We start from the raw sequence: 57,671 nt of genomic DNA, 5'->3' as shown, positions 1-57,671 counted from the left end.
GCATCAGTACATCGACCATTGCAGCAAACCCCTCGTCCCAATTGGCCTGATCCGTTCGCGCAAGCCCGCCCACTTCGACACTGCAACGGGGGTCCACGTCGCCCGAGGACTGGATCGGGATAATTCGTGCCCACACCCGGCGACGTCTGACGACCAGAGACAACACCAATCCCCCCAGCATAACGATGGCGGAGCCCAGGACCCAGTTCTGAGCGGGGTCATGCGACACCTGCAACGACACCCACCTCTCATACCCGTCGAAACGGACCGACGTACCGTCGGTCAGTCGTTTCTGCTGTCCTGAAACGAGGTTGACACGGTACACCTTTCGAAGCCGACCCTGGTTGATCATGTCGACACTAAGGCTGAACACATTCTGCGGTCGGCCGGTGTCGAGTCCGGTGTCGCCCTGATATACATCCACCGCGACCGCCGGATTGTTGGGCGCTGGCCACGTCGATGTCATCAGCCGTGCGTTGAATGCAGCAGTAGGTGCGAACAGACCCTCCAGCGCAATTTGCTTCGTTCGGCGCACCTTCTCATCGGGGTACAGCCCGGCCGGAGTGTCAAAGCGAACCGCACCGCTGGACATCATCGTCTGGAGCTCATCGGGCTGGAACGGAACTGTCTGCGTCCGAGATCGGCCGTCAGGAAAGATCACTGTGAACGTGGGCGCAAACCCGTGCCCGAGAAGATAGACACGATCGCCGGCCACCCGAAGCGGGTCGTTGACCCGCAGATCGCGTTGCTTCCATCTCCTGTCGCCGATCGCGCTGCCGCTTTGATACCGCACGTTGGCGGTGTACATGTCTGGTTGACCGGTGTCGAGGTAGGTGGCTCGGAAGTCGTCGACCTTGATGCAGAACTGGTTGAGGTTGGTGCCGTCGACCACACTTCCGGCTCGGAACGAGTCGTAGACAGCCGTTGAGTTGTTACACAACCCTTCCTGGCCGTCGGCGACCAGGATTCGCGTTCCTTCGTAGCCGAACATCTTTCCGACAGCGATGGCGACCAGAAGGGCCAGTAGCGCGAAATGAAAGACCAGGTTTCCGACTTCGTGCAAATAGCCCTTCTCAGCAGAGATTTCGACCACCGTGGCCGAGTCAGGCCCTTCCGATCCGGGTCGATTCACCGTCCGTAACGTGGTGCGCCACCCGCGCAGTCCGCGGCGGAGCGTCTCGCCCACGTCGTCCGCCGAACCCACCACAGTGCGGGCCTCGTAGCGGGGTAGTCGCGCCAGGTTCCGCGGGGCAGGCACCGGGGCAGCGCGCAGCGTTCTGATGTGCTCGACCATTCGGGGTGTCAGACACCCGGTCAGCGAGATGAACAGCAGTGCGTAGATCGCCGTGAACCAGACGCTGGAAAACACTTCGAACAGCTGAAGCGCATCGAGGACATCGCCGACTGTCCCGTTGGCGGCGATGTACTGGGCCGTTTTCTGGGAGTTGAGGTCACGCTGTGGAAAGAGGGCTCCTGGAACCGCCGCCACCGCGAGCAGGAACAGCAACGCGAGCGCCGTCCGCATTGATGTCAGCGACCGCCATGCGTTGCGCAGTGGCCACAGGATCCGTCGACGGACCAGATCGGAGGCGACCGAGAGCGACAAAGCACGAGACGACGTTGAACGAGTGGCTCTCACACCTCGACCTCGAGGTGCCGGTGTGCCTCACGCACAACATCGTCGACATAAACGAAGACCAGCGGCGCGACGGCGGCGACCGCTTCGTCGGCGCGCTGGAGCATCATGATCGGATACACCCGTGGGATGTTCAACGTGGCCGCCAGAGTTCCTGGCGTGTCGAGCAGAATCGGCACGGACACGCCGTCCCCGATCGGTGGTGCGAGCGCCTGAATCGGGTACACCCCTTCCCGTGTACCGCCTGAGCCTGAACCTGTTCGCCAACGTACGGTCGGCAAGCTGATCGTGGTTTGTTGAGAAGCGAGGTGGCCGCCGATAGTCCAGAGGATTGCTTCGACGTCGCCACATGGGCGACCGAGCGAATCCAGTTCACGTCAACTACTATATCGGATAGTAGTTTGAAGATCATGTTTCTGCTGCGATCCGCTCGACGATCGCCCGCAGCTCGGCCGCGGTGACGACCCGCAGGAAGACAGCTGCCGCCCGGTGGCGTCGATCGAGCACTACCGTCGTCGGTACGACCGACGTCGGAGTTCCGAGGGTGGCGAGGGTTCGCCCGTCGTAGTCGTAGATGGACGGGTACGACACCTTGCGATCAGAGACAAAGTCGCGTGCCGAGTCCTTACGGTCACGAAAGTTCAGGCCCAGGAACATAACTCCAGACCCCTTGGTCGCGGCATACGTCTCTTCCAGAGCCGTCGCTTCACTTCGACATGGTCCACACCACGATCCCCACACATTGACCACCACCACCTTCCCCGCGAAGTCAGAAAGCGCGATCGTAGAATCATCGTTCGTCAAGTCCGGTCCCGAGAGCTCGCCGACCTTCCCCCGCGTCGGCGGGGGGTCGTAGAAGATGGCGGTTTTACCGTCGGGTGAGACGAACTCGAAAGAGTCGCCCTGGCGCACGGCGTCGTCACTGGACTTGCACGCAACGACGCTCAATCCCACAAGCAGGGCGATGAGGACCGTGCGCCCCACCCGCCGCGCCGCCCCCTGGGCCAATAACGGTGCTTTGATGATTGCCCCTCCGCGAGTTCGATTCCGGTCCTGTAGCGATGCGGCCACCAGCGTTCCGTTCCCGTAAACTACTATTCAACGTAGTTGTCTTGGCGAGGAGGCCCCGATGCGAGTTGCGACCCTAGAGGAACCTACTGTTGGCGGCCGGCGGTGAGTCGCAGCGTCAAGGTCTCACTAGCGATGGTGTTCGTGTTCTGTCTCGCTCTGACCGCAACGTTCGTCATCGCACGCGCCGGCAAGGATGACGTCGAGCAGGCAAGTTCAGCCCCCGTACAGCCTGACTCCCCTCGGCTGTCGTCTCCCAAGGATCAACAGGCCACCTTCGTCGAGTTCCTCGACTTCGAATGCGAGGCATGCGGTGCTATGTACCCGATTGTCGAACAACTTCGTCAGACCTACGGTGATCGTGTCTCGTTTGTCGTGAGGTACTTCCCGTTGCCCGGTCACTTCAACGCCGATCGCGCCGCGCGAGCGGTTGCCTCGGCCGCACGGCAGAACCAATTCGAGCCCATGTACAAGCGGATGTACGAAACCCAGAAGCAGTGGGGTGAGCAACAGGTACCCCTCGACGACCTGTTCACCTCGTACGCCCGCGAACTCGGGTTGAACATGACGCAGTTTGCAAGCGACTACACATCTGAGGCCGTTCGTGCGCAGATTGACAGAGATATCGCCGACGGACGACGTCTGGGCGTCAGCGGCACCCCGACGTTCTATCTGAACACAACCCAAGTCCCACCAGCGGGCTTCGCGGAGTTGAGTGCGACATTCGACCGCGTGTTGGGGCAATGATCTGTGGGCCCGGTCGCCCCTGTACCGGAGTGCACGGCGCGGTGGACTAGATCGGCAAGGTCGTGTTGGTGACGAACATATCGCGCACCCAGATCACGAAGTAGTCCCAGACCCCACTGAGCAACGCAACACCGACGGCGATCATCATTACTCCACCGGCGATCTGGATACGGCGCGAATTTCGGCGCATTACCCCAACAGCACCCACGGCCCAGGATGAGCCAAACGCCAACGCGACGAACGGCAGTCCTAGACCCACGCAATACGCGACGATCAACGCCACACCGCGAGCTGCCGTCACGTCCGCCGTACCGCTCGCCGTGGCGATGATCGATGCCAGTGTCGGCCCCAGACACGGGGTCCATCCCAGCGCGAATACAGCGCCAAGTAGCGGCGCTCCCAAAATGTTCGACACACGACGCGGGTGAAAACGAAGGTCTCGCTGCAGCATCGGGAGCGACCCGATGAAGATCAACCCCATCATGATGGTGACCACACCGCCGATGCGCTGCAATAATTCTCGATTGAGAAGAAGTGTCGACGTCACCTGAAACACCGTTGCAGTCGCCAGGACAAACACGAGAGTAAATCCCGTGACAAACAACATCGCAGCGCCCGCGACTCGCATTCGTGCCGAAGGTCGCTCTCCGACCGTGACTTCCGACCCCGTCAACCCAGCGAGATAGGACACGTACCCCGGCACGAGCGGAATCACACACGGGGATGCGAAAGACACAAGGCCCGCCGCGAGGCAGGCAGCGAGGGCAACGACCAACGGGCCACCCGACACCATCGACGAGAACTGGTCGCCCACTGACGCAGCGGATTCCGTATTCATCATGCCTCTCGGAGCCCGTCATCGCAGTTCGTTGCGGAACAACACCATCATTGCGGCGACCGCCAAATCAAACTATCACTCATAGTAGTTGGTACGAGCTGCAGTCCCGGGCATTCCGCGGCGTGGGCCAGCCGATTCCGCCGGCGGCGTCCCGTCGACTCCACGGCCGAGCTACCGCGGACAGTGCCGGATGCCACCTCTCAACTACTATCAATAGTAGTTTTTCGGGGAGAACGACGCCCCGGCGACCGACGAGGAGGCTGCAGTGCCGAACCCGCTTCGTCGCGCGCCCGCGCATCAGCCGGCCGAGTCGCTGCCAACCGCTTCTCGCAGGTCTGATCTGGACGGACTGCGAGGCGTCTCAATCCTGCTCGTTGCGTGTTTTCACATCTGGATGGGGCGGGTATCGGGCGGGGTTGATGTCTTCCTCACTCTGTCGGGGTACTTCTTCGTCGGGTCGGTCTATCGGCAGGTGCTTGATAACCAGGCGCCGACGGTGCGTTTGCGTGACGCGGTCAATCCCCTGCCGCGGCTGCAGCGTCTGGCCCGTCGTCTCGCTCCGTCGTTGGTGGTTGTGCTCCTGGCGGTGGTGATTGGCGCGGTTGTCCTGCTACCCCAGACGCGCTGGCGCTCGATCGGCAGTGAGGTGATCGCGAGCGCGCTCTACTACCAGAACTGGTATCTGGCCTTCAATTCGCAGGACTACACCGCGGCGAGCTCGGCGAATAGCCCCCTGCAGCACGTATGGTCGATGGCGGTACAGGGCCAGTTCTACGTACTGACCCTGGTCGCAGCGTTGCTCATCGGCGTGTTGGTCAAACTTTCTTTGCCCCGCGCAGCGTCGGACCGGTTGCGCGCATTGCGATTACGCATAGTCGCAGGCGCCGTGATCGCCGGCGTCGCACTGATCTCTCTTTACTGGGCGGCGATGCGGACGTCTGTCGATCAACCGTTCAACTACTACGACACGGTCGCGCGAGTATGGGAACCGTTGGCCGGTGGCCTGCTCGCTCTGTTCACACCGACCATCGCCAGCAGACGGCTTCGGAACGTACTCGGGGTGGCGGCACTGGCACTTATCGTGAGCAGCGGATGGTGGATTGTCGGGCTTGACGCCTACCCCGGACCGTGGGCACTGGTACCGGTGGGCGCAACTCTGACATTGATCTGCTGCGGTCACCGCGCGGCGCCCGCACCGGCTTCACGTTCTACACAGCCGGCGGTCTCAGTCCTGCTGGCAAGCCAGTTACCGGTCGAATTGGGCAAACTGGCGTACACGCTTTACCTGTGGCATTGGCCGGTGCTGATCTTCTACCTCGCATACAGACAGCAAGCCCGCGTTGGATTGGTTGGCGGCCTGATTGTTCTCTCCGTCTCTCTTGCACTGGCCTGGCTGACGTACCGCTACATCGAGATTCCGCTGCGACACAAAACAACACGTGATGCTGCGTCCGTTGACCGATTACAGGACACGGCGCCGAAGGACCGTATTCGCCACGGTTGTGAACTGCCCGCACCGACAACCACCCGGATACCCCCACCGACCAAGACCCGTCAACGTCTGGCCTACACCCGGGGCATGACCGCTGTGCTGGTTGTCGGCGTTGTACTCAGTGGCACAGCCATCACTGTGTGGGATCGACACGTCGCCGGACTCACCGTGGACACCTCGTCCCTCGACCCAGAGTCATATCCCGGCGCCCGTGCCCTTCTCGACGGCGCCCCGGTGCCGCCGCTGGACCCACAGCCTTCGCCTCTCGAGGTTGTCAAAGACTTCCCCGTGACTTCCACGCAGGGTTACATCAGTGGATTCGACGACCCCTCAGTGCGCGTTGGGATATACGGAGATCGCAGCGCGACTCGGACCATCGCCCTCGCCGGCGGTTCGCATGCCGAGTTCTGGATCACGGCACTCGACGCTCTCGGCAAGCAAAACCGGTTTCGCGTAACCACCTATCTGAAGATGGGGTGTCCCCTATCGACGGAATCTCGGCCCACGCGCGACGACGGCGCACCGTATCCCCAGTGCTTCGAATGGGTGAAGGCGGCTATGAAACAGATAGTCGCCGATCGTCCCGACGCGGTGTTCACCACCACCACGCGACCACGCACGAACGCCCCCGGCGACTGGGTACCGCCGACATACTTACCCATCTTCGCCCGGCTCGCCGCCGCGGGAATCCCCGTCCTAGGCATGCGCGACACGGTGTGGCCCCGCAATGGCCGCGGCGCGATAGATACCCCCGCGTGCCTTGCCGCCGGTCGCGCCGCCGCTGAGCAGTGCGGGACAGCACGCGATCTCGCACTCCAACCGGTTAACCCGACATTGTCGATCCTGGGAGCGAACACGAATGTGTTGCCCCTAGACCTCAGCGACGGCCTATGCACCCGCAAACGTTGTCCCGCCGTCGTCGGCAACATAATCGTGTACAAGGACTGGCACCACCTCAGCGCCACCTTCGTCCGCAGTCTCATCCCACGACTGTGGCAGCAGATGTCTCGAGCGATGCCTGCACTGCGTCAGTAGCCACCGCAGTACCGACGACCCGGCGTGGCGTCTTGTGCACGTCATTCTCAGATTCACCGGATAGTCCACCGGCCACCATCACTTCGCGATTCCCCCGACACGTCATCAGACCTGACAAATGGCTGCATGAAAAGCCCAATGCGACACGTCTGACTGGTGTCCGTGCGGTTGGGTCCCGTCCGGCGACTGAGATGCCTCGCCGCGCGGGCAGCGACTTGTCCGCGACCTCGAGCAACCAAACCTGCACAAGATGCGACCGGCCGGTCAGAGAGCGGTGCCCACCCCGGTGCTGCTGACGTCGATGACCCGTGCGGTGGTGATGTCGAAGAACAGTCCGGCCACGCGGAGCCTGCCGTCGGCGATGGCCCGTCCGACCAGGGGATGGCGCTGCAGGGTCTGTACCTGGATCGCCACGTTGACGATCGCGAGCTGGTCGGCCTCGCAGAAGCCGGCCTCGGCGGCGCTGCGGCCGGCCGGATGTCCGCTCCGGAACGCCGCGAGTGACGGGGCGGCGTTGCTCAGCCAGTTGCTCAGGGCGCTGTCGTCGTCGCTGCCTGCGAGTAGTCCCTTCATCGCGCCGCAGGAGGAGTGCCCGCACACAACAATCGAACTCACGCCGAGGTTGTTGATCGCGAACTCCAGGGCCGCCTCGACCGAGGTGTCCTGGTGGGTCTCGGTGGGCACCAGATTGCCGATGTTGCGGATGGTGAACAGATCGCCGGGGCCGCTGGCGGTGATCACGTTGGGCACCACCCGTGAATCGGCACACGTCAGGAACAACGAGTCCGGATCCTGGCTGTCGGACAGGTCGGTCATGTGCTCGAGCAGAGCGTCGGCGTTGGATCGGTGGTACTCCTGCACGCCGCTCTTGATCGAACGGAGGATCGGCGAGGCGTCGGGATCGGTGTCCGTGCCGGGCCGGTGCTGCCATGTCTTCCAGGGGGCGAGGCCGAGAGCCTTGGTCGTCACCGGGTGGCGCTTCGGGGGTGCCGTGGGGGCGTCGGCCAGGCGGGCCTGACCGATCTCCTCGACCACGACGGTTCCGCCGTTGGCCTCGTGGGCCCACTTCCAGTCCTCCAGCATCTCCGAGGCGGCGTTGTCGAGGAAGTCGGTGTCGAGGTCGATGGTGACGCGCGACTGCGCCGGGACCTTGCCGAGCGCCTTGGACAGTCGTGGCAGGGCCAGGAAGCTCAACGAACCGTGGATCGTGATCTGCCACTGCTTGGACGCTTCGGTGCCGATCGGCTCGGAGGTGATCTGTGCCCGGACAACGCGCCAGACGACGATCAGAACGGCGATCGCCAGCCCGATGCCGACACCCTCGAGCAGGTTGAGGAACACCACGGCGAGCACGGTGATCACGTAGACCCAGAGGTCGCCGGTCTTGAGCGCGAGCTTCATGTGCGCGGTCTTGACCAGCTGGATGCCGATGACCACGAGCAGGCCGGCCAGCGCGGCCATCGGGATCTGCTCGACGAGCGCGGTGAGCAACACCGAGAAGATGAGGATCCAGACACCGTGCAGGATCGCCGACGCACGGGTGCGTGCGCCGGACGCGACGTTGGTGGAACTGCGCACGATGACGCCGGTGACGGGCAGTCCGCCCGCCATGCCGGAGAGCATGTTCGCGCTGCCCTGTCCGAGCATCTCGCGGTTGAAGTCGCTGCGCGGACCGGTGTGCATCTTGTCCACGGCGACCGCGGACAGCAGAGATTCGACGCTCGCGATCAGCGCGATGGTGAGGATTCCCAGCATCACGCCACCCCAGTTGCCACTGGGCAGTTCGGGGAGCGCGAGGGCGTCGAAGAAGTTGCCGTCGATCGAGATCTTGTCGACGTCGAGACCGGCGAGCAGTGCGAGCAGGGTGGCCCCGACGATCGCGACGAGCGGACCGGGCACCTTGCGGACCTTCGCAGGCAGCATCGGCCACGTGAGCATCACGACGACGACGAGCCCACCGACCAGGACATCGGCCCAGCGCATGTCCAGGATCGAGCCCGGCAGCGCGGTGAGGTTCTCGATCGCCGAACTCTGCGACTGTCCGCCGAGCAGGACGTGCACCTGCTGGAGCGCGATGGTGATACCGATTCCGGCGAGCATTGCGTGGACGACCACGGGAGCGATTCCCAATGCGGCCTGTGCGATCCGGCTCAGGCCGAACACGATCTGCAGAGCGCCGGCGCCGACGGTGATCAGGCAGGTCACCTTCCAGCCGAAGTTGGCGATGAGTTCGGCGACCACCACCGTCAGGCCCGCGGCTGGACCGCTGACCTGCAGCGGCGAGCCACCCAGCGACCCCGCGACGATGCCGCCGATCACCGCGGCGATCAATCCGGCCATCACCGGGGCGCCGGACGCGATGGCGATACCCAGCGACAGCGGCAATGCGACGAGGAAGACCACGAGGGAGGCGGGGACGTCGTAGCGGACGACGTCTCGGGCATTGAACGATGTCAGTGCAGCTGGCATGTGCATGCGGGCCAACCTAGCCAGCGAACATTAGCTAAACCTTAGAAGACACACGGCGACAACCGTTTTCAGATCCCGCGTGCAGGGCTCGGTAATGCCACACTGCCACTTCCGCCCTTCCGCAACAACCACAATTCGGTTGTGCACCGGTACAGGCGCAGGTCGCAGCCAATGGTCAACCCAGCGCCGTTACGTGTCGCGCAGTTCAGTAGCAGACACCGCATTGACCTCCGCCGGTCCAAATCCATCGCACTCGTGCGGCGGGCGTTGCGCACCTAGCGATATTTCGATCACACCTTGCTTCGGATTCGCCTACGTGGCAGTGCGCCTCAACTACTCGCTGCGTGCTGGTGACATTGCCCCACCAGTCGCCGTTGCTGCCAGCGAGGCCGCAGTAACGCCAACCAGCCACGCAGTGAGCGGCAACCTCGCGGCATGGCCGACAAGATCCTCACCGGAGCTGCATACGTGCCCGGAGAACAGTGACGATGAGACCGCCATCGTCACAGCGAATCCCGCAATCGCCACGTACAGCACGATTGCCCCTGTGAACCACCGTGGAAACTGCAGAGGCCTTCTTTGACTACGCATCTCGGTCAGGAATCGGGCTCTGTCGAGGATTCGTGTGAGCCGACTGTCAACGGGTCGCGACGAGCCTCCTCGGCCTTCTTGCTACCGAACCCGACATGCGCTTCGGCGTGCATGCGCTCGACCATGTGCGGGTAGTGCAGCTCGAACGCCGGACGCTCCGAACGGATCCGGGGCAGCTCGGTGAAATTGTGGCGCGGCGGTGGGCAACTGGTGGCCCACTCGAGCGAGTTGCCGAAGCCCCACGGGTCGTCCACGGTCACGACCTCGCCGTAACGGTAGCTGCGGAAGACGTTCCACAGGAACGGCAGTGTCGACACGCCCAGTACAAATGCACCCACAGTCGAAATTATGTTCAACGTGGTGAACCCGTCCGACGGCAGGTAGTCGGCGTAGCGGCGTGGCATGCCGGCGTTGCCCAACCAGTGCTGCACGAGGAAGGTCATGTGGAATCCGATGAACGTGAGCCAGAAGTGGATCTTGCCTAACTTCTCGTTCAGCATCCTCCCGGTCATCTTCGGGAACCAGAAGTAGATGCCCGCGTAGGTGGCGAACACGATGGTGCCGAACAGGACGTAGTGGAAATGCGCCACAACGAAGTAGCTGTCCGACAACTGAAAGTCCAGGGGCGGGCTGGCGAGCAGCACGCCGGTCAGACCACCGAAGATGAATGTGACCATGAAGCCCAGCGAGAACAGCATGGGCGTCTCGAAAGTCAAGTGCCCCTTCCACAAGGTGCCTATCCAATTGAAGAACTTCACTCCGGTGGGCACAGCGATGAGGAATGTCATGAAGGAGAAGAAGGGCAACAGCACGGCTCCGGTGGCGTACATGTGATGCGCCCAGACAGCGACCGACAACGCAGCGATCGCCAAGGTGGCGTAGATGAGTCCCGAGTATCCAAAAATCGGTTTGCGCGAGAACACCGGAAAAATCTCCGAGACGATGCCGAAGAACGGCAACGCGATGATGTAGACCTCAGGATGTCCGAAGAACCAGAACATGTGCTGCCAGAGGATGACCCCACCGTTGGCGGGATCGAATAAGTGCGCACCAAACTGGCGGTCGACCTCGGCCCCGAGAAGCGCGGCGGTCAGCAGCGGGAACGCGAGCAGGATCAGCACGCTGGTCACAAGGATGTTCCAGGTGAAGATCGGCATGCGGAACATCGTCATGCCGGGCGCGCGGAGGCAGACCACGGTGGTGACCATGTTGACCGCGCCGAGAATCGTGCCCAGGCCTGAGACCACCAGACCCATGAACCACATGTCGGCACCGGCACCCGGCGAGTGGATCGCGTCACTGAGCGGCGTGTACGCGGTCCACCCGAAGTCAGCAGCACCACCGGGGGTAACGAAGCCGGCCACTGCAATTGTCGAGCCGAACAGAAAGAGCCAGAAGCTAAACGCGTTCAGCCGCGGGAAGGCGACATCGGGCGCACCGATCTGCAGCGGCAGCACGACGTTGGCGAAGCCGATGACGATCGGGGTTGCGTACATCAGCAGCATGACCGTGCCGTGCATCGTGAACAGCTGGTTGTACTGCTCGTTTGACAGGAACTGCATGCCGGGCGTAGCGAGTTCGCCACGCATCAGCAACGCCATCAGACCGCCGATGAGGAAGAAGCCGAAGCACGCCACCAAGTACATGATGCCGAGGACCTTGTGATCGGTGGTGGTGAACATCTTATAGATGAACGAGCCCTTGAGGCCGGTACGTGCCGGGAAGGGACGCTGTGGCACTACTGTCTCGATCGACTGCTCAAACGTGCTCATGCGCAACCCTTCATCACGGCAACCCGACTCAACTACTATCGCACATAGTTGTTTGGCCGCGGTAGCTACCAGGTAGGTTGAGCACATCCGGAGGGATTGACTCGCTCTATCTGCAGTGTCGCGTGTTCAAGGTGGTAGGTCTGCGCCAGGAATTGTTGTGCCGCGCCCAGAACCTGTTCGCCGTCCACGGTCGATTCGACGACGAGGTGCGCCGAGGCGACCTCCATCCCCGACGTCAGCGTCCAGACGTGCAGGTCGTGGACCTCGGTGACGCCATCGAGCTTGGCCAGTTCGGCTTGCACTGTCGCGACGTCGACACCGTTCGGTGCGTGCTGAAGCAGGATCCGTACTGCTTGTCGGCCCAGCGCGAAGGCGCGGGGTAGCACAAACAAGCCGATTCCCACTCCGATCAGCGGGTCGGCGTAGCGCCAGCCAAATATTGCCGTGATCAGTCCGCTGATCAGCACTCCCACTGACCCGATCATGTCGGCCATGACCTCGAGATAGGCGCCACGGACGTTGAGGCTCTCCTTGGCACCCGATCTCAGGAGGAGGAACGCAGCGATGTTGAGTGCGAGGCCGATGAGGGCGACGCCGATGACCGGGATCCCGGGGACCTCAGGAGGATCGGATAGGCGCTGCGCTGCCTCGTAGAGGATCCAGGCGGCGACTGCAAAGAGTAGGAACGAGTTGAACAGCGCGGCAAAGACTTCCGCCCGGTACAGTCCGAATGTTTGGCCCGGACGAGCCGAGCGTCGCTGCGTGAGAATGACCGCCAACAGCGACATGAAGACACCAAGGACATCGGTGAAAACGTGGGCGGAATCGGACAGCAACGCTAGCGACGAAGTTGCGAAACCGACCACGACCTGGATGACGAAGGTCAGTAGCCCAAGTCCCAGCGCCATCCAGAGCCTGCGCTTATGTCGACCAGACGCGCTTGCCGACTCGCCTGGTTTGACGCCGTGATCGTGATTGTGTCCTGCACCCATATCCAGAGTCTCCTTATCCAGGGCAACATATGCAGATCGACGCATATGTTCTGCTGTCGCTACAGTAGCGGACATCGAGCTCAGAAACTATCCGATTTAGTAGTAAGGTCTGATTTCGAACAGATTGCCATCCAGACGGGGAACAAGTGCGTGGCGCAACATCGGATGTACGACTCGACTGGCGTCGCCGCGCCGGCGCGCCACCGCCGCGAGGTCGTTGGTCGATCTCGGCACTCCCTGGGACCAGACCCCTTCCCGATTCCTCGTTCCCGGCGGGAGTCGCTACCACAGCGCGACGAACGTACGCGGTCGATCGCGGCGGCGCCCCGGGTCGACCCTGCCTCGTTTTGTGACACGGTCGACCTCACCGACGCTCTATCTCCACTACGCCAGATGTATTGCGCACCATGGGAACGGACCTGGTGTCGGGTACCCCCAGAGGTGCCGGAGATTGACCTCGCACCCATCTCCGCCCAACCGATCAGACACCCTCGGACATCTATAGGCGTCACGTCGACTCTGGTCTCTGCAGCAATCGGCGCCGTCGTCACCGCGGTGTTGATGACGGGGACCGGCGGTGAAACCGACGTGGTCGACCCGACATCAGATTCGGTGGCCATCGCGAAACCCACACCCACATCACTTGCTCCAGGGAGCACATTCCGTGCGCCGCCGCGCCCACCGCCTCGTTCCACCGCTGAAACGCCAGTGCGCAGCCAACCGCCTGCGCCTCCTGACCATCCCCTCTCGGCAGCGCCCGTCGCCGGCGCTTTGACCTCGGGGTACGGCGCTCGATGGGAGAGTGTTCACTACGGCCTCGATATCGCCAATGACATCGGGACTCCCATAGTTTCGGTGACCGACGGCGTCGTGCTCGAATCCGGACCAGCCAGCGGATTCGGCCTCTGGGTTCGGATTCGTCAAGACGACGGGACAGTGGGCGTCTACGGGCACATCAACGAAAGTCTGGTGTCCGCCGGCGAGCGAGTGCTCGCGGGCCAGACCATCGCCACCGTTGGCAATCGGGGAAACTCAACCGGACCGCACCTGCACTACGAGGTGTGGCAATCTGAATCCACAAAGCTCGACCCCATGGCCTGGCTCAGAGCGCGCGGCGTGGCACTCCAGTGAATTCAACAGCCGAGATACACGCAGAGAGGTAAACCAGCGATGAAGCGTTTGGGATCGCTCGAATCCGACGTGATGAACGTCCTGTGGGATGCGGAAAGTCCCATGTCCGTACACGACATCCTCGACGCACTGCCCTCTCGCGAGTTCGCCTACACCACCATCCTCACAGTAGTGACCAACCTCTTCAACAAGGATTTCGTCACCCGGACAAAGGTCAGCCGTTCATACCGATACCTGCCCGCCGAGACCCGAGAGGAGGCGACCTCGCAGACCCTGAGGGAGATACTGAACACCAGTAGCAATTCGGCCGGCGTCCTCATGCACTTCGCGCAGACCGTCACCCCAGAGGAACTAGACGTGCTGCGCGACCATCTGCCTCACCGCAATCGCAGACGTCGATGACTCTCGCGCTGACGTTCGTCGTCGCAGCGATCGTGGTCGGGTTCGTTGCACCGGTTGTCCTGACCCGGATGGAGAGTGCCTCGCCTCGGGTTCAACTCCTCAGCTGGTTTGCCAGCCTTTCGACGTTCGGATACGTCGTCGTATCTGCTGTGGCGATCGCCGCATGGCCTGACCACGCTCCTGCCGAGCGGGTCACCGAGCTATGGACCCGTTGTTTGAGCTCAGCCGCGCACGCGTTGCAGCCATGGCTCGACGAACTCATCATCGCCACGGCGCTTGCACTCGGTGCCGCAGCCGCCGCCCGAACTATGCTCTGCGCGCGCCGACAGTTTCAATCGCGTTCAACGGTTCTCGACTATCACCGCGACGTGGTTGCCGTGGTCGCTCGAACAGAACAGGGGTCCCATCGGATCATGTGGCTGGACCATCCCGTTCCCATGGCCTATAGCGTCGCGGGCAGACCCGGTTTCGTGGTCGCTACGGAGGGACTCTCCGCGTGCCTCACAGCGCAGGAACGTGAGGCCGTACTCGCACATGAACGGGCACACCTCGACCACCGCCACCACCGGATCCAAACGATCTGTGGTGTGCTGTCTGTGGCACTGCCGTTTATTCCGCTTCTACGCATCGCCCCTAACGCCGTCGCAGCGCTCCTGGAGTACGAGGCAGACCGCTCGGCAGCCGAGGCGACGAGCGCCCAGTCCGTGCGGTCCGCGTTGATTCGCGTGTCCGCAGGCGCCTTCGGTGCGGACACGACGGCAAACCTCAACACGGAGCTTCGACTTCGCCATCTTTCAGCACCGTCTAAGGGCCGAGCGACAACCGTCGGCTACATCGCCTCGCTGGTTCTACCGGTCGTGGTGACGCTCGCGACGGGCATCGTGACGGTGACCGTGGCTTCGCTTCTGCTCCACACAGCATCGTTTTGATCGACACCTACCTTTGAGCGCGATTCACCCAGGTTGCGTGTAATACTATGATTCATAGTATTTGAACCCGTCCTGAGGACAGACAACGTGGGCAATTTCGTGAGCCGGTCGGCTGCGGCCGTTGTTCTGGCCATTCCGTATCAGCAATCCTGATGGTGACGGCGGCTCGGATGACGACGTCGATGGACCTTCCGTCCGATCCGCCGTCACTACGGACGCTCCTGAGCGTCGATCTCGGCGATCCGTTCCCGGTGATCGCGCTCGGAGCCCTCGTCGTCGCAGTGTGGTACCTCGCTTCCGTGGCACGGACTCGTTCAGAAGGACGTACGTGGCCGTGGTATCGGACCGCGAGCTTCCTGACGGGATGCGCCATCACGGCGGTGGTCACAGGGCTGCAAATCGACAGCTACGGCTATGCACTGTTCAGCGTCTTCGTGTTCCAACACCTGACCTTGTCGATGGCAGTTCCGCCGCTACTCGTACTGGGTTCCCCGGGCCGCCTCCTTCTGCGCGCAACACCCCATCATGGGTTCGGCAGGTACGTCCTGCGCGCCGCCCTGATCGCCTTACGCAGCCCAGTCGGGGCGGCCCTGGTTCATCCCGTAGTGACAGTTCCCCTGTTCTTGTTCAGCTACTACGGGCTGTACCTCACGCCACTGTTCGACTTCTTCGCTGTCTCGCGCCCTGGTCACGTCGGGATGGAACTGTTCTTCCTGGGCAGCGGGATCCTCTTCATACTCCCGATCCTGGCCACCGGACCTGTGCCGGGCACGCACACGAACATGGGCAGGTTCTTCGAGTTGTTCGTCGAGATGCCGCTGCACGTGTTCTTCGGGCTCTTCCTCATGATGGCCTCGACTCCCCTCCTCACGACGTTCAGCAGCCCGCCCAGTTCGTGGAACGTCAATGTGATGGACGACCAACAACTCGCCGGCGGGTTGGCCTGGTCCTACGGCGAACCGGTGGCCGTATTTGTGATCATCGTGTTCGCGATCCGATGGCGACGCGACGAGGCGATCAGCAACGGCGTCGTCGATAAGCGGGTCGACCGTGTCGGCGACATCGACCTGGAGGCGTACAACGCCTACTTACGTGAGCTGTCACAAGGTTCCGACCGCCACCGGTGAACCCGCTACTCCGCTGCCCGACCGCCTTCTGCCAGCGCACTCCCCGCCAGCCAGTTCTCCCAGGGAACGCTCCAGTCTCCATTCTGGCTCTGCTGCAACGGTTCTCCGCCCGTATTCTTCACTTCCACGATGTCGCCGGTGATCGAGAATTCGAAGAACCACCGTGCGTTCTCCGGGTTCAAGTTGAGACAGCCGTGTGACACGTTGGTGTTGCCCTGGGATGGAATACTCTGCTCATACTGGTGTAGGTAGATCCCGTCCGTGCTGATGCGCGTTGCGTAGTAGATCGTCTCTCGATACCCGAGCCGCGAATTAATGGGCAAACCGTAGGTCGATGAATCCATGATCACGGGATTTGACTTGTCGAGCACCGTATACACACCCCGCTGCGTCCAGAAGCTGAGCGTTTGACCGTTGACGACCTCGGTACCCCCCATGCCCATCGAGGTCGGCATCATCCTCACGAGCTTGCCGTTCTCGAAGACCGACACCTGCTTGTTGTTATCATCGGCAATCGAAATGTGTTCCGCACCAATGACAAACGACAGCGACGTGTCTTCCTGCCCGTAGAGTCCGTCACCGAGATCGACCCCGTATACGTCCGCCTTGATCGAGACTTTCGTACCAGGCTTGTAGTACTTCTCGGGACGGTAGTGCACACGCTGGTCGTCGATCCAACTCCACGCTCCCGGCGTAGCCGGTTCGGTGGTCACCGACAGACATCGTTGCGCTGCAGCGCGATCGGTGATGGGCTCGTCAAACCGCACCACGGCCACCAGTCCCACCCCGTAGGTTGCGCCGTCGTTGAGGGCGCCGCCGCCGGTTGTGTTGAAGTAGGGCTTCGTCAAATTGCTCGGGCGCAGAGTGTTCAGCGTGCTGACGCTGGTCTCACTCTGACCAGTCGCGTCAACGCGGCTGGTAACCGAGATCGTGTAGGCGCGGTCGTAGCCCAACGGCGAAGACGGCTTCCAAGAGAGACGATCTGGCGTCATGATTCCGTCGATGACGCGTCCGTCGTTGGTCATCACCACATTGATGAGGGTTGCATTTCGGGTGGTGACAGACACCTGGCCGAGCGGGTCCACGTCGCGAGACCCGGGTGCCGGGACGAACTCGACGGTTCCACCCGGACGCTTCGGACCTTTAGACTCGGTGGAACGCTGGTCTGAGGTCGTTGCCGGATCGCTCGAGGTACAGGCAGCGAGCACACCAACGGCCGCCGTCCCGGTCCCCAAGAGCAAGGTGCGCCGACTCACCTGTCGTCTGGACGGGCTCTCGCCTACCACTCCACCAACTCCTCAACGATAGAAACTATGTTTCTTAGTAGTGTACGGAAGGGAACCGGGCCCTCGTTTCAGCGCGATGCGCAACATCCGAGCATCGACTGATCGGAGCCAAGGAACGCCTCCAGGCTTCTGGCTTTCGTTACCTTGACACCTCGACGCACCCCTGCGTTCAGGAGAACCAATGACCGCGCCCGCCTGGAACGTCATGATGAGCGATGCCCGTCGCGGACATCGCTCGCCCGGATCGCCAACAAGTGGACCGCGATGAACGTGATCGCACTCGGTGACCGTCGGCTGCGGTTCGGTGAGCTGCAGACCGAGGTTGACGGCATCAGCGGCAAGGTTTTCGTCTACCCCCTGCGGACGTGGGCCGAGGCGCACCTCGACGAGGTCCACCAGGCGCGTGAGTCATACGACGATAGGAAGCTGTCGGGTTCCTGAGACAGACCCGGAACCGTCGGGCCCGTCCGTCCGACTACTGGTAGTGAACGCGGTGACTCGGGCGCTGCGATGGGATCGGACGTATGACGACAGGAGCACCGCATAATGTTCGCCGGCAAGGGCAAACCGAAGGTGATCAATCCGCGCGACGCAGAGCGTCGACGCAGCATCATCATCAGAGTCGCGGCCACCGCCGTCGTCGTGGTCATTGCGGCCGCGATCGGTATCGGACTGATCGTGTCGAAGGACGACTCGGCGTCATCCGGTGGCACCGCAGCGCCGGCGGTCGCCACCGACACCGGCGCCTTCCGGGTCAACCAACCCGCTGCGCCGAAGGCCACACTGACGTTGTTCGAGGACTTCCAGTGCCCCGCGTGCAAGGCCTTCGAGTCGCAGTTCGGGGATACGTTGAAGCAGATTCGCGCCAATCCCGATGTGGCCGTGGAGTACAAGCCGATCGCGATTCTCGATCAGCAGTCGTCCACGCAGTACTCCACCCGTTCCGCGAATGCGTCGGCGTGCGTCGCCGAATCCACCGCGACGAACGGCGATTTCACGAAGTGGCTCGCGTTCCACGACGCGCTCTACGGTCGGCAGCCCGCCGAGGGCGGCGCCGGTCTCACCGACGCGACCCTCACCGATCTGGCGACCACGGCCGGCGCGCCGTCCTCGGTCGGCTCGTGCATCGAAGACGGCCAGTACACTGGATGGGTCGGAGCGGAGACGAGCGAGAAGTCCAAAGACAACCTGCAGGGGACACCCCAGGTGGAGATCGACGGCAAAGTGGTGCAGGTGTCCACCCCGGCCGCGTTGATCGCTGAGGTCAACGCCGCAGTGGCGCAGTGACAGTCACGGCATCGAGCTCGACACAGATGATGGACGACGCGGGGCCACCAGCGGCGATCCCGGGCCGGGTCACCTCCGGGTTCATCTTCGTCGCGGGCATCGTAGGTCTGCTCGCCGCAGCGACTCTGACCATCGACAGATTCAAGATCCTCATCGACCCCGGTTACCGACCGAGCTGCAGCATCAACCCGGTGTTGTCGTGCGGCTCGGTGATGGTCACCGAACAAGCAGAGTTCTTCGGGTTCCCCAACCCGATCATCGGCATCGCGGCCTTCTCGGTTGTGGTGGTGACCGGGGTGCTCGCAATCGCGAGAGTTCTTCTGCCAAGCTGGTATTGGGCGGGACTGACGGTCGGCCTCAGCGCCGGTATGGCATTTGTGTTCTACCTGATCACCCAGAGCATATACAGCATCAATTCACTCTGCCCCTACTGCATGGTGGTCTGGACCATCACGCCGATTCTGTGGGTACTCACGGCGCAGACCACGGCGAACCGCATGAATGCCCCCGCGCTCCAGAAGGTGGCGGGTTGGCTGTGGCCTGCGCTGGTCGGGTACTACATCGTCGTGATCGTCGTGATCGCAGAGCACTTCTGGTATTACTGGTCGACTCTGTTGTGACCGCGTGGCGTCGGCCGTTCTACGGTCACGCTGCATCCCTGACAGGCGCCGTACTGACCACGTTGATCGTGCCGCTCTGTACCAGCCTGCCACTGTGTAGCGACAAAACAAGCAGTTGGCGGGCCAGGTGTCGATCAGCCGGTGCGGTCCTGATCGGCACGGTAGGCCTGCATCAGGTCGTCACGGGCTCTGGCGACGCGTGAACGGATGGTTCCGACCGGGCATTTGCAGACCTCCGCGGCGTCGGCGTACGACAGACCCAGGAATTGTGTGAGCAGGAACGCCTCGCGCCGTGACTCCTCGAGGTCGTTGATGAGCATGTCCCATTCGACGCGGTCCTCGTATCGCTCGCCGACCGGGATCTCGGTGACGCTGTCGGCGGCGGATCGGAACGCCGACGGCGGCCGTGCGCGTTCGTGCCGGATCTGGTCGACAACGACCCGTCGGGCGATCGACAGGAGCCACGTGCGTGCGGTCGACCTCCCGGAGAAGCGTGGCAACGCGCCGATGGCCCGGATGAACGTCTCCTGGGTGAGGTCGTCGGCGCGACCGGCGTCACTGAGGTAGCTCACGAACCGCCACACGTCTTTCTGGGTAGCCTTGACGAAGGATTCCAGAGCCTGACGGTCACCACGCGCAGCCGCGAAAGCGAGGCCCGCGATGCGGTCATCGTCGGAATCGTCGGCCCTCACGTCGCCAACCGTATAGGGCCGACGACGGGAACTCGAAGTCGCCGCGAGACGACTACTCGTGTGAACCGGCCGGCAACCGCGACGGCGCACAGATCGACATCTCAGCCAGGAAAGCGCAGATCATGACCACCGCACCAGACATCGACGTGAGCCCCACCCACACTCGCCGCCTCGAACTCGAGGTCGCGGGGATGACGTGCGGTGCCTGCGCGACGCGCGTGCAACGCAAGCTGGGAAAGGTCGACGGGGTGCGGGCGTCGGTCAACTACGCCACCCGTATCGCCACCGTCGACGCCGACGAGTCGGTCAGCGTCGACGAACTGTGCGCGGTCGTCGACCGCGCCGGATATGCCGCCGCCCCGCGGGCCGAGACGGTCACCTCCGACTCCGATCCGGATCGCGATCACGCCCGGTCGATCTTCCGTCGGCTCGTCGTCGCCGTGGTGTTGTTCGTGCCCCTGGCCGACCTGTCGATCATGTTCTCGGTGGTCCCCGACACCCGCATCACCGGCTGGCAGTGGATTCTCCTGGCCCTGGCCCTGCCGATCCTGACCTGGTCCGCCTGGCCCTTCTACCGCGTCGCCGCACGCAACCTGCGCCACGGCACGTCGAGCATGGAGACACTCATCTCACTCGGCATCCTCGCCGCGGCCGGGTGGTCGCTGTACACGATGTTCGACAGCGACGGCGACGACGCGTCACGAGGCGTGTGGCAGTCGATCGTCCACAGCGACTCGATCTATCTCGAGGTCGCCGCCGGGGTGACAGTCTTCGTCCTCGCCGGCCGCTATTTCGAGGCACGGGCGAAATCCAACGCCGGCGGTGCTCTACGGGCACTCGCCGCGTTGAGCGCCAAAGACGTGTCGATCCTGCTCGCCGACGGGAGCGAGATGCGCATCCCGGTGGGCGAGCTCAACGAGCAGCAGAAGTTCGTCGTCCGCCCGGGCGAGACCATCGCCACCGATGGTCTGGTGGTCTCGGGAACTGCCGGTGTCGACATGAGCGCGATGACCGGAGAATCACGGCCCGTCGACGTGGAATCCGGATCGATCGTCGTCGGCGGAACGGTGGCGCTCAACGGACGTCTCGTCGTCGAGGCCGCGGCCGTCGGCCCGGACACCAAGTTCGCCGCGATGATCCGCCTCGTCGAGGAAGCTCAGAGCGGTAAGGCCACCGCGCAGCGGCTCGCCGACCGTTTGTCCGCGGTGTTCGTGCCGTGCGTCGTCGTTCTCGCGGCCCTGACCCTGGCCGGGTGGGTGCTCTCCGGGGCAGGTCTGGAGTCCGGGATCTCCGCCGCGCTCGCGGTGTTGATCATCGCGTGCCCGTGCGCGCTGGGGCTGGCGACACCGACAGCTCTGATGGTCGCGTCCGGGCGCGGCGCACAGTTGGGCATCTTCCTCAAGGGCCATCAGGCGTTGGACGCCTCGCGCCTGGTCGACACCGTGGTGTTCGACAAGACCGGGACCGTCACCAACGGTGAACTGTCGGTGGTCGAGGTGACCCTGCTCGACGGGTGGGAGCGTGATGAGGTCATGCAGGCCGTCGCCGCCGTCGAGCGGGCCTCCGAACACGCTGTCGGACAGGCCATCGCCGGTTCGGTGTCCACCGACACCGAGTCGGACGAAACCGTGGAGGACTTCGCGGCGGAGACCGGTAGTGGGGTGCGCGGCACCGTCGAGTCTCGGTCGGTCGCCGTCGGAGCACCACGCTGGATCTCGGCCGGACACCCCGTGCATGCCGACCTCGCGCGGGCGAGGCGGCGCGGCGAGGAAGCCGGACACACCGTCGTCTACGTGCGGATCGGTTCCGACGTCTGCGCGGCGATCAGTGTCGCCGACACGGTGAAAGACGATGCCGCAGAGGCCATCGCTGAACTACACCGCCGGGGTATGCGCACCTTGCTCGTCACCGGCGACAACACCTCGGCCGCCGCGGCTGTCGCCGAGCGGGTCGGGATCACCGAGGTGGTGGCCGAGGTCCTGCCCGAGGGCAAGGTCGATCTCATCGAGGAACTGCGCGCCCAGGGAGCGACCGTCGCGATGGTGGGTGACGGGATCAACGACGGACCCGCATTGGCCACCGCCGATCTGGGGCTGGCGATCGGCCGCGGCACCGACGTCGCGATCGGCGCCGCCGACATCATCCTGGTGCGGCACGCGTTGATGACGGTGCCCGAGGCCCTGGGACTCGCGCGCGCCACCCGACGGACCATCCGCACCAACATGGCGTGGGCGTTCGGCTACAACATCGCCGCGATCCCGATCGCCGCGGCCGGACTACTCAACCCGCTCATCGCCGGTGCGGCCATGGCGTTCTCGTCGTTCTTCGTGGTGTCCAACAGCCTTCGCATCCGGCAGTTCGCGAAGCGCCCGGACACCCGCCGCCGAGACCTCTATGCAGACAACAGCATCGACGAATCAGTCGATGATCCCGCCGACGAGATGTCGTCAGCGTCGCGTGCGTGACAACTCGTCCAGCATCGCGTTGTAGGACGCCAGCTCGTCGTCGGGATAGGCGTCGGCCTGACGGTCGGCTCGAGCGCCGGCCCGACGATCCGAGGCCGCCCACTGACTCACCAGTGCGATGACGACGATGACGACCGGCACTTCACTTGCGCCCCAGGCGATCGCACCGCCGATGAACTGGTCGTGCTGCAGGTCGGTCATCCACGGGAGCTTGAGGAAGCCGTAGAAGTCGTAGCCGATCACCGAATTCATGGTCATCGTGGCGATGCCGAAGAACGCGTGGAAGGGCATCACCGCGAACAACAGACCGAGTCGTGCCAGAAACGGCAGTCGGCGCGGACCGGGGTCGATGCCGATGATGGCCCAGTAGAAGAGGTACCCGGTGACCAGGAAGTGGATGCTCATCAACTCATGGCCCCAGTGATAGCGCGCAAGGGTCCCGAAAAGCGGCGTGAAGTAGACGATGTAGAGCGAGGCGACGAAGACGATCAGCGCGGTGACGGGATGGCTGAAGAATGCCGTCACCCGCGAGTGGACCATCCACACGATCCACTCCCGCGGACCCGGCAGGGCACCGCGCTTCGCTGCGGGCAGAGCACGTAACACGAGCGTCACCGGCGCACCGAGGACAAGCAGCACCGGGATGAACATGTTGAGCACCATGTGCTCGATCATGTGGATGCTGAACAGGGCCATGCCGTAGGTACGCAGCCCCGAGCTGGTGACCACCAGCAGCGACAGGCAGCCGAGCATCCACGAGATGGTCCGCCACTTCGACCAGACTATGTTGCGACTCCGGAGGTTTCGCACACCGAGCGCGTAGACCGCGGCGGCGACCACCGCGCCGAGTCCGATGACCAGGTCCAGTCGCCACATGGTCGCGATCGTCTGTAGCGTCGGCGGATCCGGGAGGTCGTATCCGAGGAAGACATCGAGCGCGGTGAAGTCGTGGACGAGCAGACCGGGTGCGGTTCGGGTCTCCATGCCGGCGCACATGGCCAGGAACACCATCATGGCGACGGCAATCGTCGTTGTTGCGGAGACAAATCCCGACCGTGTCAGCGTCCCGGCGCGTGACGCGCGCAACGCCCGGACGCCGACGACCATCGCGATGCCCGCCGCTACTACGGCCACGATCGCGAAGCGACCGAACGCGCTGGTGACAAGGAACCACACAGGAACACCGATCGCGGTCTGTACCACCAGGTAGGCGACCGTCGCCCCGAGCAGCGCCACCGTGGGATAGAGGATGCGGCCGCCGGTCTGCTGCATGTCGGCATCAGGGGTGTCACCGACGACGGTGATCGCGGCCGCGATGGCCAGGCCGGTCACCAACCCGGCTGCCCCGAACACAACGATCGCGGTTCCGGTCGTGTAGTCGTGGTCGGGTCCCTGCCCTGCGCTGCCCGCGACACCGAGTGCGATCACACCGAGTAGCCCGGGAACGAGCAGCAGCACGTGGACGGTCCAGCGCAACGACCACCGGGCGACAGCTGCGATCACCACGGCGCATAAGGCGCTGACGATCCACGCCTTGGCCTGCTCGGTCGCATCGACGAGACTCGGCAGGGCTGCGCCGCCGAAGACCCGGGACACGGCGATACCGGAGCGGTTTGCAGCGGTCAGCACGACCATGACGATCGACAGAGTCAGCCACGCGATGGAGACCCGTTCCACCATGCGGTGGGCGCGGTACACCTCGAAACCGATGGCCCCGCCACGGTCGGGGCGTGCGGCAATCGCGACGAAGGCGAGTCCGCCGACACACACGGCGGCGGCGAGCAGGCCCAGGAAGAACAGAACCGGCGTCACCGTGGCGGTGAAGCGACCGGGGAATTGGTCACCCGTCTCGGTGAACGGGGTGCGCCCGCTGACCAGCGTGTATACCACCATCGCGACTGCGAGGACCGTCGCCGCGAAGCCGAGAACGGGTGTCGGCATCCGTCGCACCGACAGTCTGGCGGTCACCGGAACTGCTGAGGACATCGACACGCCACTCTCTCGGGAATCAGGGCAACCCCGAGACTACGACGTGGCGTCGTAGACGACAATCCCGTGAGATCCACACCCATGATCCACCGCAGGATCTCAGGCGGCGGGGTCGTCGACGGCCCGCATCCGACCATGACCATCAGCGGTGTGGTCACCGTCGGACTCCAGCGACGACCCACCGGCGGGCGGTTGCGTCGACCGGGCGCCGATCCGGTGTGCGGCCGCAGCGCACACGAAGGCGGCGACAACCGGAAGGTGCGAGACCCCGCGGCTCATCGTGACGTCCGACGCGACCGCGTCGTGGACGACGTAGGCGAACAGGACGACGGCGAACACACCGAGCACCACCGCCAGGCCCGCGATCAGCCCGCGCCACCGTGCGGCAGCGACCAGACACACCCCGAGGGCCAGTGACCACGCCGTGGATTCGTTCATCAGGTGATCGCCCGACATCGTCGACATCGGACCCGAATGCGTCATCCCGAAATGCAGTCCGGCCATCTGTGCGACACCCACACCGACCATCACCAGTCCGATCACGACGAGCGCCGCGTAGATACCGGTGAACCTGATCCATCGCACCGCCCGCACCGCTGCGCTGGTGGGAGTGGAATCGACCCGGGCCAGGATCTGCGGGGTCTGATCGACATCGGGTGACGTGGCGGTGGGTAGGTGATGGACCTGCTGGTCGACGAAGCGAACCCAGGCCTGGCAGTCGCGACACCCGGCGACGTGCTCGTCCACGCGGGCTGCGGGCACCGACTCGCGCTCACCGTCGACACGCGCCGACAGCGCCTCGCGCGCCACCTCACACTCCACGGCCCCATCATCGCGCACTTGATTGTTGTGATCCAGCGCGCACATCCCGCGGGAACCGGATGCACCACCGGGCCGACTACTCCTGCGATCACCTCCAGCACCGATGAAGCGAGACGCGCAGTGAGCCAGACCGTCGATCCCCTACCGCTCGGGGACCCCGACCCCTCGACCCCGACGACACAGCCGACGGGCGGGCCCACCGCAGCGACGCCGACCACGTGGGGGCGGTTGCGGCCACTGGTGATGCGTCTGCATTTCTACGGCGGCATGCTCGCCGGGCCGTTCCTGCTCATCGCCGCGATCACCGGACTTCTCTACACCTTCACACCACAGCTCGATCCGATCGTCTTCCGAGACGAGCTGAAGGTCGATCAGGTCGGCGACGCCCCGTTGCCGATGAGCGAACAGATCGCGCGCGCGATGGCCGCGCACCCCGAGGGTGAGGTCACCAGCATCCGGCCTCCGTCGGCGCCGGACGAGACGACTCAGGTCGTGATGGCGGCACCGGATGTACCGACCGATTACAGCCGCACCGTGTTCGTCGACCCCTACAACGGCGAGGTCCGGGGGGCTCTGACCACCTATGGCCAGTGGCTTCCCATCCGAGCCTGGTTCGACGAGTTCCACCGCAACCTGCATCTGGGTGAATACGGTCGCAACTACAGCGAACTCGCGGCGAGCTGGATGTGGGTCGTGGCCCTCGGCGGGCTGGCGTTGTGGATCGGGTACCGAGCGCGGACCAAGAAGCTGCGCCGACTCGCGGTCCCCGATCGCGAGAAGAGTGGGCGGACGCGCACCCTGTCCTGGCACGGTTCGGTCGGATTGCTCGTCGTCGCAGGGCTTCTGGGACTGTCGATCACCGGGTTGACCTGGTCGCGATATGCGGGTGAGTCGATCTCCGACCTGCGGACCTCGCTGAGCTGGACCACCCCGTCGGTCAACACCGTCCTCTCGGGCGAGACGCCCTCCGACACCGGCGCCTCGCACCACGATTCCGGCGCGGAACCCGCGGCCGCCGCCGCGTTGACCCCCGAGCAGGCGTTACGCGGCGTCGACCGGGTGCTCGAGACCGCGGACACCGCGGGCCTGCAGCGGCCGATGTGGCTGTACCCGCCGACCGCAGCCGGCGAGGGGTGGCGCGTCGAGGAGAACAAACGTCGCGCACCGACCCGCTCCGACGCGATCACCGTCGACCCCGGATCGGGTCAGATCACCGACCGCGTCGACTTCGCGAGCTGGCCACTGATCGCGAAGATGACCAACTGGACGATCGACATGCACATGGGCATCCTGTTCGGGATCGTCAACCAGATCGTGTTGGCGCTGTTGATGATCGGCTTCATCACCGTGATCATCCGGGGCTACATCATGTGGTGGCAGCGCAGGCCCACCCGTCATCGGCGGTTGCCGCGGGCACCGCGCCGCGGGGCGTTGTCGGAGCTGAAACCGATCGAGGCGTTGGTGCTGATCGTCGTGATCGCGGCGATCGGCTGGTACGTACCGCTGTTCGGGTGGTCGCTGGGCGCCTTCGTCGTCATCGATGCGGCGGTGGGGCTGTTGCGGCCACGAAACAGCCACACCGGACCGAGGCAGACCGCGTGATCACCGACCTCGCTCTGCGCTGGGTGGTGACCCTCCTGTTCGCGGCCGCCGTCGCCGAATGCGGCTATTCGCTGACGCGGCATCGACACTCGGCCCGGTCGGTGGTCGGCCACCTGCTGCACCTGATCATGTCGGTCGCGATGATCGTGATGGCATGGCCGTTCGGTATGGAGGTACCGAACATCCCGCCGATGGTCTTCTTCGCGGTCGCGACGGTCTGGTATCTGGCTGTCGTGGTGGCGACCAGGATCGGCCGGAGGACACCCCTCCTCGGCGTCTACCACGCCGCGATGATGGGCGCGATGGCCTGGATGTACGCGGTGATGGACGGAACCCTGCTCCCGGGCACCACGCCGATGCGGGCGATGGCGATGTCCGACTCCGGCCACATGTCGATGGCGGGCATGGACATGGCGTCGTCTCACGACGGCCACGTCATGACGAGCTCGGGCTGGGTGTCCACCGTGGACACCGCGATCGTCATCGGGTTCGGCGTCGCAGCGCTGTGGTGGCTGTACCGCTACCTGGTTGCACGACAATCGGATCCAGGTGGACGCTCACTGTTGCGCCACGCCGGCACACTCTGTCAGGCGTTCATGGCCGCCGGCATGGCGATCATGTTCTCAGTCACGTGACGAGCGCTCCGGTGAGAACAACCGCCATCATCGACCTCCACCGGGCTCGGACCAGGCCATAAGAAACTGACCGCCGCCTAGCGCCTCGCACCCCCAGCCTCACGTTCAGACCCCGTTTACTTGATAACCATTGACCACCTCGGGGTCGAGGTCGACTCCAGCCCCATCCCGCCACCCCGACGTGTTGGTTGAGACACAGAAGAGGCCCTGACCAGGGGAAACCCGGTCAGGGCTTCCTCGTTTCCGGAGTCATCTCAAACTGTCGCCAGTCCCCCAGTCCGCAGGAGACAAACTCGGTCCGCTTCTCGGGGCCATATTCGGTCTCGGCGGGCGGTTGGTCGTTATGGCCAGGTGTTGAACACCATTGACAGCGTGTGCGTCCGCGCCCGTGACTGCTATGCATTCTTCGCGTCCACCTAAGAGGTCATCCACATGCGAGAAGCCCCCGGAACAGGGTGATCCCTGGTATGAGCGCGCCAACAATGTCGTGGCGCGGTTTACCGCCTCTCGCACCACCTACAGACGGATGGGGTCGAAAATGGAACGGTGCAGTAGGCATGGGAGCTGCAATCCGAAACGGCCGCCGAACGAGAACGCTGCAGCGGACAACGCTCGAGAGCTGAGGAGGACAGCGCGCGTTTCCGGCTCATGTCGACCCTCGCATGGCAATGATCGGTTCCGGAAGTCTCGATGACGATGTCGATCGGATGCAGCAGATGGCTGGCGGAACTTTCCGGTGACGGCACCGAACCTTGGACTGACGGTCCTCGACCGCGAGGAGAGTCTGGCACCCACAAGTTGCCGAACCATAGATACCTCATAGGCGCCCACGCTTCGGCAGGTGGCACCTACGGCATCTAGGTCAGATCCCAATCAGAAGCAGCCGACGCACGGAACGCGTCGAGGGCCCAACCGGTGCGGACACCCATCGACAAGGCGATCGCGGCATCGGTGTTTACCGCGGTAAACACCGCCCACCGACGGGCCGCGAACAGGGTGCGCAGCGAAACCATCGTCGACTACGGCTGCCAAGGAGTCGTCGTAACGGCTAGCTAGCGCGCACGACCCGCGAGTGGTGGAACGTAGTCATACAGTTTCGACGAGACCTGTTTCGACGTCGTAGACCATGCCCGACACAGCGATACCCGCACCGAGTCGCGTCTCCGCCTTCAAGAGCTCCATGTCGCGTGCGACCGCTGCGCGTGGATCGGCGACATAGGTGTCGGCGACGTGATCTTCAGCAACCCCAAAGAAGGAGGCCAGCGCAGGGGTGTCGTCGGCGATACGCGTGATCCCACAGTTGGTGTGTTGCAACACGATCAGCTGCCAGCCCGCCCCGAGGTCAGCACCGGCCGCCTGAGTGACCGATCGCAGCATCGCAAGCTCATCAAGCACCCCGGGCGTCACGCGCCCACCCACATTGCGGATCACCGCGATATCGCCGAGACCGGCACCCAGCAGCAACTCCGGATCTACCCGAGGGTCGACGCATCCGATGACGATTGTTTTCAGGACCGGCATCATCCGCAAACCCGGCGCGAAGGCATCGGCAGCGAAGGACTTGTTGCGGGTCGTCAGTGTCTCGTGCACGTCCATGGTCGAGCCTCTCGTCGAGTGAGTCCATTTTCTGGACTCGGCAAGGGGTACGCTACACGAGTGAGTCCAGAATCAATACCGAGTCCGCGGGAATGCTCGATGTCCGACGCGCTCGCCCTCATCGGCGAGCGCCACACCTTGCCCCTGCTGCGCGAACTCGCCTACGGCTACCACCGGTTCTCCGAGTTGGTCACGCTGACCGGTGCGCCACGCACTCTGCTCGCCTCCCGTCTGCGCAAGCTCGACGAGATTGGGGTCATCTCGAAGACGCTTTACAGCGAGCACCCGCCGCGCCACGAGTACCACCTGACCGATGCCGGTGCCGATCTGATCCCGGTGATGCTGATGCTCAAGGAATGGGGTGAGCGCCACTCGGGCGACGACATCCCCAAAGCAATCTTCCGACACTCGTGCGGCCACGAGCTACACCCCGCAACGGTCTGCGCCGCATGCCGCATCGAACTCCGGCCCGGCGAATTCGAGGTCGTCGGAGGCACCCACCCACCGGTCCTACGCCCCGGCTGACCGACGCCTCCGCCGACCTCGGTAACCGCATCAGTCACTCGGCGGCGGAGCGAATCTCAGGCACCAGCATCGCCGTCAACCGCTGGCACCATCACTCCCCGATCCAGGACGCACGGGAGACCTACACGACAGATGTACCCACACTGATTCGCCGAAACGCCCAGTTCGCCACCGCGGAGTCCCGCCACGGACTGGTCATCAATCCCACCGGCAACATGATGGTTGTGGCGTGCGTGGATCCGCGGGTCGACCCCGCCCACGTACTGGGGCTCGACAACGGTGAAGCAGCAATCCTTCGCAACGTCGGCGGCCGCATCACCCCAGCAACGCTGCGAACCATGGCACTGCTCAGCAAGGTCGGCGCAGCGAACACCGCAACCCACCGACCCGGAGACTGGAACCTGATGATCCTGCACCACACCGACTGTGGCATGAACGATCTCGCGTCATTTCCCGATGCGCTGGCCGACTACTTCGAGATCGCCCCATCGGAACTCGAGCGCAAACATGTCACCGATCCCCGCCGGTCAGTTCGTACCGACGTCGACGTGATTCTCGAGAACCTGCACGGACCGGCGTTTTTCGTGTCCGGCCTGATCTACGACGTGGACACAGGCCAAATCGAGACCATAGTTCCACCCACACCCCTCACACTCGGCGAGGCGTCAACCCGCTAGGGGCGACGCCGCAACAACGTCCTGCAAGCACCAGACACGCTCCGATGCTCGCAACTGCTGGCGACGCATGGACCCTGCAATTCATGCTGGACGGCCCGAGTCGCTGAACCTATCAACGACGCGAACCGCCGGGATGACGAAGCTGGTCGGGCACCTCCGGTCAGGCGGACCGCTCGACTGTCCGCCTGACCGGTGTGCGTCAACTCTGTGTGAGCATGGTTCGCATTTGAGTGATTTCGGCTTGCTGGTTGGTGATGATGGACTGGGCGAGTGCCTTGGCATCAGGGTTGGTGCCGGAGGCGGTCTCGGTGTTGGCCATGGTGACCGCGCCGGTGTGGTGTTCGATCATCATCTGCAACCATTCTCGGTCAAATGCTGTGCCCGACAGTTTCTGCAGCGAAGCCATCTGATCGGGCGACATCATTCCCGACATCGCCGCGTGGTCGCCTGATGCTGAGGGGGCGGGCTGACCGAAGTCCTTGAGCAGACCGGCGATCTTGGTCATCTCGGGGCCCTGGGCTTTGTCGATCGCGGTGGCCAACGCCAACAGTTGCGCGTTTTGCGATCGCCCGGGTGCGAGTTTGGCCATCTCGACTGCTTGGGCGTGGTGGGGGTACATCATCTGTAGGAACGTGACGTCAGCGTCGACGAAGTCGGTGCGGGTCGCAGAGGACGGCGCCGCAGAGCCGCCGCCGTGGTCCATACCGGCCATGCCCGAGGACGCCGCCGAGCTCGCACCCGACGCCGTGGACGAGTCGTCGGTACCGCAGCCGGCGAGGACCAACACCAGGCCGGCACCGAGGGTTGCTGCGCCCAGAGCGGCGCGGCGAGAAGAAGAGGTGGACATTGTTGTACTCCAGAGGTTGTCGAGAAATGGGACGTGACGGCATAACCGACCACGAATGGTCGGGTCGACCTGTCAGACCCGCAGGATCGACAACTCCGCGAGGGACGGCGTCAACCATGGTGGTGCGCGGTTGCGTGCGCCGGTGATCCAGTACACGCACGGCAGGACCGCGGCGAAGCCTGTGACACCCAGTCGGGCGACTAGGGCGAGGGCCAGCACTGCGGCGGCGAATGCGGTGATGAGGAAAACGCAACCGTGGAGCATCGCGTGCTCACCGCAGGACCGCATCCCCGCGTGGTGCGGCTCGCCGGCCGCGGCGGCCTGCTCGATCACCGCGTGACCAGTGTGGGTGGCGGGACTGGCGGCGGCGGTGGACGCGGGCTCCGGCATTTGTGGATCCGAGCAGGAAAACAACCCGATGTGCATCAGCACCACCGCACCTAGCAACGCCACCAACCCCGACATCCGCACGGCAGCAGCCGCACGTCGGGGCAGGGGCGAAGGGATCACCGGTTCAGTCTATCGCCGAGCTAAAGCCCTGGCTCGGTACCCCCTAGGGGTATAAACTCGGTTGGCCGAACCATTCCACGTGCGGCAGTCCACCCCTTGCGATAGAGCGGCGAACCCCGGCATGCGGCTCCGGCGGCACTGGAGATCGTATACCTATGGGGGTATATTCCCAGCGGTACGGTTGAGTCCTTGGTTGGTCGCGGAAGGAGGAGCGCATGCACCGCATCTCCGCTCCTCGTGGGGCGATGGTCACCGGCGTCATGGGCGTCATTGTGTTGGCGCTTGTTGTGTTGCTGCGGCTCTGTTGCTGCAGCCCAGTAAACGCGGGCCACACCATGCCGGATGGCCAATCCGGTGTCTCGGATCGGCCGGCAGTCGCGACCACTCTGGCTTCGGCGGCAACATCAGATCGCCATGATGTGGCTTCGGCGGCACCGGCCGCGCACTGCGCGGATTCTTCGTCCTGGGATCTGTCGGCACCCCCGGTCGCATCTCATGATGACGCCCCGGTCGTTGCGGTCATGGGCATCGCCCCGCAGATCAGTAACACCGCGCGCGTCGCGTGGTCGTCCTGGCCCGGGCAGCGTCGAGGTCCACCCTCAACCGGTGTGCAGCGGCTGCGACTGAAGTGTGTGCTCCAGGCGTGAGTTCGAGTCTCGGCGACGTCTCCACGACGTTGCCGGTCCGAGTTCATTCCCCACGGCAGTAGCCCACCCAGCGTGGTCGGGGCTGTTGTCGCAGAATCCTGGAGTAGCACATGACAACTTCACAACACCCGAAACCATCCCTGAGCAGGCGAACCTTTCTTGGTGCCGCCGTCGTCGGCCTGGGCGGTACAGCGCTAGCGGCCTGCTCGACAGGGTCGACGCCCAATCCCCGCGCCCACGATGTTGACGTGTCCGCGATCAATGCCGCCGAAGCCCGTCGTCCGCACACCGGACGCACGGTCACACACGCCCTGACCCCGCGGCGAGTTCAGCTCGACCTCGGTGGACCGCTCGTCACATCGTTTGCCTACGACGACGGCGTTCCCGCGCAACCGATCCGGGCAAACGTGGGCGACGAACTCGCGATCACCGTCCGCAACGAGATGGGCGAAACGACATCGGTGCACTGGCATGGGATCGCGGTCCGCAACGATATGGACGGTGCCGCGCCAGCGACGCCCGACATCACCGCAGGCGGGTCGTTCACCTACCGGTTTTCGGTGCCAGATTCGGGGACATACTGGGCACATCCGCACGTCGGGATGCAAACCGATTTCGGTCTGTACGCGCCGTTGATTGTCGATGACCCTCGTGAGCGTCACGATTATGACGCCGAGTGGATCGTCGTCCTCGATGACTGGACCGATGGAGTCGGTCGTAGCCCCGCCGACATCCTCACCTCGCTGCAGAAGAACGGCATGACCATGGGCGGTGGTATGTCGATGGGCGGATCCAGCAGCGGAATCGGTCAAAGCGCTCTTCTCGGTGGTGATGCCGGTGATGTCGCCTATCCGCTGTACCTGGTCAACGGGCGCATCGAGAACGCACCCACTACGTTTACCGCCCGACCGGGACAACGCATCCGCGTCCGCATCATCAACGCCGGTGCCGAGACGGCGTTCCGCGTCGCGCTCGGGGGGCATCGGATGACAGTGACTCATACCGACGGCTTCCCGATCGTCCCGACCGATGTCGATGCGCTGCTGGTCGGTATGTCCGAGCGTTACGACGTCATCGTCACAGCTGGGGACGGGATCTTTCCGCTGGTTGCCGCACCCGAAGGTAAGACCGGTTTGGCCCGGGCGCTGCTGCGCACCGGGTCCGGCGCAACACCCGCAACAGGTAGTCGGCCAGTCGAATTCGACCGCCAGGTCGGCACGGTGGATACGTTTGTAGCCACCAGTGAGGTCACTATGCCGCCCGCGCGAATCGACACCGAACTCTCGGCGGATCTCGGCGGGAATATGAGCGAGTACAGCTGGACGATCAACGGTCGCACGTTCGATCAGATGCAGCCGGTGATGGTGGACAACGGGCAGCGGGCGCGCATGACGTTCACCAACAACACGATGATGTGGCACCCCATGCATCTGCACGGGCACACCTTCCAGGTCCGCCGCCCCGACGGCACGCCGGGACCACGCAAAGACACCGTGATCGTCCGCCCGATGCAACGTGTCACCGTCGACCTCGCCGCAGACAACCCCGGCCAGTGGATGCTCCACTGTCACAACGGCTATCACCAGGACGCGGGAATGATGACTCGATTGGACTATCACGTCTAGAGGAGAACCGCGGTACAGCGACGCTGTCGTCCCGCCGCGCATGACCCGATGGCAAACGGCGCCGAACACGAGGCCAAAGCCTCTACCTCCGGCAACGCCGCACTGCCACACTTCCCGGTGACAAACAAAGGAGCTTCATCATGATGTATTGGCAGGACAACAATTCAAGCGGCTGGGGATTCGCTGTGATGATCATATCGATGGTGCTGTTCTGGGCCCTCATCATCGGCGGTATCGCCCTCGCCGTCCGCTACACGCGTCGAAATCCGTCATCGGTCCACAGCAAAACCAGTGCCGAGGACCTGCTCGCGGAACGCTACGCCCGAGGCGACATCGACGACGACGACTACCACGCGCGGCTGAGCACCCTGCGAAAACGCGCTCGACACTGATCACACCGCCCAGTCAGTGCTGCACAGGGCCTTTATCGACGACCTCCTCTGACAACCACACCCCACCCGAGGAAATGACATGCACGCAATCGAACACGCACTCCGGCTCGTCGGCTCCATGACCTGGGAAATTCTCTGGGCTCTGATACTGGGCTTCCTGCTGTCAGCTGTGGTCCAAGCCGTCGTCCGCAGAGCCACCGTCGTCCGGCTGATGGGCGATGACAGCCCGCGATCACTCGCAGTCGCGACCGGCTTCGGAATGGCATCCTCGTCGTGCTCCTACGCCGCAGTCGCTCTCGCGCGATCCCTGTTCCGCAAGGGCGCCGACTTCACCGCCGCGATGGCGTTTCAGATCGCATCGACCAACCTCGTCATCGAGCTCGGGGTGATCCTGCTACTGCTGATGGGATGGCAATTCACCCTCGCGGAATTCATCGGCGGACCCATCATCATCGTGATCGTGGCCCTACTGTTCCGCAGGGTATTACGCGCGAAACTAGTCCGCGATGCTGCAACACAAGCCGACAAGGGCGTCGCTGGATCGATGGAAGGCCATGCCGCCATGGATATGTCGGTACAGCGTGGCGGCAGCTTCTTCCGGCGCCTGGTATCCCCGGAGGGGACGACGTCAGTCGCCCACGTCTTCGTCATGGAATGGGCGGCGATCTGGAAAGACCTCGTCATCGGCCTGTTCATCGCCGGGGCGCTTGGCGCGTGGGTGCCCGATTCGTTCTGGCAGGGCCTGTTCCTCGATGGCCACCCACTTCTCGCCGCGATATGGGGCCCGTTGATCGGGCCGCTCGTCGCGATCGTCAGCTTCGTCTGCTCGGTCGGCAACGTTCCACTGGCAGTAGTTATCTGGACCGGTGGGATCAGCTTCGGTGGCGTCATCGCGTTCATCTTCGCCGACCTGCTGATCCTGCCGATCCTCAACATCTACCGCAAGTACTACGGCGCGAAAATGACGCTGGCGATCGTCGGGGTGTTCTACGTCGCGATGGTCGTGGCGGGATATGTCATCGAACTACTCTTCACCCCAACCGGACTCACCCCTGACCCCGCCAGCGCACACATGCCGACCGAGGGCATTACCTGGAACTACACCACCTGGCTCAACATCGTATTCCTTGCAGTGGCCGCGATCCTGGTGTGGCGCTTCCTGCGAACAGGCGGCCGCGCCATGATGTCAATGATGGGAGGAGAACCAGACGGCGACCACAAGTCGATGCAGCACTGAGACACAGCCCTACAGTGAAGGACGGCACCACGCGAAGACACCAGCTCGGATGCCTCCCGGCAGTCGATCCGACGACCCGATCGCTCAGCGATTCGGGCGTCGGCCGGTGCTGCACCTCGAACGCCCCTGTGCACCTCGGCCGGACAGTCCCCTGACCATTGCCACCTACGGCCGGGGTGCGATTTCCCAGGCGGGCACCGATGCGTGGCCCAAGCCCCCGTGCGTGAATGCGAGGGCGCGGGCTGTCATATCGACCGCGATGGGTCGACGCCCCTATGCGTGTGGCCGGTGCGGTCGGCGGCGATGTTGCGGTCGACGTGGTCTGCGTGGAACAGCGCTTGGCTGAGCAGGCCTCGCACGTGGTCGTCGGCTGCCGAGTAGTAGACGAATGTGCCTTCGCGGCGGCCGGTGACCAGTCCGGCCAGGCGCAGTTTGGCGAGGTGCTGGCTGACCGCGGCCGGAGCGGCGCCGGCGAGTTCGGCTAGACACGCCACCGACGACTCGCCCTGCAGCAGAGCCCACAACACCTTGATCCGCGTCGGGTCGGCAAGCAAGCGCAGCGACTCCGCAGCCAGATGGACTTGCTCATCAGCGGGCATGTGGAAGTCGGGCTGCGAGGTATGCACAACCCTCACGATACCAACAGAGTGCGTATTCGCGTATACACGTGACTACGCATATAGTTGAGCAATCCGTTGACGGCTGAGTCCTACCGCCTTGCCGTGTCACACCTTGAAGTGGAGTTCCTGTCATGTCCGGTGGTCACGACCATGTCCAGCACGAGCACGCCCACCACAACCACGACCACAGGACGGGATGGGCCGGCCTGCGGGGCCGCATCGCCCATGCGGTGACCCCGCACAGCCACGACAGCGCCGACATCGTCGATTCCAGCCTGGAGGCTAGCGCCCGCGGTATGCGCGCGTTGTGGATTTCGTTCGTCGCTCTGATGATCACCGCGGTGGCCCAGCTGATTGTGGTGATCGTCAGCGGATCGGTTGCCCTGCTCGGCGACACACTCCACAACTTCGCTGACGCCCTCACAGCAGTGCCGCTGGCAGCTGCGTTCCTCCTGGGCCGCCGACAGGCGACACGTCGGTTCACCTACGGACTCGGTCGCAGCGAAGACCTCGCCGGGCTGGCAGTCCTGCTGGTCATGTTCGCCTCCGCCGTCTTGGCCGCCTGGACCGCGGTCGACCGACTGCTCAACCCGCGCCCGATGACCGACATCGGTTGGGTCGCAGCAGCCGGGCTCGTCGGCTTCCTCGGCAACGAGATCGTCGCGCGCTACCGCATCACCGTGGGACGCCAGATCGGTTCAGCCGCCCTGGTCGCCGACGGCCTACACGCCCGCACCGACGGGTTCACCAGCCTCGCCGTCCTCATCGCCGCCGGCGGCGCCTGGATCGGATGGCAATGGGCCGACCCGGTCGTCGGGCTGCTCATCACCGCCGCAATCCTCTCGGTCCTCTACGGCGCAGCCAAAGAAGTGTTCGCCCGCATGCTCGACGCCGTCGACCCGAAACTACTCGATGCCGCCGAAAAAGCGGTCGCCGAAACACCAGGGGTGTACGCCGTGGACACCATCCGCATGCGCTGGGTCGGCCACGACCTCCTCGCCGACGTCACCCTCGACGTCAACCCGTCGCTGTCGCTGATGCAGGCACACGAAATAGCCCACGACGCCGAAACCCGACTCACCGAAACAGTGCCCCGGCTGACCAGCGCAATGATCCACGCACACCCGACCAGCCGCAGCTAAACAACGCTCGGTCACCACTGACGTCTAGATCTGAGGCGTCGTGCTCGCATAGAAGCGATGAGGCTGAGGGCGCGGTACGTCTGCCCATCTGGGCCGCCATCCTTGGCCCCTACCCTGGCGTCGATCAGTCGAACGCGCGAGATGTAACCGCCCATCACGGGTGGCGGCGGACGATCGCGCGACCCTACTCGTTGCAGGTCCCCGCGCGTAAAACATGGGGCAACACAATCTTTCGATCCGACACAGCATGCCCGTCATCACTGTCGAAAACTTCTGCCCCGCGGAACGCACCTCGACTGACGAGCGTCGTGACCAAGGATCGGACCCTTGACTAGACGATACCCCCAGGGGTATAAACGAGCTATGGAAACACGCATCGATTGCTACGTGGACCCGGCATGCCCGTTCGCCTGGGCGACGTCGCGGTGGCTCACCGACATTGCTGACCAGCGCGTGGACGTGACGGTGACTCTTCGCCAGATGAGCCTGGTGACGCTGAATGCCGAGGCGATCGCCGGCGGTGAGATGGACCCGTCGATGGCGCATCACATGGACACCTCGCGTGCCGGTGGGCGCCTGCTGGCCTCGGTCGACCCATCGCACTTCGCCGAGCTGTATGCCGCGTTGGGTCGTCGCGTCCACCTCGAGCACGTGGACATCACTGCCGATGTCGCACGGGATGCGCTCACCGAATGTGGTCTCGACCCCGGCCAGGCTGCTGCCATTGACGACCCGACGCTCGACGAGCGCGTCGAGGCTGCCCACGCCCATGCTGTGCGCATCTACGGCGAGTCGTCGGGGACGCCGATCGTCGCGGTCGATGGCCGGGCGCTTTTCGGTCCGGTGATCACCGAGATCCCCACCGGCGATGAGGCATTCGAGTTGTTTGATGCGGTGGTCGTCCTCGCCCACTCGTCGTCGTTCGCGCAGATGCAGCGGCCCCGGTCGGGGCCTCCGACCCTGACGAAAGGCTGAGCCGGATGTGTCACGCAGCGACCTGCCGCATCTGCGGCAAGACCACCTGGGCCGGGTGCGGCCGCCACGTCGCCGACGTCAAACGTCGAGTGCCGGAGACGAACTGGTGCCCCGGGCACGCCGACCATCCCGCCCGCTCGATCTTCTCTCGCCTGACAGGACGCAACCGATGACCAGTACCGACACCACCCGCGACGCGTCCGACTCGACGTCCGAACGGGACTCCCCTCCGGGCCTGCTGGGCCGCATCGGCGGATGGGGCACCGACCACCGTCGGATCCTGTTCGGGACGTGGCTCGCCGCGATCATCGTCCTCGGAGCGTTCGCGCCCTCGGTGTTCTCCTCGCTGGCCGGCGCGGGATGGCAGGCCAACGGGTCGGAATCAGTCCAGGTCCGCGACCTCGCCCAGCAACACTTCGGCGGCAACGCCTCCTCGGCGGTGCAGGTCGTCGTCCACTCCGACACGGCGACCGTCACCGACCCGTCGATGCGGGCGGTGTTCGACCAGATCGGCCGCGATCTGTCCGCCGACCCGCGATTCGGTGAGATCGTCGCACCGCAGCCCGGTATGACGATCAGCCGCGACGCACACACCGGGATCCTCATCGCCGGCGCCAACGCATCGACCGACAAGATGGTCGCCGCAGTCGACGACCACACAGCAGAGTTGACGGCCCTGTCGCGCGACGGCATCGAGGTCTATCCCACCGGAGCGTCAGCGTTGTGGGCCGACTTCAACAAGGCCAACCACGACGCGATGATCAAAGCCGAACTGTTCTCCTGGCCGGTCACCCTCGCGATCATGGTCCTCGCTTTCGGATCACTGGTCGCCGCCGGCCTACCACTGCTGCTGACCGTCGCCGGTCTGGTGGCATCGGCAGGCGGCCTGGTCCTGCTCAACCACATCACCCCGATCTCGGTGTGGGCCATGAACTTCGCCATGATGTTCGCCCTCGCACTCGGTATCGACTACGCCCTGTTCATCGTCTCCCGATTCCGAGATGCGTTGAGCAAGCGCGGCGACCGGCGTCGTGCGGTCATCGAGACGATGGACACCGCGGGAAAGGCTGTGTTCCTGTCCGGACTGACGGTTCTGGTGAGCCTGTCGGCAGTCCTGTTGGTCCCGGCTCCGGCGGTGCGCACCATGGCGGTCGGGATCATGCTGGCCGTCGTCTTCGTCCTGGCGGCGACTCTCACACTGTTGCCCACCGTCCTCGGTGCGCTCGGCCCCAAGGTCAACGCCGTCGCACTGCCCTACGCGAAACGGCAGGAACATCGCTCACCGGTGTTCCACCGGTGGGGCACGCTGCTACACAAGCACCCATGGCCGTTCGCCGTCGTGTCACTCGGCCTCCTGGTGCTGCTCGCGCTACCGGTGTTCGGACTCAAGGTCGCGATGCCATCGATCTCGGTGGTGCCGCAGGACTCGGCTGTTCGGCAGGGCTACGCCCTCGTCCAGGAGCAGTTCGGTCCCGGCGCTCCCGGAGCGCTGCAGGTCGTCGTTCCTCAGGCCGACGCTGCCGCGACCGCATCCGCCGCTGCATCGAGTCCAGGCATCGCGATGGTGACCCCACCGCAGCCGGCCCGTGACGGATCCGACTACGCACTGCTACAGGCAATTCCGTCGGTCGACCCGTCTGATCCGCAGATGGGGTCAATCCTCGACACCCTGCGTGATCGGGTTCCCGCCGACGCCCTGGTCGGCGGTGCGCCGGCGGAGAACCTCGACCTACAGGCCGCACTGAACGACTACCTGCCGATCATCGTCGGCATCATCCTGGTCATGGGATTCCTGCTGCTGCTCGTCGCGTTGCAGGCGCCGCTCATCGCCCTGCTGGGCACGATCGTCAGCCTGCTCTCCACCGGGGCCGCGTTCGGAGTGGCGAAGCTGATCTTCCAAGACGGTCACGGCGCATCGCTGCTCGGCTTCACCCCGCAGGGATTCCTCGACGGGTGGGGGCCGGTGTTCTTCTTCGCTATGATCTTCGCGATCGCGATGGACTACACCGTGTTCTTGCTGGCGACCGCGAAGGAGCACTACGAGAAGACCGGCGACCCCTACACCGCGCAGATCGACGGGATGGCCCATTCCGGACGGGTCATCTTCGCCGCTGCGGCGGTGATGGTCGCGGTGTTCTTCAGCTTCGCACTCGCCGATCCACTCCCCCCGAAGGAAATGGGGATCATCCTGGGAGTCGCAGTCCTGCTCGACGCAGTGCTCATCCGACTGATCCTGCTGCCGGTGCTGCTGCGAATCACCGGACACGCCGGATGGTGGTCGCCCACCTGGCTGCGGCGAGCGCTTCCGGCGATCAGTTTCTCCCACAACTGAAACACCACACACCTCTCAGCACCACCAACAAAGGAGACCCGATGAATCTGGGACTGACCACCACACTGACCGACACCGACTTCGCCGACGCCAAACAGAAAGTGACCGCCGCACTCGCCGATCAAGGGTTCGGCATCCTCACCGAGATCGACGTCCAGGCAACGCTGAAGAAGAAACTCGACGAGGACATGGAGCCCTACACCATCCTCGGCGCCTGCAACCCCACCCTCGCCCACCAAGCCCTCGGCGTGCAGCCACAGATCGGGATGCTGCTGCCCTGCAACGTCGTCGTCCGCGCCGACACCTCCGACACCACCGGCCGGTCCATGATCGTCGAAGCCATGAACCCCGGCCTGATGGTCTCGGTCACCGGCGAAGCCGGCCTCGAAGCCGTTGCCGCGCAGGCCTCCGAACTACTCGGCAACGCCATCGCCGCACTCGACAGCAACTGAACCACCGTCGGATCCACCCCCGGGGGCAAATATGCCCCCGGGGGTAGACTCGTCGCAGACGAAACGGGAGAAAATCATGACCGGAGACGACGAAACCATAGCGGTGGTACTCAACCGGCTACGCCGGGCACACGGCCAACTCGGCGGGGTGATCTCCATGATCGAAAACGGCCGCAACTGCAAAGACGTCGTCACCCAACTCGCCGCCGTCTCCCGCGCCCTCGACAAAGCCGGCTTCAAGATCGTCGCCACCGGCCTCCGCGAATGCATCACCGGCGACCCCGACGCCAAAGAACCCATGACCGAAGAAGAACTGGAAAAACTCTTCCTCGCCCTCGCGTAGCGAGGTCTGCCCCAGGAGCTCGGCCACCGTCGTGTTCACCGTGTGTGTCCAGGCTTCCACCTCTCACGAAGACGGGTGCAGAGAGGACAGGCGTGGCGAAGCAATCTGGTCGCTCGAGCAACGGCGCGATGACCGGCCCGGCTCGTGATGATCGAGCGGCTGAACGTCACACACAGCCGACGCCAGCCCGTTTGCGGACAGTTCATATGACGATTGAGCTCCACGATGACGCAGGCTCATCGAGGCCATGCGTCGTCGGTTCGCCGTTCAGATCTGACCCGCCGTCCTGCCTGTTCATCGCCCTCAGATTGTTGGCGAGAGCAAGGGCGCCCTCCCCCACCGTCACCACACATTCGAACACCAGGACGGCTTGACGAGCACACAGGAACCCAGCCCACCAGCATCGATCTCGGCGTAGTGAGGTCGTGGCCACGGGGGCACCACCGTGGGGCTGTTTCGCGCCACTCCCCTACCGCGCTCCGCACAATTCGTGCCTGAAAGGTGTGGACAGAGTCCACCGTGCACCGGCCCTAATCTTCCGCGACAGGGGTATGGGGGTCCCGGGCGTTGCGGCTTCCGACTTGTATGGGAAGTACGTCGGGTGTTCGAACGAACCGGGTTCTAGCCTGACGAGGAGTCACGGAGGGCGGCTCGTTAGCTTCCTGCCGGTCCTGGCGCCGGGACCTGGCTCTCGGAGGGTTTTGCCCCCTCCGTGATCTCCGTCTGCGATCTGGCTCAACACAGGAATGACGCCCACTCGCTGGGCCCGAAAGTCGGAATGCCGATCACAGATACCCACTCTGTCCGCACACACCGACAAGGAGCCCCGAGTGCATGTGATCGGGATCGATCCTCACAAGCTCAGCCACACCGCCACCAGCGTCGAACCCTCCACCAACACCGATCTCGGATCCCGCCGGGTCCCGTCAAGCTTAGAGGGCTACCAGCAGCTCCTCGATTGGTCGGCCGCATGGCCCGACCGTGTCTGGGCCATCGAGAACGCCAAAGGCCTCGGCCACCACTTTGCTCAATGGCTCATCCAGGCCGGCGAAACCGTCGTCGACGTGCCCTCGACCGCGACCGCCCGCGTCCGTGAACTCTCCCGCGGTGGGCGCCGCAAAACCGACCGTATCGATGCCGCCGCAGCGGCGTGCGTCGCGTTCACCCAAGCCGACTATCGGCCGGTCGAGGCCGATGGTGATCGGGCGATCATTCGGCTGCTCGATGAACGACGCACCGATGTTGCGAACCAGCACTCACGGGTTGTCAACCAACTCCACGCCGTCCTGCGAGAACTCCTTCCCGGTGGCGTCGCAACCAACCAGAGTGTCGAAAAGATTCGCCGCATCGTCATCGCTCACGAGCCCGTCACCCCGGCAGATGTAATGCGTAGGACCATCGCCTTGGAGATCGTCGGCGATCTCCTGCGGCTGCGCTTCCAGATCGACGAACTCACCGACCGCATCACCACAGCCCTCGAGGCCAGCGGATCCACCCTCACCGCCATCCACGGAGTCGGACCGATCTGCGCCGCCCGGCTCGTCGCCCGTATCGGCAACCCCGCCCGGTTCGCCAGCGAGGCCGCATTCGCCTCCTACGTCGGCACCGCACCGATTGATGTGTCTTCTGGCGACCACAACCGCCACCGCTTGTCCCGCAGCGGCGACCGCAAACTCAACGCCGTCATCCACATAATCGCCGTGAGCCAATCACGACACCCCTCAGCACCCGGCTACCAGTACTACCGACGCAAGATCAACGAGGGAAAAACACGCCGCGAGGCGCAGCGATGTCTCAAACGCCAAATCACGAAACAGATTTGGAAGACCATGCAATCCGACACCAAGCAAGAAACACTGTCGGCGGCCTAACGTCCTGCGCCTCGCCTGTGGTGGGACGTTCAGACCATGTTCACTTGACGGGTGATTAGAGCATCGTCAATATAGACGTATGTCGAATCAGAACGTGCCGCTTGTTGACTCCCCGGGGGCGTGTTGCTCGCCGCTGATCCGGGAACCGTTGACCGCTGATTGGGCGGGCGATCTGGCCCGCATGTTCAAGGCGATCGGGGACCCGGTCCGGCTGCGGCTGTTGAGCTTGGTGGCCAGCCACGAGAACGGTGAGGCGTGTGTCTGCGACATCTCTGACACGTTTGCCCTGTCGCAGCCGACTATCTCGCATCACCTCAAGGTGCTGCGCGGTGCTGGTCTGCTGGACTGCGAACGCCGGGGTACCTGGGTGTACTACTGGGTGATTCCTGCTGCGTTGCAGCAGTTGTCGGCGGTGTTGAGTAGCGCGGATCCGTCCGCGGCTGATGCCGGACTGGCGGTGCACGCGTGAGCACCACAACAGATAGGTCGGATGCCCCCGCAGTAGTGGGCAAGCTGTCGACCCTCGACCGGTTTTTGCCGGTGTGGATCGGTGTCGCGATGGTCGCCGGCCTGCTCCTGGGCCGTGGTGTCCCAGGACTCAATGACGCGTTGTCCAAAATCTCGGTCGATGGTGTCTCACTGCCGATCGCAATTGGCCTGCTGATCATGATGTATCCGGTGTTGGCGAAGGTCCGTTACGACCGCCTCGACACGGTGACCGGCGACAAGAAGCTGCTGCTCGGTTCGCTGGCCCTGAACTGGATACTCGGTCCTGCGTTGATGTTTGCCCTGGCCTGGCTGTTTCTGCCCGATCTGCCCGAGTACCGCACCGGCCTGATCATTGTCGGGCTTGCTCGATGCATCGCGATGGTCATCATCTGGAACGACCTCGCCTGCGGCGACCGGGAAGCCGCCGCGGTCCTTGTCGCCATCAACTCGGTGTTCCAGGTCGTGATGTTTGCCGTCCTCGGCTGGTTCTACCTATCGGTGCTGCCCGGCTGGCTGGACCTCGAGCAGACGAACATCTCCACCTCGCCGTGGCAGATCGCGAAATCGGTCCTGATCTTCCTCGGCATCCCCCTGGTGGCGGGCTTCCTCTCGCGTTTTCTCGGCGAGAGGACCAAGGGCCGCGACTGGTACGAATCGAAGTTCATTCCGTGCATCGGCCCGTGGGCGCTCTACGGCCTGCTGTTCACCATCGTCATCCTCTTCGCGCTGCAGGGCGATCAGATCACCTCGCGTCCCCTCGACGTCGTCCGGATAGCGCTCCCGCTGCTGGTGTACTTCGCGGTCATGTGGGGCGGCGGATACGCCTTCGGCGCGGCGATGGGTCTGGGCTACGAACGCACTACCACCTTGGCGTTCACCGCCGCGGGCAACAACTTCGAACTCGCCATCGCCGTCGCGATCGCCACCTACGGCGCCACATCCGGGCAGGCGTTGGCCGGTGTCGTCGGGCCGTTGATCGAGGTCCCGGTGCTCGTCGGGCTGGTCTACGTGTCGCTGGCGTTGCGGAAGCGGTTCACTGTCCGTACGCCCGCGGCGGACTCGAGTATCGAGGGGTAGCGATGGCCGAGACGCACGTGATCCCGATGACCGTCGAGCACGCCAGCGCTGTTCTGCGGATCTATCAGGCCGGAATCGATACCGGGGATGCCACCTTCGAAACGGTCGCACCGGACTGGGAGACCTTCGACCGCGTGCACCTGGACCACCACCGATTCGTGGCGGTGAACGCCGTCGGCGACGTCGTCGGGTGGGTTGCTGCAGTGCCGGTCTCGTCGCGGTGTGTCTACGCCGGGGTGATGGAGCACAGTGTGTACGTCGACACGGCAGCCCGAAGTGCCGGTGTCGGCGGTCTGCTTCTCGCCGCTCTCATCGCCTCTGCTGAGCAGGCAGGGGTGTGGACGATCCAGTCCGGCATCTTCCCGGGAAAACACCGCCAGCCTGGCGGTGCATCGTCGAGCAGGGTTCCGCACCGTCGGCGTTCGTGAACGCATCGGGCAACGCGACGGCCGATGGCGTGATGTGCACATGATCGAACGCCGCAGCACGACAGTCGGCACCTGACACAGGATTCGCCACCCCTCCCATTCCCACGACTCCACCTTTAGAAGGGTTCCCCCAGATGTCTGACACACCCAGTGTCTTGTTTGTGTGCGTCCACAACGCCGGCCGATCGCAGATGGCTGCCGGGTTCCTCACCACCCTCGCCGGGGATTCGATTGAGGTCCGCTCCGCTGGCAGCGCACCCGCCGCCACCGTCAACTCCGCGGCGGTGGAGGCGATGGCCGAGATCGGGATCGACATCTCGATCCAAGCCCCGAAGATCCTGACCCCTGACGCGGTGGAAACCTCCGACGTCGTGATCACCATGGGGTGTGGGGATGCGTGCCCAGTTTTCCCGGGCGTCAGCTACCGCGACTGGGATTTACCCGACCCCGCCGGAAAGGGCGTCGAGACCGTCCGCCCGATCCGGGACGAGATCAAAGCTCGCATCGAGGCCCTGATCGCCGAGCTCCTGCCGGCGCAGGCGGGCACCCGATGAGTACCCCAAGTGTGCTGTTCGTGTGCGTCAAGAACGGCGGCAAATCTCAGATGGCCGCCGGCCTCATGACCAAGGAGGCCGGTGACACCGTCGAGGTGCACTCCGCGGGAACGAAACCCGGCACCGCAGTCAACGCACAGTCGGCGGAGTCGCTCCTCGAGGTCGGCGTCGACATCACCGCAGAACAGCCGAAACCGATCGACCCGGCACTTTTGGCGCGAATGGATTACGTGATCACCCTCGGTCGCGAAGCACAGGTCGAGAAGGTCGCTGGACCGGTCTACGAGAACTGGGACACCGATGAGCCCTCGACCCGGGGGATCGAGGGGATGGAACGGATGCGGCTGGTCCGCGACGACATCGCCACCCGGGTCCGCGACCTGCACGCTCGCCTCACCACCGGGTGAGCAGCAACGCCACCCACTCGGCCGATGTCGTGGTCATCGGCGGCGGCCAAGCAGGCCTGGCCGCCGGCTACTACCTACGAAGATCCGGTCTCGATTTCGTCATCCTCGACGACAACCCGAACCCGGGCGGCTCGTGGCAGCACTACTGGCAGTCGCTGACCCTGTTCTCGCCCGCCGAGTACTCGTCGCTACCCGGATGGCCGATGCCGCCCTACCCCAACGGGTTTCCACCGGCGACGCACGTCGTGGACTACCTGACCCGATACGAACATCGTTACCAGCTCCCCATCCAGCGCCCTGTGACCGTCACCGAGGTCACGCGCACAGATCACGGTTTCCACGTCCATACCGACGCCTGTGACTGGGATGCCCGGCGGGTCATCAACGCCACCGGCTCATGGCGGCAACCGTTCTGGCCGCTCTACCCCGGCATCACCGACTTCCGCGGACGCCAGCTCCACACCGTCGACTACCGCTCTCCCGAGCCGTTCGCCGGGCAACGGGTCGCGGTTGTCGGTGGCGGTAACTCCGCCGCCCAGATCGTCGCCGACCTCACCGGGGTTGCCGACACCCTGTGGTGCACACCTCGCCCACCCCGATACCTACCCGACGACGTCGACGGCCGGGTGCTGTTCACCGTCGCCACCGACCACGCCGCCGCCATCGCCGCCGGCCGGCCATCGGACGGGGGTGTCGCTGGGCTCGGTGACATCGTGGCCGTGCCGTCGGTGCGCGCTGCCCGCGACCGCGGCCAGCTCACCGCCCACCCGATGTTCACCCACCTCACCGCCAGCGGTGTGGTCGTCGACGGCGTCGAGGAACAGGTCGATGCCATCATCTGGTGCACCGGGTTCCGGCCCGCCCTGCGACACCTCCACGGGCTGGTCCGAACCCAGGACGGTCACTATCCGGTCGTCGACAACCATCTGGTCGATGACCCCGCGACGATGTTCCTCGGGTACGGCGACTGGACCGGACCGGCCTCGGCCACCCTCATCGGGGTCGGACGCACCGCGCGCGCCCTGCTCGCGCCACCCCGACGTCGACGAGAAGGCTAGGTGCAGCAGTTCGGGTCGAGAACACCCCGCAACGCCTGCAACGCATCAGCGTGCGCGGAGTAGTAGACGTTCATCCCGCGACGTTCCGGTCGGACCATGCCCGCCTTCTTCAACTGCCCCAGGTGGTGGCTCGTTGTCGCCTCGGACAACCCCAACGCCGCCGCGAGGTCGCACGTGCACACTTCACCGGCCTCGGTGGTCAACAACAGCGACATCAACTTGATCCGCACCGGATCAGCCAACGCTTTGAGCCGCAACGCAATCTCTAGTGCCGCATCATCATCGAGTGCCGCCGCCGACACCGGCGCACAACAGATCGGCGCGGTCATATCGATCGTCGGCAACGTCTTCGGCATGACCCCACCCTACCAAGCCTCTTGACATATATCGAATAGGTCGGGCATCCTGACAGCAGCACAGTAATTCGATGTATGTCTCACAGGTGGAGGTTCTGATCATGTCCCGTATGCAGCTCGCCCTCAATGTCGACGATCTCGATCAGGCAGTCGAGTTCTACTCAAAGCTGTTCAACACCCAGCCCGCGAAGCTCAAGCCCGGCTACGCCAACTTCGCCGTCACCGAACCCCCGTTAAAGCTGGTCCTGATGGAAAACCCCGGCAAGGGCGGCACCATCAACCACCTCGGCGTCGAAGTCGACTCCAGCGCAACCGTGCACGCCGAGATCGCCCGACTCACCGACGAAGGCCTGTTCACCGACGAGGAGATCGGCACCACCTGCTGCTTCGCCACCCAGGACAAAGTCTGGGTCACCGGCCCCGCCCAGGAGAAGTGGGAGGTCTACACCGTCCTCGCCGACTCCAACACCTTCGGCACCAGCCCCCAGCTGCTCGCCGACGACTCCAACGGCGGCGGCGTCTGCTGCACCGGCACACCCGCCTAACACGAGTCGCCGCTAGAGCCTCCGCGCCGCGGTTCCGCCGACGTGTCAGCGGCACCGCTTGCGTTGATTTGCTCGAGCGCCTCGGAATGCCGAGCGCGTAGGTGGGTCAGGCTTTCTTCTATTGCGGCGACTTCACCGAGCCATGCATGGCCCTTGGCCTCGGTGAGGCGTTGCTCGGCGTTGTCGGTCATTTCGGTGATCCGGCCGATCTGGGCGGGATCAACGCGCAGGAATCGGCACCGGCTGCAGGCATGTTCGTGAACGCATGCTGTGCCGTACGGCCGGTGGCAGTCACCGAGTGCGACGCGTCGAAGAAGGAAGTGCTGTTCGAATTCGGCCCATTCGTCGGGGTCGGCTGGCCTGTTCTCGGCACTGGAGCGCAGTTGTCGGCGTCGTTCGATGAAGTGTTGGTGCGCTGCGATGAGGTGCTCGGGAAATACGGCGGTGTAGCCGCGAGTGGTCTCGAGATTGAGGTGACCAAGTAGCGATGCGGCGATGTGCAGGGGAAGACCGTTGTTCACCGCGTCTGTCGTGAACAGTCTTCGGAAGTCGTGCAGCTTCGACGTCATGTGACGAGGTCAGGCGGCGGGTTCAAACCGCAGCCTGTCGCCGTCGAAGGTTTAGTACCGCGCCTGGGTGTGGTCATCTGTCGAGCCATCTCGATGATTGACATGCCCGGCCTGCGGGGCGTCATAGGTCAGAGTTCGGGACCGGTGACCGCGCATCTATGTTGCCGCTGGACAAGCGGTACGTCTGCGCGGCGTACTTCGACGCCTGGCGCCGGCGCCGGCGCCGAGGCAGGATCTGGCTGATCGGGCCGGGTGCCATGGTGGTCGGGAGTTCGTCTACTATAGAACTTAGTAGTAGCGCCCACGATCCCCTTGTGGACGGGCGATTAAGCATGATCCGGCGGAAAATCTCACCCCACTGCATAGGTTGGCGCGCAAGGTTCTCCTTACGAAAGAGGTTCAGCATGGACATGAACATGGGTTCTGCCCTGCCCGCATGGATGACCCCGCTGGCTTGGGTGGTCCTCACCCTTGCTCTTATCTCATCGGCCGTGCTGGCAGACGACATCTATCGCCGCGGACACCGCCACCCCACCGTTGCCACCGAGCTCGTGTGGATCGGTTCCGGCCTCTTTCTTGGGCCCTTCGCCCTACTCGCTTATCGCCGTCACGGCCGCGTCACCCCCAACACCAGTGCGACTTTGCAGTCGAACCGTGGTGTGGCCGCAGGACTGCCGGGCGGTGCAGCCTCCGCCGCCGCGCACGTCATTGGAGTGCCGCTAGTTATCGCCTCCGGGCTCACCATCGCCGGCATCGATCTCTGGGTGATGATCATCGTCATAGCGTTGCTGGCTACGGCCATGCTCGCTGTGTACGAGCGTTCGGCCGTCACGCCGACGGTTGGTGCCCATGGCATTCGTCAGCGGTCTGTTGCGGCTGCGATAGGTGCCGCCGCCCTGACCGTGCTGGCTTTTGACCTCGGAATGGGTGGCTGGATGTTGTTGCTGCATTTCACTGAGACCATGCCACCGGCCACCGACGCTACCTTCTGGATGCTTATGCAAGTTGGCATTGTCCTTGGGGTGGTCACGGGCTACCCCGCCGTTCGTCGACTGCGAAGTCGCCTCAACTCCCCCGCTTGAGGAAAATGGCGGTCCGCAACCGTCAAAATGGTGATCAGCGGCAGGCAATTAGGAATAGCGCGCGACAGTACGACAGCGCTCTGGGTGCTCGATCAAATGACCTGATGACATTGGGGACCCGTTCAAGAAGCCCAGAGGAAGCTGTGCGCGATATCCGTTGAGCGACAGGCGCATTCTGATCGACCGGGGTGTGGCGCCACAACTTCCCCCCGCCCCGTACCTGGCACACTCCGCACCCTCAAGAGGGTCAATTTAACCCCGCAGGGGTCGACCATTTTCGAAGCCGTTCTCCGACCCGGCCGATTCATCACCACCCGCTTGCTGCACGTCTGCGAAAGTCACTCCGTCGAGCTCACCCTCTTGCGCTGCGGAAATTTCGGAGCCGGAGGCTGTTCGCGACGACGAAGACGCTCGAGAGTGCCATCGCTGCGCCGGCGAGCATCGGGTTGAGGAACCCGAGAGTAGCAACAGGTATGGCGGCGACGTTGTAGGCGAACGCCCAGAACAGGTTGGTTTTGATTGTCTTGAGTGTGGTGCGGGACAGTCGAATGGCGTCGGCCGCGCTACGTAAGTCGCTGCGCACCAGTGTGATGTCGGCGGCTTCGATGGCGACGTCGGCACCGCTTCCCATTGCCATTCCCAGGTCGGCTTGGGCGAGAGCGGCGGCGTCGTTGACCCCGTCGCCGACCATGGCCACGGTTTTGCCCTCGGCTTGCAGCGCGGTGATGACGGCGACTTTATCCTCGGGCATGACCTCGGCGTAAACCGTGTCGATTCCGACCTCGGCGGCAATTCTGTGCGCAACGGCTGAGTTGTCTCCGGTGAGCAGTACCGGTGTGAGGCCAAGTTTTTTGAACTGTCGAATTGCTTCGCAACTTGTCGACTTGACGGTGTCGGCGACGATGAGGATCCCGCGTGCGGCTCCGTCCCATCCGACTACGACAACGGTTTTGCCGTCGTTCTCGGCGCGCTGCTTTTCCTGTGTGAGGTTGCTGCTGAGAGATTGAGACCAGTCGGCGAGAAGCGATTCGCGGCCAACGATGACGGCGTGGCCCTCGACGACGCCGCGCACTCCTTTGCCTTCCATGTTGACGAAGTCGTCCGGGGTGGGAAGAGAGCCAAGATTCTCGGTCGCACCGCGAGCGATGGCTTGGGCAACGGGGTGCTCGGACGCGTTTTCGAGTGCTCCGGCCAGACGGAGGAGATCGACGCGCTCGGTGTTGGGTTCTGCGACCACGTCGGTCAGGGTCATTGTGCCGGTGGTGACGGTGCCGGTTTTATCCAGAACGATGGTGTCGACGGCGCGAGTGGATTCCAGGACTTCGGGTCCCTTGATGAGGACACCCATTTGCGCTCCACGCCCGGTGCCGACGAGTAGGGCTGTGGGGGTGGCCAGCCCAAGCGCGCAGGGGCAGGCGATGACCAGTACCGCGACGGCGGCAGTGAAGGCGGCGGTAACGCTGGCTCCGGTGCCGAGCCACGCCGCGAGTGTTGTCAGGGCGATGGCGATGACGACGGGAACGAAGATTCCTGAGATCCGGTCGGCGAGCCGCTGCACGTCGGCTTTACCAGTTTGGGCGTCTTCGACCAGCTGGGCCATCTGAGCAAGTTGCGTGTCCGAGCCGACTCGGGTGGCTCGAACCTGCAGTCGCCCGCCGACATTGACGGTGGCGCCGGTGACACTGTCGCCGGGACCTACTTCGACGGGCACGGACTCACCGGTGAGCATTGACGCATCAACTGCTGAGGTACCCGCGGTTGCCACACCGTCTGTAGCGATCTTCTCCCCCGGTCGGACGACGAATTCGTCGCCGACATGTAGGTCGGCGATCGCGATCTTGGTTTCGGTTCCGTCACGTAACACCGCGACCTCTTTCGCGCCCATCTCGAGCAAGGCCCTCAGTGCGGCGCCGGCCTGACGTTTGGATCGCTTCTCGAAATAGCGGCCGGCAAGGATGAATGTGGTGACACCTGAACCGACCTCGAGGTAGATGTTCGATGCACCGTCGGACGGTGACAGTGTGAACGAAAAAGCGTGCGTCATTCCGGTCATACCTGCTGTACCGAAGAACAGGGCATACAGCGACCACAGGAATGCCGCGAGGGTGCCCATCGAAATCAGGGTGTCCATTGTCGCTGCGCCGTGACGCAGATTGGTCCACGCTGCGAGGTGAAAGGGCCACGCCCCCCAGAGGATCACTGGGCTGGCCAACGCGAGCGATGCCCACTGCCAATAGGTGAACTGCAATACCGGGATCATGGCCATAGCGATTACCGGGACAGATAGGACCACGGCGCCGATCAAACGTTGGCGAAGCGCGAGGAGTTCATGATCGTCGGTGGGCGCGTCAGGATCCGCAGTGTCGGCACCGGGCTGCGAGTTTTTTCCCGCTGGCAGGGTTGCGGTGTACCCGGCCTGCTCGACGCTCGCGATCAGCATCGCCGTGTCGTAGCCCGCCGGGGCACTGACCTTAGCTTTTTCGGTCGCATAATTGACCGTGGCCGCAACGCCGTCGAGTTTGTTGAGTTTGCGCTCGATCCGGTTCGCACATGATGCACACGTCATCCCCCCGATCTCGAGTTCAACACTGTCCTGGCCGGCGGCCGGGATAGACGTGGTCATCAGATACCTCTTCTCACCCTGTGTTACTTGCAGTGTTCGTGTGCGCCCAACCGAGGGCGGTGGCGCTTGCTGAGCGCCGCGTCTTAACGCTGCCGGTGACAGCGCGTCGCTGAAATGAACTCAGGCCCGAGAGGCCGAATAACCGGCCTCGGCGACTGCACCGACGACCAGCTCGTCGTCGATCTCCCCAGCGGAGGTGACCACCAGTGTTCCGTCACCCGCATTCACCTCTACTCCGACGACACCAGCAAGCTCCTCGACCTCCTCACGCACCGACATCTCGCAATGTGCGCACGTCATTCCGGTAACGGTGTACGTAGCTGTCGCCATAGCCATCCTCCACATTCTGGATACCCCCAGTAGGTATCTACAACTCGAACTGTATACCCCCTATGGGTACTAGGGCAAGGAGCGAACGATTACGCGAACCCCGGTCCGACCAAGCAACAGACCACCTTGCGTGATACCCCCTTGGGGTATACCGTCACGGGGATGAGCATCCATTCCGATGAGCACAGCGCGAACGGTCCTGCGGCGACAGCCACCGCACACTCCCCTGGGCAGCACAGCGGCAATCACACAATGCCTGGTCACAGCGGACACAGCGGACACGGTGATCACGTTGGGCAGTTCCGCCGGTTGTTTTGGATAATGTTGGTGCTCGCTGTCCCAACGGTGGCCTTCAACGACATGTTCGCCGACGTGGCTGGCTACGCACTGCCCGATGCAGAGTGGGTGCGGTGGGTCTCGCCGGTGATCGGTACCGTGCTCTACGGGTGGGGTGGTCGACCATTTCTAACCGGTGCGGTCAGCGAAGTGCGTTCGCGCAAGCCGGGCATGATGTTGCTGATAGCCCTGGCGATCACGGTGGCGTTGTTCGCCTCGTGGGGATCGACGTTGCGTCTACTCGACCACGAACTGAACTTCTGGTGGGAGTTGGCGCTTCTTGTCGTGATCATGCTGCTGGGCCACTGGATCGAGATGCGGTCGCTGGCTCAGACGACTTCCGCGCTGGACTCCTTGGCCGCGCTGCTACCCGACGAGGCAGAAAAGGTTGCGGGAGAAGACATCGTGACCGTGTCCCCCAGTGAGCTGGCGGTCGACGACGTGGTCATCGTGCGTCCTGGAGCTTCGGTACCCGCTGATGGTGTGGTCGTCGAGGGGTCGGCGAGTGTGGACGAGTCGATGGTCACCGGCGAATCAAAGACCGTGCGCCGGAACGAGGGCGACCCCGTCGTGGCCGGCACCGTGGCGACCGATTCGGGTCTTCGGGTCCGCGTGACTGCCATCGGCGACGACACCACTCTGGCGGGGATCCAGCGGCTGGTGACCGACGCCCAGGCATCGTCCTCTCGTGCGCAACGCATCGCCGACACCGCCGCGGGGTGGCTGTTCTGGTTCGCCCTGACCTCGGCGGCCGTCACGGCAGTCGTGTGGACAACTATCGGTCTACCCGACGATGCCGTCACCCGCGCTATCACCGTGTTGGTGATCGCCTGCCCCCATGCGCTCGGTCTGGCTATCCCCTTGGTCGTCTCTATCGCCACTGAACGCGCCGCCCGGGGCGGTGTGCTGGTCAAAGACCGTCTCGCGCTGGAATCGATGCGAACCGTCGGCACCGTGTTGTTCGACAAAACGGGCACCCTGACCAAGGGCGAGCCCACGGTCACCGCGATACACCCCACCGCTGGATTCACTGAACACGACGTTCTCGCCCTCGCCGCCGCAGCCGAAGGAGACAGCGAACATCCCCTGGCCGCTGCCATCGTGCGCGCCGCGCGCAGCGAGGAATTGCCTGTCTCTGCGGCTCGCGACTTCTCCTCCTCCCCCGCGGTCGGCGTATCGGCCACAGTCGACGGGCGCACCGTTCACGTCGGTGGACCACACCTACTCGACCAACACAACCTCACCGAACTCGACGTCGCCGACCACTGGCGTACCGAAGGCGCGATCATCCTCCACGTGGTGGCCGACCACCAGGTCATCGGTGCGCTGCGGTTGGCCGACGAAATCCGTCCAGAATCTCGCCACGCCGTTGACGCCCTACACCGCATCGGCATACAGGTGGTCATGATCACCGGCGATGCGCAGGCGGTCGCCGACTCGGTGGGCGCCGAACTCGGAATCGACCGGGTCTACGCCGGCGTCCGACCCGAGGACAAAGCAGCCAAAGTCACTGCACTGCAGGCCGAGGATCGCACCGTGGCGATGGTCGGAGACGGTGTCAACGACGCACCCGCTCTCGCCCAGGCCGACGTGGGCATCGCCATCGGGGCCGGCACCGATGTAGCGATCGGGTCGGCGGGGGTGGTCCTGGCATCATCTGACCCCCGCGCGGTGCTCTCCGTGATCACGCTATCGCGCGCCAGCTACCGGAAGATGAAGCAGAACCTGTGGTGGGCTGCGGGCTACAACCTCATCTCAGTGCCCCTGGCCGCAGGCATACTTGCGCCCATCGGATTCGTTCTTCCCATGAGCGTCGGGGCGATTCTCATGTCGGTCTCTACAGTTGTCGTTGCCCTCAACGCTCAACTCCTCCGCCGTCTTGACCTCGCCCCGAAACCGATACAAACCTCCGATGACCGCAGCAACACCAACCATGACGCACCTACGCACTGACAGGCGGCGAAACAATATGCCCACGAAACGGCCTACGCCGGCGGACAGCACCACAAACCACCCAACGCACGGTTACATCGGCGACAAATCGCGCTATCTCGCTCGGATGAAACGGATCGAAGGTCAGGCCCGGGGGGTACATCGCATGATCGACGAAGACACCTACTGCATTGACATCCTCACCCAGATCTCGGCGCTCACCAAAGCGCTCGAGGGCGTCGCATTGGGACTCCTCGACGACCACCTCAAGCACTGTGTGCTCGACGCCGCGGCACAGGGCGGCGATGAGGCGCAGACAAAGCTGCAAGAAGCGTCCGCGGCAATCGCACGGCTCGTTAAGTCCTGACCTCACCTGCGCGCACACCCACTTCTAGACCCGCCGCGTTCGGCTGGGGGCGCGCGCTGGCCGGTAGTTGCTGCTGTTACAGGCACCCAACCGGTGACGTGAACTGGTCCCGTTCAGTCTCGGTCGGTCGAGGCTTCGTGCGACCCGACAGTCAAGGGGTCGCGGCGCGCGATTTCTGCCTTTTTGCTCGTTCGCCCAGCGTGGGCTTCTGCGTGCATACGCTCGATCATGTGCGGGTAGTGCAGCTCGAACGCTGGCCGTTCAGAACGGATCCGCGGTAGCTCGGTGAAGTTGTGGCGCGGCGGCGGGCAGCTGGTGGCCCACTCGAGTGAATTTCCAAAGCCCCACGGATCGTCGACGGTCACGACTTCGCCGTACCGGTAGCTGCGAAAGACGTTCCACAAGAACGGAATGACCGAGACCCCGAGAACAAACGCTCCGGCGGTGGACACCATGTTCAGCACGGTGAATCCGTCGGACGGCAAGTAGTCGGCGTACCGGCGTGGCATACCCTGATTTCCCAGCCAATGCTGAACCAGAAATGTCGTGTGAAAGCCAATGAAGGTCAGCCAGAAATGGACCTTGCCGAGTTTTTCGTCGAGCATGCGGCCAACCATTTTAGGAAACCAGAAATAGATTCCCGCGTAGGTGGCGAACACGATGGTACCGAACAGCACGTAGTGAAAGTGCGCGACGACGAAGTAGCTATCGGACAGCTGGAAGTCCAGCGGTGGGCTGGCGAGGAGAACGCCGGTCAGGCCGCCGAAGATGAATGTCACCAGGAACCCGATGGAGAACAGCATCGGCGTTTCGAATGTCATATGCCCTTTCCACATCGTGGCTATCCAGTTGAAAAACTTCACGCCGGTGGGAATGGCTATCAAAAAAGTCATGAACGAGAAAAATGGTAGAAGTACTGCACCGGTGGCGTACATGTGGTGCGCCCACACTGCCACTGACAGTGCTGCGATTGCCAGGGTCGCGTAGATCAATCCTGAATAACCGAATATTGGTTTACGTGAAAACACCGGAAAGATTTCCGAGACGATCCCGAAAAATGGTAGGGCGATGATGTAGACCTCCGGGTGACCGAAGAACCAAAACATGTGCTGCCACAAGATCACACCACCGTTGGCGGGATCGAATAGGTGCGCGCCGAACTGCCGGTCGACTTCGGCACCGAGCAGCGCGGCGGTCAGCAGCGGGAACGCGAGCAAGATCAGAATGCTGGTCACCAAGATGTTCCAGGTGAAAATGGGCATACGGAACATCGTCATTCCGGGCGCCCGCAGACAGACCACGGTGGTAACCATGTTGACCGCGCCCAAGATGGTGCCCAGACCCGAGACGACTAGACCCATGAACCACATGTCGGCGCCTGCCCCCGGCGAGTAGATCCCGTCATTGAGGGGGGAATAGGCAGTCCACCCGAAATCCGCGGCACCACCAGGGGTGACGAACCCCGCGATCGTCACTGTCGATCCGAATAAGAACAACCAGAAACTGAATGCATTGAGGCGAGGGAATGCCACATCGGGAGCCCCGATCTGCAGTGGCAGCACCAAGTTTGCGAACCCGATGACGATCGGCGTCGCGTACATCAACAGCATGACTGTCCCGTGCATGGTGAACAGCTGGTTGTACTGCTCATTGGACAGGAACTGCATACCGGGAGCCGCGAGTTCCCCGCGCATCAGCAACGCCATCAGCCCGCCGATCAGAAAGAACCCAAAACACGCCACGATGTACATCACGCCGAGGACCTTGTGGTCGGTCGTCGTCACCATCTTGTAGACAAACGTGCCCTTCCCACCGACTCTGTTCGGGAACGGACGTCGCGCAACCGCAACCTCAGGTGTCGTTTCTAACCCGGATTGTTCACGAGAGTTGAGGTCGTTCGGCGTGTGAAATGACGGAAGTGCCTGTCCAGCAGGGATAATGGTGATTGCTGAAGTCAACATTTTTCCGAACTGGAAGGCACTCCGTAGGTGAAGAGTACATCGTGGTCATCGGGCTTGTCGGTCACATCTGGTGGGCGTGGCGTGATTGGGCATGCGGGAACCGTGCTGATCCGATCGATCGCTGATCGAATGGGCCTGA

53 protein-coding genes and 1 pseudogene (1 of these 54 running past the window's edge) are annotated in these 57,671 nt (G+C 63.8%); 34 read left to right on the top strand and 20 right to left on the bottom strand.

Going from position 1 to position 57,671, the window contains the following annotated elements; translation table 11 throughout:
- The 3 genes from resB to TU34_RS03305 form a co-directional block, all read right to left on the bottom strand.
- Window positions 1-1,606, bottom strand: partial view of a cytochrome c biogenesis protein ResB gene (gene resB / locus TU34_RS03315; protein ID WP_045821431.1) — the 5' portion only. It extends 44 nt beyond the left edge of the window; 1,606 of the gene's 1,650 nt are visible here — the first part of the coding sequence; its start codon is at window positions 1,604-1,606; its stop codon lies off the left edge, out of view.
- Between the two features lie 29 nt (window positions 1,607-1,635).
- Window positions 1,636-1,815 carry a hypothetical protein gene (locus TU34_RS03310; RefSeq protein WP_150116370.1) on the bottom strand — a complete coding sequence of 60 codons (180 nt, stop codon included), beginning with the start codon at window positions 1,813-1,815 and terminating at the stop codon, window positions 1,636-1,638.
- A 229-nt stretch (window positions 1,816-2,044) separates the two neighbouring features.
- The gene (locus TU34_RS03305; RefSeq protein ID WP_045821429.1) at window positions 2,045-2,644 is read right to left on the bottom strand and encodes a TlpA family protein disulfide reductase; all 600 of its coding nucleotides are present in this window, start codon (window positions 2,642-2,644) and stop codon (window positions 2,045-2,047) included.
- Window positions 2,645-2,839: 195 nt separating this feature from the next.
- Here TU34_RS03305 and TU34_RS03300 point away from each other — a divergent pair, with 195 nt between their 5' ends.
- A complete protein-coding gene (locus tag TU34_RS03300; RefSeq protein WP_082079796.1) occupies window positions 2,840-3,451 on the top strand; it encodes a DsbA family protein in 612 nt (203 codons plus the stop codon).
- Between the two features lie 46 nt (window positions 3,452-3,497).
- Here the strand turns inward: TU34_RS03300 and TU34_RS03295 are convergent, their stop codons facing one another.
- Window positions 3,498-4,292 (bottom strand): cytochrome c biogenesis CcdA family protein, encoded by a 795-nt coding sequence (locus TU34_RS03295; RefSeq protein ID WP_045821427.1) that lies wholly within the window; start codon window positions 4,290-4,292, stop codon window positions 3,498-3,500.
- 262 nt (window positions 4,293-4,554) lie between these two features.
- Between TU34_RS03295 and TU34_RS03290 the strand changes: the two genes are divergently transcribed.
- Window positions 4,555-6,816, top strand: coding sequence for an acyltransferase family protein (locus TU34_RS03290; protein ID WP_052688681.1), 2,262 nt, complete (start codon window positions 4,555-4,557; stop codon window positions 6,814-6,816).
- Window positions 6,817-7,080: 264 nt separating this feature from the next.
- On the opposite strand, the gene TU34_RS03285 is transcribed toward TU34_RS03290, so the two are convergent.
- The 3 genes from TU34_RS03285 to TU34_RS03275 all read right to left on the bottom strand — a co-directional run bounded on the left by TU34_RS03285 (window position 7,081) and on the right by TU34_RS03275 (window position 12,640).
- Window positions 7,081-9,291 carry a SulP family inorganic anion transporter gene (locus tag TU34_RS03285; protein ID WP_045821426.1) on the bottom strand — a complete coding sequence of 737 codons (2,211 nt, stop codon included), beginning with the start codon at window positions 9,289-9,291 and terminating at the stop codon, window positions 7,081-7,083.
- Window positions 9,292-9,881: 590 nt separating this feature from the next.
- Window positions 9,882-11,648 (bottom strand): aa3-type cytochrome oxidase subunit I, encoded by a 1,767-nt coding sequence (ctaD, locus tag TU34_RS03280; protein WP_045821425.1) that lies wholly within the window; start codon window positions 11,646-11,648, stop codon window positions 9,882-9,884.
- Between the two features lie 65 nt (window positions 11,649-11,713).
- Window positions 11,714-12,640, bottom strand: a complete 927-nt coding sequence (locus TU34_RS03275) for a cation diffusion facilitator family transporter (protein WP_045821547.1) — start codon at window positions 12,638-12,640, stop codon at window positions 11,714-11,716.
- Here TU34_RS03275 and TU34_RS24610 point away from each other — a divergent pair.
- The 4 genes from TU34_RS24610 to TU34_RS03255 all read left to right on the top strand — a co-directional run bounded on the left by TU34_RS24610 (window position 12,572) and on the right by TU34_RS03255 (window position 16,229).
- Entirely contained in the window at window positions 12,572-13,771 is a 1,200-nt protein-coding gene (locus TU34_RS24610; RefSeq protein WP_420835151.1) for a M23 family metallopeptidase, read from the top strand. The two genes, TU34_RS03275 and TU34_RS24610, sit on opposite strands and share 69 nt — an antisense overlap.
- A 39-nt stretch (window positions 13,772-13,810) precedes the next feature.
- Complete coding sequence (locus tag TU34_RS03265; protein ID WP_045821424.1) at window positions 13,811-14,173, top strand: BlaI/MecI/CopY family transcriptional regulator; 363 nt, start codon at window positions 13,811-13,813, stop codon at window positions 14,171-14,173.
- Complete coding sequence (locus TU34_RS03260) at window positions 14,170-15,102, top strand: M56 family metallopeptidase (protein ID WP_045821423.1); 933 nt, start codon at window positions 14,170-14,172, stop codon at window positions 15,100-15,102. Before TU34_RS03265 ends, TU34_RS03260 begins: the two co-directional genes overlap by 4 nt.
- A gap of 170 nt (window positions 15,103-15,272) precedes the next feature.
- The gene (locus TU34_RS03255; RefSeq protein WP_045821545.1) at window positions 15,273-16,229 is read left to right on the top strand and encodes a cytochrome c oxidase assembly protein; all 957 of its coding nucleotides are present in this window, start codon (window positions 15,273-15,275) and stop codon (window positions 16,227-16,229) included.
- A 5-nt stretch (window positions 16,230-16,234) separates the two neighbouring features.
- Here TU34_RS03255 and TU34_RS03250 read toward each other — a convergent pair whose 3' ends face one another.
- Window positions 16,235-17,485: a L,D-transpeptidase gene (locus TU34_RS03250; protein ID WP_045821422.1), complete on the bottom strand. Its 1,251-nt coding sequence runs from the start codon at window positions 17,483-17,485 to the stop codon at window positions 16,235-16,237.
- Between the two features lie 174 nt (window positions 17,486-17,659).
- Between TU34_RS03250 and TU34_RS24460 the strand changes: the two genes are divergently transcribed.
- From TU34_RS24460 to TU34_RS03240, 3 genes are all read left to right on the top strand, one after another.
- On the top strand, window positions 17,660-17,956 hold the full coding sequence (locus TU34_RS24460; RefSeq protein ID WP_275041725.1) for a winged helix-turn-helix transcriptional regulator: 297 nt from the start codon (window positions 17,660-17,662) through the stop codon (window positions 17,954-17,956).
- A gap of 105 nt (window positions 17,957-18,061) precedes the next feature.
- Entirely contained in the window at window positions 18,062-18,802 is a 741-nt protein-coding gene (locus TU34_RS03245) for a DsbA family protein (RefSeq protein ID WP_045821421.1), read from the top strand.
- Window positions 18,803-18,828: 26 nt separating this feature from the next.
- Window positions 18,829-19,422, top strand: a complete 594-nt coding sequence (locus TU34_RS03240; RefSeq protein WP_082079794.1) for a vitamin K epoxide reductase family protein — start codon at window positions 18,829-18,831, stop codon at window positions 19,420-19,422.
- 134 nt (window positions 19,423-19,556) lie between these two features.
- Here TU34_RS03240 and sigC read toward each other — a convergent pair whose 3' ends face one another.
- Window positions 19,557-20,114: an RNA polymerase sigma factor SigC gene (gene sigC, locus TU34_RS03235; protein WP_045821419.1), complete on the bottom strand. Its 558-nt coding sequence runs from the start codon at window positions 20,112-20,114 to the stop codon at window positions 19,557-19,559.
- A 122-nt stretch (window positions 20,115-20,236) separates the two neighbouring features.
- Between sigC and TU34_RS03230 the strand changes: the two genes are divergently transcribed.
- Window positions 20,237-22,579: a heavy metal translocating P-type ATPase gene (locus TU34_RS03230; RefSeq protein ID WP_082079792.1), complete on the top strand. Its 2,343-nt coding sequence runs from the start codon at window positions 20,237-20,239 to the stop codon at window positions 22,577-22,579.
- On the opposite strand, the gene TU34_RS03225 is transcribed toward TU34_RS03230, so the two are convergent.
- Together TU34_RS03225 and TU34_RS03220 are read right to left on the bottom strand one after the other, a co-directional pair.
- Entirely contained in the window at window positions 22,562-24,565 is a 2,004-nt protein-coding gene (locus TU34_RS03225; protein ID WP_045821543.1) for a cytochrome c oxidase assembly protein, read from the bottom strand. The genes TU34_RS03230 and TU34_RS03225 overlap by 18 nt on opposite strands.
- Window positions 24,566-24,667: 102 nt before the next feature.
- On the bottom strand, window positions 24,668-25,390 hold the full coding sequence (locus tag TU34_RS03220) for a DUF2275 domain-containing protein (protein ID WP_045821418.1): 723 nt from the start codon (window positions 25,388-25,390) through the stop codon (window positions 24,668-24,670).
- 243 nt (window positions 25,391-25,633) lie between these two features.
- On the opposite strand from TU34_RS03220, the gene TU34_RS03215 reads away from it, so the two are divergent.
- Both TU34_RS03215 and TU34_RS03210 read left to right on the top strand, forming a co-directional pair.
- Window positions 25,634-26,992: a PepSY-associated TM helix domain-containing protein gene (locus tag TU34_RS03215; RefSeq protein WP_045821542.1), complete on the top strand. Its 1,359-nt coding sequence runs from the start codon at window positions 25,634-25,636 to the stop codon at window positions 26,990-26,992.
- The gene (locus tag TU34_RS03210; protein ID WP_045821417.1) at window positions 26,989-27,627 is read left to right on the top strand and encodes a DUF5134 domain-containing protein; all 639 of its coding nucleotides are present in this window, start codon (window positions 26,989-26,991) and stop codon (window positions 27,625-27,627) included. The genes TU34_RS03215 and TU34_RS03210 overlap by 4 nt, the downstream gene beginning before the upstream one ends.
- Window positions 27,628-28,713: 1,086 nt before the next feature.
- On the opposite strand, the gene TU34_RS03205 is transcribed toward TU34_RS03210, so the two are convergent.
- The gene (locus tag TU34_RS03205; RefSeq protein ID WP_045821416.1) at window positions 28,714-29,223 is read right to left on the bottom strand and encodes a carbonic anhydrase; all 510 of its coding nucleotides are present in this window, start codon (window positions 29,221-29,223) and stop codon (window positions 28,714-28,716) included.
- A 99-nt stretch (window positions 29,224-29,322) separates the two neighbouring features.
- Here TU34_RS03205 and TU34_RS03200 point away from each other — a divergent pair, with 99 nt between their 5' ends.
- A complete protein-coding gene (locus TU34_RS03200; protein WP_045821415.1) occupies window positions 29,323-29,748 on the top strand; it encodes a winged helix-turn-helix transcriptional regulator in 426 nt (141 codons plus the stop codon).
- Entirely contained in the window at window positions 29,673-30,425 is a 753-nt protein-coding gene (locus tag TU34_RS24540) for a carbonic anhydrase (protein ID WP_338062972.1), read from the top strand. The genes TU34_RS03200 and TU34_RS24540 overlap by 76 nt, the downstream gene beginning before the upstream one ends.
- Before the next feature lie 199 nt (window positions 30,426-30,624).
- Here TU34_RS24540 and TU34_RS03190 read toward each other — a convergent pair whose 3' ends face one another.
- Together TU34_RS03190 and TU34_RS22195 are read right to left on the bottom strand one after the other, a co-directional pair.
- On the bottom strand, window positions 30,625-31,137 hold the full coding sequence (locus TU34_RS03190; RefSeq protein ID WP_238981150.1) for a DUF305 domain-containing protein: 513 nt from the start codon (window positions 31,135-31,137) through the stop codon (window positions 30,625-30,627).
- A gap of 207 nt (window positions 31,138-31,344) precedes the next feature.
- Window positions 31,345-31,782, bottom strand: coding sequence for a DUF6153 family protein (locus TU34_RS22195; protein WP_150116368.1), 438 nt, complete (start codon window positions 31,780-31,782; stop codon window positions 31,345-31,347).
- Window positions 31,783-32,539: 757 nt separating this feature from the next.
- On the opposite strand from TU34_RS22195, the gene TU34_RS03180 reads away from it, so the two are divergent.
- From TU34_RS03180 to TU34_RS03170, 3 genes are all read left to right on the top strand, one after another.
- The gene (locus TU34_RS03180) at window positions 32,540-34,054 is read left to right on the top strand and encodes a multicopper oxidase family protein (protein WP_045821413.1); all 1,515 of its coding nucleotides are present in this window, start codon (window positions 32,540-32,542) and stop codon (window positions 34,052-34,054) included.
- 140 nt (window positions 34,055-34,194) lie between these two features.
- Window positions 34,195-34,446 carry an SHOCT domain-containing protein gene (locus TU34_RS03175; RefSeq protein WP_052688676.1) on the top strand — a complete coding sequence of 84 codons (252 nt, stop codon included), beginning with the start codon at window positions 34,195-34,197 and terminating at the stop codon, window positions 34,444-34,446.
- Between the two features lie 79 nt (window positions 34,447-34,525).
- The gene (locus TU34_RS03170; protein ID WP_045821412.1) at window positions 34,526-35,683 is read left to right on the top strand and encodes a permease; all 1,158 of its coding nucleotides are present in this window, start codon (window positions 34,526-34,528) and stop codon (window positions 35,681-35,683) included.
- Window positions 35,684-35,928: 245 nt separating this feature from the next.
- Here TU34_RS03170 and TU34_RS03165 read toward each other — a convergent pair whose 3' ends face one another.
- Window positions 35,929-36,282: an ArsR/SmtB family transcription factor gene (locus TU34_RS03165; protein WP_420835154.1), complete on the bottom strand. Its 354-nt coding sequence runs from the start codon at window positions 36,280-36,282 to the stop codon at window positions 35,929-35,931.
- Between the two features lie 152 nt (window positions 36,283-36,434).
- Between TU34_RS03165 and TU34_RS03160 the strand changes: the two genes are divergently transcribed.
- The 12 genes from TU34_RS03160 (at window position 36,435) to TU34_RS03105 (ending at window position 47,431) form a co-directional block, all read left to right on the top strand.
- A complete protein-coding gene (locus TU34_RS03160) occupies window positions 36,435-37,445 on the top strand; it encodes a cation diffusion facilitator family transporter (protein ID WP_045821410.1) in 1,011 nt (336 codons plus the stop codon).
- Window positions 37,446-37,808: 363 nt separating this feature from the next.
- Complete coding sequence (locus TU34_RS03155; RefSeq protein ID WP_045821409.1) at window positions 37,809-38,420, top strand: DsbA family protein; 612 nt, start codon at window positions 37,809-37,811, stop codon at window positions 38,418-38,420.
- 169 nt (window positions 38,421-38,589) lie between these two features.
- Window positions 38,590-40,752: an MMPL family transporter gene (locus TU34_RS03150; RefSeq protein ID WP_045821408.1), complete on the top strand. Its 2,163-nt coding sequence runs from the start codon at window positions 38,590-38,592 to the stop codon at window positions 40,750-40,752.
- 41 nt (window positions 40,753-40,793) lie between these two features.
- A complete protein-coding gene (locus TU34_RS03145; RefSeq protein ID WP_045821407.1) occupies window positions 40,794-41,204 on the top strand; it encodes a DUF302 domain-containing protein in 411 nt (136 codons plus the stop codon).
- A 76-nt stretch (window positions 41,205-41,280) separates the two neighbouring features.
- A complete protein-coding gene (locus tag TU34_RS03140; RefSeq protein WP_045821406.1) occupies window positions 41,281-41,547 on the top strand; it encodes a metal-sensitive transcriptional regulator in 267 nt (88 codons plus the stop codon).
- Window positions 41,548-42,377: 830 nt separating this feature from the next.
- Window positions 42,378-43,418, top strand: a complete 1,041-nt coding sequence (locus TU34_RS03135) for an IS110 family RNA-guided transposase (RefSeq protein WP_045821405.1) — start codon at window positions 42,378-42,380, stop codon at window positions 43,416-43,418.
- A 79-nt stretch (window positions 43,419-43,497) separates the two neighbouring features.
- The gene (locus TU34_RS03130) at window positions 43,498-43,887 is read left to right on the top strand and encodes an ArsR/SmtB family transcription factor (protein ID WP_045821404.1); all 390 of its coding nucleotides are present in this window, start codon (window positions 43,498-43,500) and stop codon (window positions 43,885-43,887) included.
- Window positions 43,884-44,984 (top strand): ACR3 family arsenite efflux transporter, encoded by a 1,101-nt coding sequence (arsB, locus tag TU34_RS03125; RefSeq protein ID WP_045821403.1) that lies wholly within the window; start codon window positions 43,884-43,886, stop codon window positions 44,982-44,984. The genes TU34_RS03130 and arsB overlap by 4 nt, the downstream gene beginning before the upstream one ends.
- Before the next feature lie 2 nt (window positions 44,985-44,986).
- The gene (locus TU34_RS03120) at window positions 44,987-45,412 is read left to right on the top strand and encodes a GNAT family N-acetyltransferase (protein ID WP_238981149.1); all 426 of its coding nucleotides are present in this window, start codon (window positions 44,987-44,989) and stop codon (window positions 45,410-45,412) included.
- A gap of 134 nt (window positions 45,413-45,546) precedes the next feature.
- Window positions 45,547-45,966 carry an arsenate reductase ArsC gene (locus TU34_RS03115; protein WP_045821402.1) on the top strand — a complete coding sequence of 140 codons (420 nt, stop codon included), beginning with the start codon at window positions 45,547-45,549 and terminating at the stop codon, window positions 45,964-45,966.
- Window positions 45,963-46,373, top strand: a complete 411-nt coding sequence (locus TU34_RS03110; protein ID WP_045821401.1) for an arsenate-mycothiol transferase ArsC — start codon at window positions 45,963-45,965, stop codon at window positions 46,371-46,373. Before TU34_RS03115 ends, TU34_RS03110 begins: the two co-directional genes overlap by 4 nt.
- The gene (locus TU34_RS03105; protein WP_045821400.1) at window positions 46,370-47,431 is read left to right on the top strand and encodes an ArsO family NAD(P)H-dependent flavin-containing monooxygenase; all 1,062 of its coding nucleotides are present in this window, start codon (window positions 46,370-46,372) and stop codon (window positions 47,429-47,431) included. The genes TU34_RS03110 and TU34_RS03105 overlap by 4 nt, the downstream gene beginning before the upstream one ends.
- On the opposite strand, the gene TU34_RS03100 is transcribed toward TU34_RS03105, so the two are convergent.
- Window positions 47,428-47,787, bottom strand: a complete 360-nt coding sequence (locus TU34_RS03100) for an Rv2640c family ArsR-like transcriptional regulator (protein WP_045821399.1) — start codon at window positions 47,785-47,787, stop codon at window positions 47,428-47,430. The two genes, TU34_RS03105 and TU34_RS03100, sit on opposite strands and share 4 nt — an antisense overlap.
- 101 nt (window positions 47,788-47,888) lie before the next feature.
- On the opposite strand from TU34_RS03100, the gene TU34_RS03095 reads away from it, so the two are divergent.
- The gene (locus TU34_RS03095) at window positions 47,889-48,332 is read left to right on the top strand and encodes an ArsI/CadI family heavy metal resistance metalloenzyme (protein WP_045821538.1); all 444 of its coding nucleotides are present in this window, start codon (window positions 47,889-47,891) and stop codon (window positions 48,330-48,332) included.
- A gap of 101 nt (window positions 48,333-48,433) precedes the next feature.
- The gene (locus TU34_RS24215) at window positions 48,434-48,817 is read left to right on the top strand and encodes a hypothetical protein (protein WP_238981162.1); all 384 of its coding nucleotides are present in this window, start codon (window positions 48,434-48,436) and stop codon (window positions 48,815-48,817) included.
- 3 nt (window positions 48,818-48,820) lie between these two features.
- Here TU34_RS24215 and TU34_RS24210 read toward each other — a convergent pair.
- Window positions 48,821-48,901, bottom strand: a pseudogene (locus TU34_RS24210) (hypothetical protein); the annotation flags it as partial.
- Window positions 48,902-49,305: 404 nt separating this feature from the next.
- Between TU34_RS24210 and TU34_RS03085 the strand changes: the two are divergent.
- Window positions 49,306-49,983 carry a DUF4396 domain-containing protein gene (locus TU34_RS03085; protein ID WP_045821397.1) on the top strand — a complete coding sequence of 226 codons (678 nt, stop codon included), beginning with the start codon at window positions 49,306-49,308 and terminating at the stop codon, window positions 49,981-49,983.
- A gap of 352 nt (window positions 49,984-50,335) precedes the next feature.
- Here TU34_RS03085 and TU34_RS03080 read toward each other — a convergent pair whose 3' ends face one another.
- The gene (locus TU34_RS03080; protein ID WP_045821396.1) at window positions 50,336-52,606 is read right to left on the bottom strand and encodes a heavy metal translocating P-type ATPase; all 2,271 of its coding nucleotides are present in this window, start codon (window positions 52,604-52,606) and stop codon (window positions 50,336-50,338) included.
- 120 nt (window positions 52,607-52,726) lie between these two features.
- Window positions 52,727-52,936 carry a heavy-metal-associated domain-containing protein gene (locus tag TU34_RS03075; protein ID WP_045821537.1) on the bottom strand — a complete coding sequence of 70 codons (210 nt, stop codon included), beginning with the start codon at window positions 52,934-52,936 and terminating at the stop codon, window positions 52,727-52,729.
- Window positions 52,937-53,188: 252 nt separating this feature from the next.
- On the opposite strand from TU34_RS03075, the gene TU34_RS03070 reads away from it, so the two are divergent.
- Complete coding sequence (locus tag TU34_RS03070) at window positions 53,189-55,225, top strand: heavy metal translocating P-type ATPase (protein ID WP_420835153.1); 2,037 nt, start codon at window positions 53,189-53,191, stop codon at window positions 55,223-55,225.
- Between the two features lie 16 nt (window positions 55,226-55,241).
- Window positions 55,242-55,571 carry a metal-sensitive transcriptional regulator gene (locus TU34_RS03065; RefSeq protein WP_045821394.1) on the top strand — a complete coding sequence of 110 codons (330 nt, stop codon included), beginning with the start codon at window positions 55,242-55,244 and terminating at the stop codon, window positions 55,569-55,571.
- 113 nt (window positions 55,572-55,684) lie between these two features.
- On the opposite strand, the gene ctaD (TU34_RS03060) is transcribed toward TU34_RS03065, so the two are convergent.
- The gene (gene ctaD, locus TU34_RS03060; protein WP_045821393.1) at window positions 55,685-57,358 is read right to left on the bottom strand and encodes an aa3-type cytochrome oxidase subunit I; all 1,674 of its coding nucleotides are present in this window, start codon (window positions 57,356-57,358) and stop codon (window positions 55,685-55,687) included.
- Window positions 57,359-57,671: the final 313 nt, after the last annotated feature.

This window comes from Williamsia herbipolensis, assembly GCF_000964005.1.
Classification (GTDB): domain Bacteria; phylum Actinomycetota; class Actinomycetes; order Mycobacteriales; family Mycobacteriaceae; genus Williamsia_A; species Williamsia_A herbipolensis.
This window is presented reverse-complemented; position numbering and strand designations above follow the sequence as displayed.

Bases quoted from the DNA above. Each gene is read 5' to 3' on its own strand.
- TU34_RS03300 (WP_082079796.1), top strand. From the start codon at position 2,840: ATGGTGTTCGTGTTCTGTCTCGCTCTGACCGCAACGTTCGTCATCGCA.
- TU34_RS03065 (WP_045821394.1), top strand. From the start codon at position 55,242: ATGCCCACGAAACGGCCTACGCCGGCGGACAGCACCACAAACCACCCA.
- TU34_RS24540 (WP_338062972.1), top strand. From the start codon at position 29,673: ATGCCGCATCGAACTCCGGCCCGGCGAATTCGAGGTCGTCGGAGGCAC.
- TU34_RS03265 (WP_045821424.1), top strand. From the start codon at position 13,811: ATGAAGCGTTTGGGATCGCTCGAATCCGACGTGATGAACGTCCTGTGG.
- TU34_RS03080 (WP_045821396.1), bottom strand. From the start codon at position 52,606: ATGACCACGTCTATCCCGGCCGCCGGCCAGGACAGTGTTGAACTCGAG.
- TU34_RS03095 (WP_045821538.1), top strand. From the start codon at position 47,889: ATGTCCCGTATGCAGCTCGCCCTCAATGTCGACGATCTCGATCAGGCA.
- TU34_RS03085 (WP_045821397.1), top strand. From the start codon at position 49,306: ATGGACATGAACATGGGTTCTGCCCTGCCCGCATGGATGACCCCGCTG.
- TU34_RS03225 (WP_045821543.1), bottom strand. From the start codon at position 24,565: ATGTCCTCAGCAGTTCCGGTGACCGCCAGACTGTCGGTGCGACGGATG.
- TU34_RS03180 (WP_045821413.1), top strand. From the start codon at position 32,540: ATGACAACTTCACAACACCCGAAACCATCCCTGAGCAGGCGAACCTTT.
- TU34_RS03130 (WP_045821404.1), top strand. From the start codon at position 43,498: ATGTCGAATCAGAACGTGCCGCTTGTTGACTCCCCGGGGGCGTGTTGC.
- TU34_RS03075 (WP_045821537.1), bottom strand. From the start codon at position 52,936: ATGGCGACAGCTACGTACACCGTTACCGGAATGACGTGCGCACATTGC.
- TU34_RS03275 (WP_045821547.1), bottom strand. From the start codon at position 12,640: ATGGGTGCAGGACACAATCACGATCACGGCGTCAAACCAGGCGAGTCG.
- TU34_RS03170 (WP_045821412.1), top strand. From the start codon at position 34,526: ATGCACGCAATCGAACACGCACTCCGGCTCGTCGGCTCCATGACCTGG.
- TU34_RS03260 (WP_045821423.1), top strand. From the start codon at position 14,170: ATGACTCTCGCGCTGACGTTCGTCGTCGCAGCGATCGTGGTCGGGTTC.
- TU34_RS03115 (WP_045821402.1), top strand. From the start codon at position 45,547: ATGTCTGACACACCCAGTGTCTTGTTTGTGTGCGTCCACAACGCCGGC.
- ctaD (WP_045821393.1), bottom strand. From the start codon at position 57,358: ATGGTGACGACGACCGACCACAAGGTCCTCGGCGTGATGTACATCGTG.
- TU34_RS03190 (WP_238981150.1), bottom strand. From the start codon at position 31,137: ATGGCCGGTATGGACCACGGCGGCGGCTCTGCGGCGCCGTCCTCTGCG.
- TU34_RS03150 (WP_045821408.1), top strand. From the start codon at position 38,590: ATGACCAGTACCGACACCACCCGCGACGCGTCCGACTCGACGTCCGAA.
- TU34_RS03165 (WP_420835154.1), bottom strand. From the start codon at position 36,282: ATGCCCGCTGATGAGCAAGTCCATCTGGCTGCGGAGTCGCTGCGCTTG.
- TU34_RS03295 (WP_045821427.1), bottom strand. From the start codon at position 4,292: ATGATGAATACGGAATCCGCTGCGTCAGTGGGCGACCAGTTCTCGTCG.
- TU34_RS03070 (WP_420835153.1), top strand. From the start codon at position 53,189: ATGCCTGGTCACAGCGGACACAGCGGACACGGTGATCACGTTGGGCAG.
- TU34_RS03155 (WP_045821409.1), top strand. From the start codon at position 37,809: ATGGAAACACGCATCGATTGCTACGTGGACCCGGCATGCCCGTTCGCC.
- TU34_RS03145 (WP_045821407.1), top strand. From the start codon at position 40,794: ATGAATCTGGGACTGACCACCACACTGACCGACACCGACTTCGCCGAC.
- TU34_RS03140 (WP_045821406.1), top strand. From the start codon at position 41,281: ATGACCGGAGACGACGAAACCATAGCGGTGGTACTCAACCGGCTACGC.
- ctaD (WP_045821425.1), bottom strand. From the start codon at position 11,648: ATGAGCACGTTTGAGCAGTCGATCGAGACAGTAGTGCCACAGCGTCCC.
- TU34_RS03110 (WP_045821401.1), top strand. From the start codon at position 45,963: ATGAGTACCCCAAGTGTGCTGTTCGTGTGCGTCAAGAACGGCGGCAAA.
- TU34_RS24610 (WP_420835151.1), top strand. From the start codon at position 12,572: ATGTCGACCAGACGCGCTTGCCGACTCGCCTGGTTTGACGCCGTGATC.
- TU34_RS03100 (WP_045821399.1), bottom strand. From the start codon at position 47,787: ATGCCGAAGACGTTGCCGACGATCGATATGACCGCGCCGATCTGTTGT.
- TU34_RS03230 (WP_082079792.1), top strand. From the start codon at position 20,237: ATGACCACCGCACCAGACATCGACGTGAGCCCCACCCACACTCGCCGC.
- TU34_RS03240 (WP_082079794.1), top strand. From the start codon at position 18,829: ATGATGGACGACGCGGGGCCACCAGCGGCGATCCCGGGCCGGGTCACC.
- TU34_RS03215 (WP_045821542.1), top strand. From the start codon at position 25,634: ATGCGTCTGCATTTCTACGGCGGCATGCTCGCCGGGCCGTTCCTGCTC.
- TU34_RS03255 (WP_045821545.1), top strand. From the start codon at position 15,273: ATGACGACGTCGATGGACCTTCCGTCCGATCCGCCGTCACTACGGACG.
- TU34_RS03285 (WP_045821426.1), bottom strand. From the start codon at position 9,291: ATGCACATGCCAGCTGCACTGACATCGTTCAATGCCCGAGACGTCGTC.
- TU34_RS03200 (WP_045821415.1), top strand. From the start codon at position 29,323: ATGTCCGACGCGCTCGCCCTCATCGGCGAGCGCCACACCTTGCCCCTG.
- TU34_RS03245 (WP_045821421.1), top strand. From the start codon at position 18,062: ATGTTCGCCGGCAAGGGCAAACCGAAGGTGATCAATCCGCGCGACGCA.
- TU34_RS03120 (WP_238981149.1), top strand. From the start codon at position 44,987: ATGGCCGAGACGCACGTGATCCCGATGACCGTCGAGCACGCCAGCGCT.
- TU34_RS03160 (WP_045821410.1), top strand. From the start codon at position 36,435: ATGTCCGGTGGTCACGACCATGTCCAGCACGAGCACGCCCACCACAAC.
- TU34_RS03205 (WP_045821416.1), bottom strand. From the start codon at position 29,223: ATGGACGTGCACGAGACACTGACGACCCGCAACAAGTCCTTCGCTGCC.
- TU34_RS03175 (WP_052688676.1), top strand. From the start codon at position 34,195: ATGATGTATTGGCAGGACAACAATTCAAGCGGCTGGGGATTCGCTGTG.